The sequence below is a fragment of the Noviherbaspirillum sedimenti genome (assembly GCF_003590835.1).
Classification (GTDB): domain Bacteria; phylum Pseudomonadota; class Gammaproteobacteria; order Burkholderiales; family Burkholderiaceae_D; genus Paucimonas; species Paucimonas sedimenti.
The window spans coordinates 743,919-801,035 of sequence record NZ_QYUQ01000002.1; the positions used below are offsets into that span (position 1 = coordinate 743,919).

Annotated in this window: 55 protein-coding genes, 1 tRNA gene and 2 pseudogenes (2 of these 58 running past the window's edge); 41 read left to right on the forward strand and 17 right to left on the reverse strand. The window is 59.6% G+C overall.

Translation table 11 applies throughout. The annotated features are described in order from the left end of the window. The 4 genes in view from D3878_RS03525 to D3878_RS03540 are tightly spaced (at most 14 nt apart) and all read right to left on the reverse strand, a layout consistent with a single transcriptional unit that may run on beyond the window. Positions 1-409: the 5' portion of an RDD family protein gene (locus D3878_RS03525; RefSeq protein ID WP_420799478.1), read on the reverse strand. It extends 113 nt beyond the left edge of the window; the window shows 409 of its 522 coding nt (coding positions 1-409); its start codon is at positions 407-409; its stop codon lies beyond the left edge, outside the window. A 14-nt stretch (positions 410-423) separates the two neighbouring features. Beyond that, positions 424-1,173 (reverse strand): DUF3106 domain-containing protein, encoded by a 750-nt coding sequence (locus D3878_RS03530; RefSeq protein ID WP_233556219.1) that lies wholly within the window; start codon positions 1,171-1,173, stop codon positions 424-426. 2 nt (positions 1,174-1,175) lie between these two features. After that, the gene (locus D3878_RS03535) at positions 1,176-1,577 is read right to left on the reverse strand and encodes a DUF3619 family protein (protein ID WP_119784226.1); all 402 of its coding nucleotides are present in this window, start codon (positions 1,575-1,577) and stop codon (positions 1,176-1,178) included. Continuing rightward, positions 1,574-2,143 (reverse strand): RNA polymerase sigma factor, encoded by a 570-nt coding sequence (locus tag D3878_RS03540; RefSeq protein ID WP_119784227.1) that lies wholly within the window; start codon positions 2,141-2,143, stop codon positions 1,574-1,576. Before D3878_RS03540 ends, D3878_RS03535 begins: the two co-directional genes overlap by 4 nt. Before the next feature lie 533 nt (positions 2,144-2,676). On the opposite strand from D3878_RS03540, the gene D3878_RS03545 reads away from it, so the two are divergent. From D3878_RS03545 to D3878_RS03580, 8 genes are all read left to right on the forward strand, one after another. Beyond that, on the forward strand, positions 2,677-4,392 hold the full coding sequence (locus tag D3878_RS03545; RefSeq protein ID WP_119784228.1) for an acetolactate synthase 3 catalytic subunit: 1,716 nt from the start codon (positions 2,677-2,679) through the stop codon (positions 4,390-4,392). Positions 4,393-4,394: 2 nt separating this feature from the next. Then, a complete protein-coding gene (gene ilvN, locus D3878_RS03550; protein WP_119784229.1) occupies positions 4,395-4,886 on the forward strand; it encodes an acetolactate synthase small subunit in 492 nt (163 codons plus the stop codon). Between the two features lie 83 nt (positions 4,887-4,969). Then, positions 4,970-5,986, forward strand: a complete 1,017-nt coding sequence (gene ilvC / locus D3878_RS03555) for a ketol-acid reductoisomerase (RefSeq protein ID WP_119784230.1) — start codon at positions 4,970-4,972, stop codon at positions 5,984-5,986. A 90-nt stretch (positions 5,987-6,076) separates the two neighbouring features. Next, positions 6,077-6,859 (forward strand): SIMPL domain-containing protein, encoded by a 783-nt coding sequence (locus D3878_RS03560; RefSeq protein ID WP_119787676.1) that lies wholly within the window; start codon positions 6,077-6,079, stop codon positions 6,857-6,859. A gap of 26 nt (positions 6,860-6,885) precedes the next feature. Next, on the forward strand, positions 6,886-7,089 hold the full coding sequence (locus D3878_RS03565) for a hypothetical protein (protein ID WP_147383876.1): 204 nt from the start codon (positions 6,886-6,888) through the stop codon (positions 7,087-7,089). Between the two features lie 94 nt (positions 7,090-7,183). Then, positions 7,184-8,083 (forward strand): CDP-diacylglycerol--serine O-phosphatidyltransferase, encoded by a 900-nt coding sequence (gene pssA, locus D3878_RS03570; RefSeq protein ID WP_119784232.1) that lies wholly within the window; start codon positions 7,184-7,186, stop codon positions 8,081-8,083. A gap of 91 nt (positions 8,084-8,174) precedes the next feature. After that, the gene (gene lysM / locus D3878_RS03575) at positions 8,175-8,705 is read left to right on the forward strand and encodes a peptidoglycan-binding protein LysM (RefSeq protein WP_119784233.1); all 531 of its coding nucleotides are present in this window, start codon (positions 8,175-8,177) and stop codon (positions 8,703-8,705) included. A 252-nt stretch (positions 8,706-8,957) separates the two neighbouring features. Next, the gene (locus tag D3878_RS03580) at positions 8,958-10,502 is read left to right on the forward strand and encodes a 2-isopropylmalate synthase (RefSeq protein ID WP_119784234.1); all 1,545 of its coding nucleotides are present in this window, start codon (positions 8,958-8,960) and stop codon (positions 10,500-10,502) included. Between the two features lie 21 nt (positions 10,503-10,523). Here the strand turns inward: D3878_RS03580 and D3878_RS03585 are convergent, their stop codons facing one another. Continuing rightward, on the reverse strand, positions 10,524-11,093 hold the full coding sequence (locus tag D3878_RS03585) for a hypothetical protein (protein ID WP_233556220.1): 570 nt from the start codon (positions 11,091-11,093) through the stop codon (positions 10,524-10,526). Between the two features lie 126 nt (positions 11,094-11,219). Between D3878_RS03585 and rpsO the strand changes: the two genes are divergently transcribed. From rpsO to D3878_RS03695, 22 genes are all read left to right on the forward strand, one after another. Then, on the forward strand, positions 11,220-11,489 hold the full coding sequence (gene rpsO / locus D3878_RS03590; RefSeq protein ID WP_119784235.1) for a 30S ribosomal protein S15: 270 nt from the start codon (positions 11,220-11,222) through the stop codon (positions 11,487-11,489). A 190-nt stretch (positions 11,490-11,679) separates the two neighbouring features. Next, complete coding sequence (gene pnp, locus D3878_RS03595; RefSeq protein ID WP_119784236.1) at positions 11,680-13,821, forward strand: polyribonucleotide nucleotidyltransferase; 2,142 nt, start codon at positions 11,680-11,682, stop codon at positions 13,819-13,821. A gap of 161 nt (positions 13,822-13,982) precedes the next feature. Further along, positions 13,983-14,969 carry an NAD(P)H-quinone oxidoreductase gene (locus D3878_RS03600; protein ID WP_119787678.1) on the forward strand — a complete coding sequence of 329 codons (987 nt, stop codon included), beginning with the start codon at positions 13,983-13,985 and terminating at the stop codon, positions 14,967-14,969. Positions 14,970-15,092: 123 nt separating this feature from the next. Continuing rightward, positions 15,093-15,851, forward strand: coding sequence for a triose-phosphate isomerase (gene tpiA / locus D3878_RS03605; RefSeq protein ID WP_119787679.1), 759 nt, complete (start codon positions 15,093-15,095; stop codon positions 15,849-15,851). Between the two features lie 47 nt (positions 15,852-15,898). Then, positions 15,899-16,315, forward strand: a complete 417-nt coding sequence (gene secG / locus D3878_RS03610; protein WP_119784237.1) for a preprotein translocase subunit SecG — start codon at positions 15,899-15,901, stop codon at positions 16,313-16,315. Between the two features lie 82 nt (positions 16,316-16,397). Next, positions 16,398-16,482 (forward strand) — tRNA-Leu (locus D3878_RS03615). 137 nt (positions 16,483-16,619) lie between these two features. Further along, positions 16,620-16,979, forward strand: a complete 360-nt coding sequence (locus D3878_RS03620) for an NADH-quinone oxidoreductase subunit A (RefSeq protein WP_119784238.1) — start codon at positions 16,620-16,622, stop codon at positions 16,977-16,979. Positions 16,980-16,982: 3 nt separating this feature from the next. Continuing rightward, positions 16,983-17,459 carry a NuoB/complex I 20 kDa subunit family protein gene (locus D3878_RS03625; RefSeq protein ID WP_119784239.1) on the forward strand — a complete coding sequence of 159 codons (477 nt, stop codon included), beginning with the start codon at positions 16,983-16,985 and terminating at the stop codon, positions 17,457-17,459. Positions 17,460-17,474: 15 nt separating this feature from the next. Further along, complete coding sequence (locus D3878_RS03630; protein WP_119784240.1) at positions 17,475-18,071, forward strand: NADH-quinone oxidoreductase subunit C; 597 nt, start codon at positions 17,475-17,477, stop codon at positions 18,069-18,071. Further along, positions 18,071-19,324: an NADH-quinone oxidoreductase subunit D gene (locus tag D3878_RS03635; RefSeq protein ID WP_119784241.1), complete on the forward strand. Its 1,254-nt coding sequence runs from the start codon at positions 18,071-18,073 to the stop codon at positions 19,322-19,324. The genes D3878_RS03630 and D3878_RS03635 overlap by 1 nt, the downstream gene beginning before the upstream one ends. A gap of 224 nt (positions 19,325-19,548) precedes the next feature. Further along, positions 19,549-20,040: an NADH-quinone oxidoreductase subunit NuoE gene (gene nuoE, locus D3878_RS03640; RefSeq protein ID WP_119784242.1), complete on the forward strand. Its 492-nt coding sequence runs from the start codon at positions 19,549-19,551 to the stop codon at positions 20,038-20,040. Next, the gene (gene nuoF / locus D3878_RS03645) at positions 20,037-21,332 is read left to right on the forward strand and encodes an NADH-quinone oxidoreductase subunit NuoF (RefSeq protein ID WP_119784243.1); all 1,296 of its coding nucleotides are present in this window, start codon (positions 20,037-20,039) and stop codon (positions 21,330-21,332) included. The genes nuoE and nuoF overlap by 4 nt, the downstream gene beginning before the upstream one ends. Before the next feature lie 45 nt (positions 21,333-21,377). After that, positions 21,378-23,726: an NADH-quinone oxidoreductase subunit NuoG gene (nuoG, locus tag D3878_RS03650; protein WP_119784244.1), complete on the forward strand. Its 2,349-nt coding sequence runs from the start codon at positions 21,378-21,380 to the stop codon at positions 23,724-23,726. Beyond that, a complete protein-coding gene (gene nuoH, locus D3878_RS03655) occupies positions 23,726-24,793 on the forward strand; it encodes an NADH-quinone oxidoreductase subunit NuoH (RefSeq protein ID WP_119787680.1) in 1,068 nt (355 codons plus the stop codon). Before nuoG ends, nuoH begins: the two co-directional genes overlap by 1 nt. Before the next feature lie 12 nt (positions 24,794-24,805). Further along, on the forward strand, positions 24,806-25,294 hold the full coding sequence (gene nuoI / locus D3878_RS03660) for an NADH-quinone oxidoreductase subunit NuoI (RefSeq protein ID WP_119784245.1): 489 nt from the start codon (positions 24,806-24,808) through the stop codon (positions 25,292-25,294). 55 nt (positions 25,295-25,349) lie between these two features. After that, on the forward strand, positions 25,350-25,988 hold the full coding sequence (locus D3878_RS03665; RefSeq protein ID WP_119784246.1) for an NADH-quinone oxidoreductase subunit J: 639 nt from the start codon (positions 25,350-25,352) through the stop codon (positions 25,986-25,988). Between the two features lie 12 nt (positions 25,989-26,000). Continuing rightward, a complete protein-coding gene (nuoK, locus tag D3878_RS03670) occupies positions 26,001-26,309 on the forward strand; it encodes an NADH-quinone oxidoreductase subunit NuoK (RefSeq protein ID WP_119784247.1) in 309 nt (102 codons plus the stop codon). Positions 26,310-26,333: 24 nt separating this feature from the next. Continuing rightward, on the forward strand, positions 26,334-28,379 hold the full coding sequence (gene nuoL / locus D3878_RS03675) for an NADH-quinone oxidoreductase subunit L (protein WP_119784248.1): 2,046 nt from the start codon (positions 26,334-26,336) through the stop codon (positions 28,377-28,379). A 27-nt stretch (positions 28,380-28,406) separates the two neighbouring features. Then, positions 28,407-29,894, forward strand: coding sequence for an NADH-quinone oxidoreductase subunit M (locus tag D3878_RS03680; protein ID WP_119784249.1), 1,488 nt, complete (start codon positions 28,407-28,409; stop codon positions 29,892-29,894). Positions 29,895-29,928: 34 nt separating this feature from the next. Continuing rightward, positions 29,929-31,437, forward strand: a complete 1,509-nt coding sequence (gene nuoN / locus D3878_RS03685; RefSeq protein ID WP_119784250.1) for an NADH-quinone oxidoreductase subunit NuoN — start codon at positions 29,929-29,931, stop codon at positions 31,435-31,437. A 19-nt stretch (positions 31,438-31,456) separates the two neighbouring features. Then, positions 31,457-31,762 carry a DUF2818 family protein gene (locus D3878_RS03690; protein ID WP_233556221.1) on the forward strand — a complete coding sequence of 102 codons (306 nt, stop codon included), beginning with the start codon at positions 31,457-31,459 and terminating at the stop codon, positions 31,760-31,762. Between the two features lie 29 nt (positions 31,763-31,791). After that, positions 31,792-32,355: an NUDIX domain-containing protein gene (locus D3878_RS03695; protein WP_119784252.1), complete on the forward strand. Its 564-nt coding sequence runs from the start codon at positions 31,792-31,794 to the stop codon at positions 32,353-32,355. A gap of 29 nt (positions 32,356-32,384) precedes the next feature. On the opposite strand, the gene D3878_RS03700 is transcribed toward D3878_RS03695, so the two are convergent. The 4 genes from D3878_RS03700 to mfd form a co-directional block, all read right to left on the reverse strand. Continuing rightward, positions 32,385-35,159: a bifunctional diguanylate cyclase/phosphodiesterase gene (locus D3878_RS03700; protein ID WP_119784253.1), complete on the reverse strand. Its 2,775-nt coding sequence runs from the start codon at positions 35,157-35,159 to the stop codon at positions 32,385-32,387. 292 nt (positions 35,160-35,451) lie between these two features. Next, positions 35,452-35,814, reverse strand: coding sequence for a DUF4870 family protein (locus tag D3878_RS03705; protein ID WP_119784254.1), 363 nt, complete (start codon positions 35,812-35,814; stop codon positions 35,452-35,454). Positions 35,815-35,837: 23 nt separating this feature from the next. Then, positions 35,838-36,692: a phosphoserine phosphatase SerB gene (gene serB / locus D3878_RS03710; RefSeq protein ID WP_119784255.1), complete on the reverse strand. Its 855-nt coding sequence runs from the start codon at positions 36,690-36,692 to the stop codon at positions 35,838-35,840. 34 nt (positions 36,693-36,726) lie between these two features. Beyond that, positions 36,727-40,197, reverse strand: coding sequence for a transcription-repair coupling factor (gene mfd, locus D3878_RS03715; RefSeq protein WP_119787681.1), 3,471 nt, complete (start codon positions 40,195-40,197; stop codon positions 36,727-36,729). Positions 40,198-40,378: 181 nt separating this feature from the next. Here mfd and ispD point away from each other — a divergent pair, with 181 nt between their 5' ends. The 6 genes and pseudogenes from ispD to D3878_RS03745 all read left to right on the forward strand — a co-directional run bounded on the left by ispD (position 40,379) and on the right by D3878_RS03745 (position 45,644). After that, the gene (gene ispD, locus D3878_RS03720) at positions 40,379-41,077 is read left to right on the forward strand and encodes a 2-C-methyl-D-erythritol 4-phosphate cytidylyltransferase (protein WP_119784256.1); all 699 of its coding nucleotides are present in this window, start codon (positions 40,379-40,381) and stop codon (positions 41,075-41,077) included. Beyond that, positions 41,074-41,604, forward strand: a complete 531-nt coding sequence (ispF, locus tag D3878_RS03725) for a 2-C-methyl-D-erythritol 2,4-cyclodiphosphate synthase (RefSeq protein WP_119784257.1) — start codon at positions 41,074-41,076, stop codon at positions 41,602-41,604. The genes ispD and ispF overlap by 4 nt, the downstream gene beginning before the upstream one ends. 54 nt (positions 41,605-41,658) lie before the next feature. Continuing rightward, a complete protein-coding gene (locus tag D3878_RS03730; RefSeq protein ID WP_119784258.1) occupies positions 41,659-42,267 on the forward strand; it encodes a class I SAM-dependent methyltransferase in 609 nt (202 codons plus the stop codon). Between the two features lie 571 nt (positions 42,268-42,838). Further along, positions 42,839-43,687: a tyrosine-type recombinase/integrase gene (locus D3878_RS03735; RefSeq protein WP_119784259.1), complete on the forward strand. Its 849-nt coding sequence runs from the start codon at positions 42,839-42,841 to the stop codon at positions 43,685-43,687. A 3-nt stretch (positions 43,688-43,690) separates the two neighbouring features. Beyond that, positions 43,691-44,891: pseudogene (locus D3878_RS03740) on the forward strand (IS91 family transposase). A gap of 312 nt (positions 44,892-45,203) precedes the next feature. Then, a complete protein-coding gene (locus D3878_RS03745; protein WP_119784260.1) occupies positions 45,204-45,644 on the forward strand; it encodes a type II toxin-antitoxin system VapC family toxin in 441 nt (146 codons plus the stop codon). Positions 45,645-45,959: 315 nt separating this feature from the next. Here D3878_RS03745 and D3878_RS03750 read toward each other — a convergent pair whose 3' ends face one another. Both D3878_RS03750 and D3878_RS03760 read right to left on the reverse strand, forming a co-directional pair. Continuing rightward, positions 45,960-47,063, reverse strand: coding sequence for an IS91 family transposase (locus D3878_RS03750; protein ID WP_119784261.1), 1,104 nt, complete (start codon positions 47,061-47,063; stop codon positions 45,960-45,962). After that, a pseudogene (locus tag D3878_RS03760) lies at positions 47,060-47,967 on the reverse strand (tyrosine-type recombinase/integrase). Before D3878_RS03760 ends, D3878_RS03750 begins: the two are co-directional and overlap by 4 nt. Before the next feature lie 227 nt (positions 47,968-48,194). Here D3878_RS03760 and D3878_RS03765 point away from each other — a divergent pair. Then, on the forward strand, positions 48,195-48,488 hold the full coding sequence (locus D3878_RS03765; RefSeq protein WP_119784264.1) for a BrnT family toxin: 294 nt from the start codon (positions 48,195-48,197) through the stop codon (positions 48,486-48,488). Then, positions 48,475-48,804, forward strand: coding sequence for a hypothetical protein (locus D3878_RS03770; protein WP_119784265.1), 330 nt, complete (start codon positions 48,475-48,477; stop codon positions 48,802-48,804). The genes D3878_RS03765 and D3878_RS03770 overlap by 14 nt, the downstream gene beginning before the upstream one ends. A 406-nt stretch (positions 48,805-49,210) precedes the next feature. Here the strand turns inward: D3878_RS03770 and D3878_RS03775 are convergent, their stop codons facing one another. Then, complete coding sequence (locus D3878_RS03775) at positions 49,211-50,221, reverse strand: IS110 family RNA-guided transposase (protein WP_119787682.1); 1,011 nt, start codon at positions 50,219-50,221, stop codon at positions 49,211-49,213. A 410-nt stretch (positions 50,222-50,631) separates the two neighbouring features. Here D3878_RS03775 and D3878_RS03780 point away from each other — a divergent pair, with 410 nt between their 5' ends. The 3 genes from D3878_RS03780 to D3878_RS03790 all read left to right on the forward strand — a co-directional run bounded on the left by D3878_RS03780 (position 50,632) and on the right by D3878_RS03790 (position 53,144). Then, entirely contained in the window at positions 50,632-51,591 is a 960-nt protein-coding gene (locus tag D3878_RS03780; protein WP_147383877.1) for a hypothetical protein, read from the forward strand. Between the two features lie 151 nt (positions 51,592-51,742). After that, the gene (locus D3878_RS03785; RefSeq protein ID WP_119784267.1) at positions 51,743-52,597 is read left to right on the forward strand and encodes an alpha/beta hydrolase; all 855 of its coding nucleotides are present in this window, start codon (positions 51,743-51,745) and stop codon (positions 52,595-52,597) included. Next, on the forward strand, positions 52,587-53,144 hold the full coding sequence (locus D3878_RS03790) for a hypothetical protein (protein ID WP_119784268.1): 558 nt from the start codon (positions 52,587-52,589) through the stop codon (positions 53,142-53,144). Before D3878_RS03785 ends, D3878_RS03790 begins: the two co-directional genes overlap by 11 nt. A 6-nt stretch (positions 53,145-53,150) precedes the next feature. Here the strand turns inward: D3878_RS03790 and D3878_RS03795 are convergent, their stop codons facing one another. The 5 genes from D3878_RS03795 to D3878_RS03815 form a co-directional block, all read right to left on the reverse strand. Then, positions 53,151-54,365: an ABC transporter substrate-binding protein gene (locus tag D3878_RS03795; RefSeq protein ID WP_199688073.1), complete on the reverse strand. Its 1,215-nt coding sequence runs from the start codon at positions 54,363-54,365 to the stop codon at positions 53,151-53,153. Positions 54,366-54,430: 65 nt separating this feature from the next. Further along, positions 54,431-55,444, reverse strand: coding sequence for a branched-chain amino acid ABC transporter permease (locus D3878_RS03800; RefSeq protein ID WP_119784269.1), 1,014 nt, complete (start codon positions 55,442-55,444; stop codon positions 54,431-54,433). Continuing rightward, a complete protein-coding gene (locus tag D3878_RS03805) occupies positions 55,441-56,313 on the reverse strand; it encodes a branched-chain amino acid ABC transporter permease (RefSeq protein ID WP_119784270.1) in 873 nt (290 codons plus the stop codon). The genes D3878_RS03800 and D3878_RS03805 overlap by 4 nt, the downstream gene beginning before the upstream one ends. A gap of 27 nt (positions 56,314-56,340) precedes the next feature. Continuing rightward, a complete protein-coding gene (locus D3878_RS03810) occupies positions 56,341-57,054 on the reverse strand; it encodes an ABC transporter ATP-binding protein (protein WP_119784271.1) in 714 nt (237 codons plus the stop codon). Continuing rightward, a protein-coding gene (locus D3878_RS03815) for an ABC transporter ATP-binding protein (protein WP_420799485.1) crosses the window boundary here: on the reverse strand, positions 57,051-57,117 show its final stretch. The gene runs 770 nt beyond the window's last position; only the last 67 of its 837 coding nucleotides appear in the window; its start codon lies off the right edge, out of view; the stop codon is at positions 57,051-57,053. The genes D3878_RS03810 and D3878_RS03815 overlap by 4 nt, the downstream gene beginning before the upstream one ends.

Sequence of the window (57,117 nt, forward strand, 5' to 3'; positions counted from 1 at the left end):
CAAGCGCCCACAGCAGCATGTTTAAAGCTGGAATCAGTACCAGCATCCACGCATGCGCACCCAAAACTGAAGCCAGCGCCAGCCCAGGCAGGAACCAGAGCCATGCCAGCAGGTAGCGCATGATTGCACGCCAAACCCTTAACGGCTTGCCATCCGCGCTGACCAGGCGGATGTGCCAGGTTTTCATGGCCAGGGTCTGGCCGCCATGGATCCAGAACCAGACAAAATAGATGCCCATCACCAGCAACAGCCAGATCTGCTGGGCATGCCGCAGATACAGGGCGTGCCGCTGCTGCAGGAGCGTGGAAAATAGCCAACCGGCAATGAACAGGACGCCGAACAGCAGCATGCCTTCATACAGCATGCTTGCCAGGCGGCGTCTCAAGGGTGGGGCAAGGGTATCCAGCAACGTAGACGATCGAATTATTTTGGTGAGTAGGAAAGCGGTCCGCCCAGCGATTCAGCAGGACTTGCCGCCGGTGGCACGGCAGCGGGGGGCGTTGTCGGCGGCGCCATTGTCGCTGCCACGGCACTGTCTGCCTCGGACGGACCGGATGGTAGCACAGGCGCGGCCGGTTTTGCCGGTTTGGGCTGGTGGCGATTGGCCTGCGGATGCGGCAGGTTGGTGACGTTTTTCTTTTTTTCCGCCCTGGCTGCCAGTTTCTGCTTTTCTTCGTCCGGCAGGCTTTGGTACTGTTCCCATTTGGCTGATTTCTGGTCAGCATCGAGCTTCTTGGCGCGCGCGTAGCTTTCACGCGCGGTGCGCCGTTGTTCCGGTGTCAGTTGCGTCCACTCGCGCATGCGGGTTTGCAGTCGTTGCTGTTCTTCCGGTGCCATTTGCGCATATCTGGCGGCGATTTCCAGCCATTTCTTTTTGCGGATCGGACCCAGGCTATCCCATTCGGCGGCCAGGGGCGCCAGTGCCTGCCGCTGCGCGGGCGTCAATTCGGTCCAGCTTTGCCGTTTGGCCGAGGACGTCGCCATGCCCGCGCCTGGTACTACGCCCTTTTGCGCCGGCGCGGCGGTGTTTTGTCCTGGGGGTAGGGCGCTTCCCGCTGCGGGTGCATCGGTACGGCTGCAGGCGGCGCACAGCAGCAGGCCGGCTATACCGAGCAGCCGGCCCGGTTTGTGCAACACGGCAGCCAATGCTGCAATCGCCTGGAACCCCGTCATGTCTATTCGTCCCGCGTCGCCAGGTAGGCGTTGAATCCCTGGTCGACATAAGCCGACACGGGAAGCTCATCCGACAGCACGGCAACGTCCATTTCAGCCAGTTCCGCGATGCGCTGTTCCTGCTCAAACTGGTATAGCCCGATGAAGACCAGTGCGCCTGCGAGCAAAGGCGTGGCCACGCCCAATCGGCCCAGCCATGACAGTGGTTCCTGAAAGTAGTTGCCAATTTGTCCTGCCAGGGCCAAGCTAGGGATGCGCCGCCGCAATGGCTCCGGTTTTTTGCGGGAAAGTGCGATTTTGCGCGCGGAAGACAGGCGTTCCGCAGTGGAGTCCGGGAGATTGTCCAGATTCTGGTCAAGCGCATGCTTGACTTGGTAGGCAAAATTCAGGTCTTTGGCGTTCATAAGTAAATTCCCTTGGCTTTCAGCGCGCGTGCCAGTGCATGAGTTGCTCTTGAGCAATGTGTTTTGACGCTCCCTTCCGTACATCCCATTGCGGCTGCAGTCTCGGCGACGTCCAATTCTTCCCAATAACGCATCAGGAAGGCTTGGCGTTGACGTGCTGGCAGCTTTTGTACCTCGTCGTCTATGATCGCCAGGACTTGCGCGCGTTCCAGTTTGTCGGCGCCGGACTCGGTTGCTTCAGTGCCGGCGTCGGATACGTAATTTTCCAGCAAATCGAATTCATCGTCTTCGTCCTTGCTGCCGGACAGGCTGGAAAACAGGCTGACCCAGGTGTTACGTACCTTTTCGCGCCGGAAGTGGTCGAGAATGGTGTTTTGCAGAATGCGCTGGAACAGCGGGGCCAGTTCGGCCGCCGGCTTGTCGCCGTATTTCTCGGCCAGCTTGATCATGGCATCCTGCACAATGTCGAGCGCTGCCTCGTCCTTGTGGACGGCATAGACGGCCTGTTTGAATGCGCGGCGCTCGACATTTTCGAGGAAATCAGAAAGTTCTTTATCGGTTGCCATGCGATGGGGCGCGTCAGTGAAAAGGACGCCGCCGCTGAGGTGCCTAGGACCAGATCTAATTGGGTGCTGTATTGCAAACTGTGCGCATGCTAGCAAAAATGCCATGGCTTGTGCAGATTTTTTATTGAAAATCCTTGATTTCAAAGGGAATTAACTGAATATCACTTGACCAAAACGAAGCGGCGCATTAACGTATCATTCCCTTCGACATCCCGAGGGGAACTTTCGTCCGTCTGCACGCGGCCCAAGATGCCGGATGCCTGGCGGACATGCTTCACTTTGCAAGCTGTTTGCTCTAACCCATGCCACAAGCGTGAGGGACTTGCGAGCCTGTCAGACAGGCTTTTTGCGTTGCCCTGGAAAACCCCCGGCTGAACGAGTGGCGCTTAGCGCTGGTTTGAACCGCATCTATGGATGCGCACCGAATCAGCGTGACCGCCCACACAAGGGAAGCCGCTGGAACCATTGTCGCGCACAGTCCCGCCAGGAGAGAGCATCCGATCAATTTCCAATGGACCTTGAAAGGACGTAGTATGAGTTCAGAAATCACCGGCGCAGAGATCGTCGTGCGCTGTCTTGCCGATGAAGGTGTCGAACACGTTTTCGGCTATCCCGGTGGCGCCGTGCTGTATATCTATGACGCCATCTTCAATCAGGAAAAATTCCAGCATATTCTGGTGCGCCACGAGCAGGCCGCGGTGCATGCGGCGGATGCCTATTCGCGCAGTTCGACCAAGGTCGGCGTGGCGATCGTCACCTCCGGCCCGGGCGTGACCAATGCCGTGACCGGCCTGGCGACCGCCTACATGGATTCGATCCCGATGGTGGTCATTTCCGGCCAGGTGCCGTCGACTGCGATCGGCCAGGATGCTTTCCAGGAATGCGACACGGTCGGCATCACTCGCCCTTGCGTCAAGCACAACTTCCTGGTCAAGGATGTCAGGGACCTGGCATCCACCATGAAAAAAGCGTTCTTTATCGCCACGACTGGCCGTCCCGGCCCGGTGCTGGTCGATATTCCCAAAGACATCACGATGCACAAGTGCGCCTACGACTATCCGAAGGAAGTCGAGATGCGCTCCTACAAGCCGGTGGAGAAGGGCCATGCCGGCCAGATCCGCAAGGCGGTGCAAATGCTGCTGCAAGCCGAGCGCCCCATGATCTACGCCGGTGGCGGCGTGATCCTGGCCGATGCTGCGCCGGAACTGAACAAGCTGGTCGATCGTCTCGGTTACCCTTGCACCAACACCCTGATGGGCCTGGGTGGCTACAAGGCCACCAGCGAATTGTCCGTCGGTATGCCGGGCATGCATGGCACCTACGAAGCCAACATGGCGATGCAGCACTCGGACGTGCTGATTTCCATCGGCGCGCGCTTCGATGACCGCGTGATCGGCAACCCGAAACATTTCGCCTCGAACTCGCGCAAGATCATTCATATCGATATTGATCCGTCGTCGATTTCCAAGCGCGTCAAGGTCGATGTGCCCATCGTCGGTAACGTCAAGGAAGTCCTGCAGGAATTCCTGGCCCAGCTCGACGCTGCGGACACCAGGCCGAACGCCGCCGCACTGGCCGACTGGTGGAAGCAGATCAAGCAGTGGCGCGACCGCGATTGCCTGAAATACGCCGGCTCGGACACTGTCATCAAGCCGCAATCGGTGGTCGAGAAGGTCTGGGAAATCACCAAGGGCGATGCCTTCGTCACCTCCGACGTTGGCCAGCACCAGATGTGGGCGGCGCAATACTACAAGTTCGACAAGCCGCGTCGCTGGATCAATTCCGGCGGCCTGGGCACCATGGGTGTGGGCCTGCCGTACGCCATGGGCGTGCAGATGGCCAATCCTGGCGCGACGGTTGCCTGCATCACCGGCGAAGCCTCGATCCAGATGTGCATCCAGGAACTGGCGACGTGCAAGCAGTACCACCTGACGCCCAAGATCATTTTGCTGAATAACCGCTTCCTCGGCATGGTGCGCCAGTGGCAGCAGATCGATTACGGTTCCCGCTATTCCGAGTCGTACATGGATTCGCTGCCGGACTTTACCAAGCTGGCGGAGTCCTTCGGTCATGTCGGCATGAAAATCGAAAATCCGCGCGATGTCGATGGCGCATTGAAGGATGCCTTTGCCATGAAGGACAGGCTGGTATTCATGAATTTCATCACTGACCAGACCGAAAATGTCTGGCCGATGGTGAAGGCCGGCAAGGGCTTGACTGAAATGCTGCTGGGCTCGGAGGATCTGTAATCATGCGACATATCATTTCTATATTGCTGGAAAACGAAGCAGGCGCCCTGTCGCGTGTGGTGGGCCTGTTTTCGGCGCGCGGTTATAACATCGAAACCCTGACCGTGGCCCCGACCGAAGACGCAACCCTGTCGCGCATGACCATTGCGACGACCGGTTCCGACGATGTGATCGAACAGATCACCAAGCACCTGAATCGCCTGATCGAGGTGGTGAAGGTGGTGGATCTGACTGAAGGCGCGCATATCGAGCGCGAACTGATGCTGATCAAGGTGCGTGCGGTGGGCAAGGAACGCGAGGAAATGAAGCGGACCGCCGACATTTTCCGTGGCCGCATCATTGATGTCACTGAGAAAACCTATACGATCGAACTGACCGGCAACAAGGGCAAGCTCGACGCCTTCATCGATGCCATCGATCGCACTGCGATCCTGGAAACCGTGCGTACCGGTGGATCCGGCATTGGCCGCGGCGAGCGGATACTCAAGGTATAAGAAGATTAATCAGTTATAAAATGTTGGGCACAGCGTACCGCTGCTCCCAAAATTAAAATTTATTTGAAAATTAGGAAAAGAAAATGAAAGTTTTTTACGACAAAGATTGTGACCTGTCCCTCATCAAAGGCAAGAACGTTGCCATCATCGGCTACGGTTCGCAAGGTCATGCACACGCACAGAACCTGAACGATTCCGGCATCAACGTGACGGTCGGTCTGCGCAAGGGCGGTGCGTCCTGGACCAAGGTTGAAAAGGCTGGCCTGAAGGTCGCTGAAGTCAATGATGCAGTCAAGGCTGCCGACGTCATCATGATCCTGCTGCCGGATGAAAACATCGCCCAGGTCTACAACGAAAACATCGCACCGAACGCCAAGCAAGGTGCAGTCCTGGCCTTCGCCCACGGCTTCAACGTCCACTACGGCCAAGTCGTGCCGCGCGCCGACCTCGACGTCATCATGATCGCACCGAAGGCCCCGGGCCACACCGTGCGTGGTACCTACGCCCAGGGTGGCGGCGTGCCGCATCTGATCGCCGTGTACCAGGACAAGTCCGGCAACGCCCGCGACATCGCCTTGTCGTACGCCATGGCCAACGGCGGCGGCCGTGCCGGCATCATCGAAACCAACTTCCGTGAAGAGACCGAAACCGACCTGTTCGGCGAACAAGCCGTGCTGTGCGGCGGTACCGTCGAACTGATCAAGGCCGGTTTTGAAACCCTGGTGGAAGCCGGCTATGCACCGGAAATGGCTTACTTCGAGTGCCTGCACGAACTGAAGCTGATCGTTGACCTGATCTATGAAGGCGGCATCGCCAACATGAACTACTCGATCTCCAACAATGCCGAATACGGCGAGTACGTGACTGGCCCGAAGGTTGTTACCGAAGACACCAAGAACGCCATGCGTCAGTGCCTGAAGGACATCCAGACCGGCGAATACGCCAAGAGCTTCATCCTGGAAAACAAGGCCGGCGCACCGACCCTGATTTCCCGCCGCCGCCTGACTTCCGAGCATCAGATCGAAGAAGTCGGCGCCAAGCTGCGCGCGATGATGCCGTGGATCGCCAAGAACAAGCTGGTCGACCAGTCGAAGAACTAAGCAAAACCTTTGACCAACTGGACTCCAGTCTGGTTAAACTGAATGGGGCGTACAGGGTGTACGCCCCTTTTTTACTGGAGGTTCGTAATGATGCGGATGGATAAAATTCTGTTGGCGCTGGCATGTGCCGCAACGATGGCATCAGCCCAGGCCCAGGCGCCGCTGTCGGTATCAGCGTCGGCCGGTGTGCAAACTGCAGGCACGCTGGTGATCGTGCCTGCCTATGGCGAAGTGACGCAGGCCAATGACGAGGCGCGCGCAAACTTCATGATCGAGGAGCAGGACAAGGATAAGGCAACAGCGGCTTCGCGCGTCAACCTGAAGATGAAGCAGGGTACCGAGATCATCCGCCAGGCAGATCCGCAGGCCCGCCTCAAGACCCATGGCTATTACACCTATCCAGTCTACAGCGACGAGCCGGTGCAGCCGCGCGCGGGCAATGTCACCCGACCCCGGCAGCCGGTCGGCTGGCGCGTCGGCCAGTACCTGGAAGTGCGGACGCTCAATTTGCAGGCTCTGCCAAAAATCGTCGCCGCCGCGCAAAAATTATTGGCGCTGAATGGCTTACAATTTGGCTTGAGCGATGCCGCCACCGGCAAGCTCGACCAGCAGCGCATCGAGGCCAGCTATAAAAACCTGAATGAACGCATCGCCGCGATCGCCAGGGCGATGGGACGGCGTCCGGCGGAGGCGGTGCTGGAAATGGTCGACTTCGAGGCTTCCGGCGCCTATGCGCCGCAGGCCGACATGGCGCGCGCCAAGACCATGAGCATGGCGGCGAGCAGGGAGGCGGCGCCAGTCGAAGAGCCCAGCTTCGAGCCCGGCGAAACGACTTTGCAAATGCGCGTGGTCGGCAAAGTAAAATTTAAATAACAGGGTGGACGTAACAGGGTGGACGTATGACGCGTAAACTGTCGGGCAGGATGCTTGCGGCGATCGCGATCGCCGTCGTGGCCGTGACTGGCGCATGCCAGCCGTCCGCGCCGCCGCCCGACCTCGTCAAGAGCCAGCGTGAAGCGCTGGACAAGGCGAAGGCGGTAGAAGGGCTGCTGCAGCAACAGGGGCGGGACCAGAAGCAGGCTGTTGACGAGGCCGCCAAGTGAGTTGCCGTCATGGCCGCCGTATGGACCGCCCAGATCACTGACTCGATACCGTGTGCGCCAGACGTCTGGCGCACACTATTTTCACGGAATTCTTATGGCAAATTTCCCCCGGCGTAAAGCGCCTAAAAAAATCCCGCTGCTTCCCCGCTCCCGGCACTTGCTCAAAAACAAGCGCCTGGGCCAACTGGATGTCCTTCCAGAGGAAGCGGAGGCAATCCTGCGGCCGAGCCTGCGCCGGCGCAGCATTTACCTGCTGCCGAATGCCTTCACCACGGCCGCGCTGTTTTGCGGATTCTATGCCATCGTGATGGCGATGAACCTGAAGTTCGATTATGCGTCGATTGCCATCTTTGCCGCCATGGTGCTGGATGCGGTCGATGGCCGGGTGGCCCGCCTGACCCATACCCAAAGCGAATTCGGCGCACAATACGACAGCCTGTCGGACATGGTGTCCTTTGGTGCCGCGCCGGCGCTGGTGGTGTATGTGTGGGCCTTGCGCGGCCTCGGCGAGACCGGCTGGGGCAAGCTGGGCTGGCTGGCGGCCTTCATCTATTGCGCCTGCGCGGCACTGCGCCTGGCGCGCTTCAATACCAATATCGGCGTGGTCGACAAGCGTTATTTCCAGGGCTTGCCGAGTCCGGCGGCCGCGGCCCTGGTGGCCGGCTTCGTCTGGCTGATGGATGACCTTGGCGTGCCACGCACCGAGCTGAGCTGGGTTGCCTGCGGCATCACCCTGTATGCCGGCCTGACCATGGTGACGAATGTGCCGTTCTACAGCTTCAAGGACGTCAATTTCCGCAAGTCGGTGCCATTCATCGCCATCTTCGTCATCGTCCTGATTTTCGTCGCCGTCTCGAGCGATCCGCCCAAGGTCCTGTTCGGCATTTTCGTGCTGTATGGCCTGTCCGGCTATGCCGTGTATTTCTGGCGGCTGGCCAAGGGAAGGCCGGTCAGCATCATTCAAACCAGTGACGAGTCTCACGAAGAAAAATAATCGGTTTCTTGTTTTGCATCAGACAAAACCGGTGGTCAGGCCTGGCTCCAGATGACATCATGTTTTTTTGTCGTCACCTAAGGAGGGCACTATGGGTTTGTTGTCATTCATGAAGGAAGCCGGAGAAAAACTGCTGCGCGCAGGCCACCCCAAGCCGGAAGCCGGCCAGCCCGCAAGCGGGCCGGCTTCCGGCGCTGCGCCGCAGCCGGATTTGCGGGCCAAGGAGCAGGAGCTGGAGCAGGCGATCCGCGACTACATTACGGTGCAACACCTGCCCGCCGAAAGCGTGAACATCGCCTACGATTCGGCCAGTGCGACCGTGACCGTCTCGGGCTCGGTGCCGAACCAGCAAGCCAAGGAAAAAATCCTGCTGTGCTGTGGCAATGTGCAAGGCGTGGCCCACGTCAATGACGAACTCAATGTCGTCCAGACCGAAGCTGCGCCCTCGCAGTGGTATACCGTGCAAAGCGGCGATACCTTGTCCAAGATCGCCAGACAATTCTATGGCGATCCCAACAAGTACATGCTGATTTTCGAATCCAACCGGCCGATGCTGAGCGATCCGGACAAGATTTATCCGGGCCAGATGCTGCGCATCCCCGACCAGGCTTCCCTGCACTGATCCGCCAATCCACCGTCAATTCCGGCTGTAACCCGCCGGCTGTACCCGCCGGCCGTGCCCGCACTCGCGGGGCGGCCGGCGCCCATTTTAGCTGCCGATTTCACCTGTCGTACCCGTGATTTTTTCGCCGCTTCCAGGCGTAAAATTTCCTATCTATTACAATTCAGGTATTCCCTTCCGCATGCCAACGTGGCTGTGCCGGACGAAATGCATCTGTATTATTGTTAACATCGCCTTTCCCAGGAGCACACCATGGCCGATTCTTCCAAGCTGATCATTTTCGACACCACCCTGCGCGATGGTGAGCAATCGCCCGGGGCGTCGATGACCAGGGAAGAAAAGATCCGTATCGCCCGCCAACTGGAGCGGCTGAAGGTGGATGTGATCGAAGCCGGCTTTGCCGCGTCCTCGCAGGGCGATTTCGAGGCGATTAAGGCGATTGCCGGCCTGATCAAGGATTCCACCGTGTGTTCGCTCTCGCGCGCCAATGACCGCGATATTTCCCGCGCTGCCGAAGCGCTGGCGCCGGCCGCACGCAAGCGCATCCACACCTTCATCGCCACCTCGCCCTTGCACATGGAAAAAAAGCTGCGCATGACACCCGACCAGGTGCTGGAGCAGGCCACACAGGCGGTGCGCTTCGCTCGCCAGTTCACTGACGATGTCGAGTTCAGCCCGGAAGACGGCAGCCGCTCCGATATGGATTTTCTCTGCCGCGTGCTGGAAGCGGTGATCAGGGAAGGTGCGACTACCATCAATTTCGCCGATACGGTCGGCTATGGCGTGCCCGAGTTGTACGGCAACATGCTCAAATCCCTGCGCGAGCGCATCCCCAATTCGGACAAGGCGATCTGGTCGGTACATTGCCATAACGATCTCGGCATGGCGGTCGCCAATTCGCTGGCCGGTGTGATGATCGGCGGCGCACGCCAGGTGGAATGCACCATCAATGGCCTGGGCGAGCGCGCCGGCAACACCGCGCTGGAAGAAGTCGTCATGGCCTTGCGCACGCGCCGCGATTATTTCAATCTGGAGGTCGGCATCGATACCACGCAAATCGTCCCCACCTCCAAGCTGGTGTCGCAGATCACCGGCTTTGCGGTGCAGCCCAACAAGGCGGTGGTGGGCGCCAATGCTTTCGCCCATGCCTCCGGTATCCATCAGGATGGCGTGCTGAAGGCGCGCGATACTTACGAGATCATGCGCGCCGAAGATGTGGGTTGGAGCGCCAATAAGATTGTGCTTGGTAAGCTGTCGGGGCGTAACGCCTTCAAACAGCGCCTCGATGAACTTGGCATCAAGCTCGATTCGGAGACCGAAGTCAACGCCGCCTTCGCCCGTTTCAAGGATCTGGCCGACCGCAAGTCCGAGATCTTCGATGAAGACATCATGGCGCTGGTGTCTGATGAGCAGCAGTCGCATGAGCAGGAACACTACCGCTTCGTCTCGCTGGCCCAGCATTCCGAAACCGGCGAGCGGCCGGCCTCGAAAGTCATATTTTCCATCGCCGGCAAGGAAGCCGTCGCCGAAGGGGAGGGCAATGGCCCGGTCGACGCCACGGTCAATGCCATCGAATCGATGGTCGGCAGCGGCGCTGAACTGTTGCTGTTTTCCGTGAATGCCATCACCACCGGCACGCAGTCGCAAGGGGAGGTGACCATGCGGCTGTCGAAGTCCGGCCGCATCGTCAATGGCATCGGCGCCGACCCCGATATCGTGGTGGCCTCGGCCAAGGCTTACCTGTCCGCCTTGAACAAGCTGCATTCCAAAGTGGAAAAGCTCAATCCGCAGCTTTGATTGCGGGTTGGCGCGCCGCGCTTACCAGGGGAAACCGAATACGTTGCCTTGGTTTTGGTAGCGCAAGTCCGGCGTGTTTTCCATCTTGCGCACGATACCGGCGCGGTCGAAGTGGACGTGCATGAGCGAGTTCCAAATGCCATATTGTTTGTAGGGATAGGTCCAAGCCTCCAGTTGCGACAACGGAAAGTAGACCTGTTCGCTCGGTGCGCCGATGACATGCAGCACATCCTGCTTGGTTGCGCCGCCGATCCGGATCGTGGCAAATTTTTCATCGCTCAGGACTTGCTCGAAAGACGTTAATTTGCCATCCGCTCCGATGCGCGCCATCCAGGTTTCCTGGCCATAGGGGCCGTACATGTATTCCAGCAATTCTTCATTGCCGAGGCGGTAGCGGTGGGTGGGCGCCCCACGCGCAGCCAGCACTTGCGCCTGGCTGTCGCCGATCCTGACCGGTTGCGGCAGGCTGCAGGCGCCTGACAGCACCACGGCGAGCGCCAGCGCGGCGCCCGCAGTCAGGCGAACACGAGCGTGCCTTGCCGGACAAGGCGAAGGTCCCCGCAAAAATACGCTAAGTGTTTGAATGTTCAAGTGATTTCCTGTATACTTTGCCGTCTGGTCGGTTTGACCAGTTTTTTTCATCATTTGTTCACGGCGTAAATGGGGTTGGGGCTTGCTTGACGACTCGACTCCAAGCGCCGCATGTGAAAGGTAATCATGTCTGTAGAAAACATCAACAAAGCAGCAATTATTGCGGACAATGCCCGCGGTCAAAACGATACCGGTTCGCCGGAAGTGCAAGTCGCCTTGCTGACTGCCCGCATCAACGAACTCAACGGTCACTTCAAGGCCCACGCCAAGGATCACCACTCCCGTCGCGGCCTGATCATGATGGTTAACCGTCGCAAGAGCCTGTTGTCTTACCTGAAGGGCAAGGATGCCAATCGCTATCGTGCCCTGATCGAAAAACTCGGCCTGCGCAAGTAATTCTTTGCGATATCCTGTTCCGAATTAGTTGGTCGATGCCCGCGTCAGTTCGCTGATGTGGGCATTTGTTTTTTCTGGATTCGGCAGGAAGCCATTGTCGCAAAAGCGGAACGTCCTCTGGATGGATCGCTCGTGGTGAGGTGAACGACGGCGCCTGAAAATCCGTCGGCAAAAATAGAAAGGAAACACCGTGTTCAATAAAGTTACCAAAACCTTCCAGTACGGCCAGCATCAAGTCACCCTGGAAACCGGCGAAATCGCCCGCCAGGCCTCCGGCGCCGTGCTGGTGTCGATCGAAGATACCGTGGTGCTCGCCACCGTGGTGGCCAAGAAGGATGCCAAGCCAGGCCAGGATTTCTTCCCGCTGACCGTCGACTATGTCGAGAAAACCTACGCTGCCGGCCGCATTCCCGGTGGTTTTTTCAAGCGCGAAGGCCGTCCTTCGGAAAAGGAAACCCTGACCTCGCGCCTGATCGATCGTCCGATCCGCCCACTGTTCCCTGAAGGCTACATGAATGAAGTCCAGGTGATCGTGCACGTATTGTCGGTCAACCCGGAAATCGACCCGGACATCGCCGCCATGATCGGCACCTCGGCCGCCCTGAGCGTCTCCGGCATCCCGTTCAGCGGCCCGATCGGCGCGGCCCGCGTCGGTTACATCGATGGCCAGTACGTGCTGAACCCGACCGTGGCGCAACTGGCCAAGTCCGACCTCGACCTGGTGGTCGCCGGCACCGAGCAAGCCGTGCTGATGGTCGAATCCGAAGCCAAGCAATTGTCTGAAGAAGTGATGCTGGGCGCGGTGGTGTACGGTCACGAGCAGATGAAAGCGGTCATCGACGCCATCCATGAACTGGTGCGCGACGGCGGCAAGCCGGAAGTGCAGTGGAGCCCGGCACCGAAGAATGAAGCGCTGATCGCCCGCGTGGCGCATTTCGCCGAAGCCAAGCTGCGCGAAGCCTACCAGACCAAGGACAAGCAGGCGCGCACCGCCAAGCTGAAGGACGTGACCACCAGCGTCAACGCTGCGCTGGCTGCGGAAGCTGCCTCGATCAGCGCTGCCGCACCGGATACGGCCGAAGTCGGCAATATCCTGTTCGACATGGAAGCCAGGATCGTGCGTTCGCAGATCCTGGAAGGCGAGCCGCGCATCGATGGCCGCGACACCCGCACCGTGCGGCCGATCTCGATCCGTACCGGCGTTCTGCCGCGTACCCACGGCTCGGCATTGTTTACCCGTGGCGAAACCCAGGCCCTGGTGGTCGCCACCCTCGGCACCGCGCGTGACGAGCAAAAGATCGATGCGCTGATGGGCGAGTACAGCGACCGCTTCATGATGCACTACAACATGCCGCCGTTCGCCACCGGCGAAACCGGCCGCGTCGGCACCCCGAAGCGCCGCGAAATCGGTCACGGCCGCCTGGCCAAGCGTGCCCTGGTCGCCGCCTTGCCGGCGCCGGAAGAGTTCAGCTACTCGGTGCGCCTGGTATCTGAAATCACTGAATCGAACGGTTCGTCGTCGATGGCGTCGGTCTGCGGCGGTTGCCTGGCATTGATGGACGCTGGCGTGCCGATGACTTCGCACGTGGCCGGCATCGCCATGGGCCTGATCAAGGAAGGCAGCAAATTTGCCGTCCTGACCGACATCCTGGGCGATGAAGATCACCTCGGCGACATGGACTTCAAGGTGGCCGGCACCGCCAATGGCATTACCGCGCTGCAAATGGATATCAAGATCCAGGGCATCACCAAGGAAATCATGCAGGTCGCACTGGCGCAAGCCCAGGAAGGCCGTCTGCATATCCTGGCCAAGATGCAGGAAGCTGTGCCAAGCGGCAAGGGTGAACTGTCCGATTTCGCACCGCGCCTGATCACCATCAAGATCAATCCGGAAAAAATCCGTGACGTGATCGGCAAGGGCGGCGCCGTCATTCGCGCACTGACCGAAGAAACCGGCACCCAGATCGACATCAGCGACGAAGGCGTGGTAACCATTGCCTCCGTCGATGCTTCGGCTGGCCAGGAAGCCAAGCGCCGCATCGAAGAACTGACCGCTTCCGTCGAAGTGGGCAAGATCTACGACGGCGTGGTCCTGAAGCTGCTGGACTTCGGCGCCATCGTGCAAGTCTTGCCGGGCAAGGATGGCTTGCTGCACATCAGCCAGATCGCCAACGAGCGTGTCAACGCCGTTGCCGACTATCTGAGCGAAGGCCAGCAAGTGCGCGTCAAGGTGCTGGAAACCGACGACCGCGGCCGCCTGAAACTGTCGATGAAAGCTGTCGCCGCCGAAGAAGGTTCCGGCCAGGCCGAGGCAGCTCAGCCGCAGCAGTAATCGGCGCAAAGCACTGCGCGGCAACAGCACCGCGCTGCTGCCTGCATGAAACGCCCGGGTGCGAATCCGGGCGTTTTTTTCTGCCTGGCTGGAATGGATGGCATATCATCGAGTCTTACGGCGAATGCGCCAGATACAGCAAGCATGGAGCAAGAGAAATGATGAGGGCAATTGAAATCACGCGTCCGGGTGCGCCCGAGGTTCTGCAATTGTGCCAGCGGCCATTGCCGGAACTGAAGGCGGGCGAAGTACTGATCAAGGTGCATGCCGCCGGCGTCAACCGGCCGGATGTGTTGCAGCGCATGGGCCGCTATCCGGTCCCGCCCGGCGCCTCGGACCTGCCGGGGCTGGAAGTGGCCGGCGAAATCATTGCGGGGGATCTGGGCCGCAGCAGTTTTAAAATCGGCGACATGGTGTGCGCGCTGGCGCAAGGCGGCGGCTATGCCGAATATTGCGCCGCGCCGGTCGAGCAATGCCTGCCGCTGCCGCTCGGATGGCGTCCGGAAGAGGCAGCTTCGTTGCCTGAAACCTTTTTTACCGTCTGGAGCAACGTCTTCGACCGCGCCCGGCTGGCGCCGGGAGAAACCCTGCTGGTGCAGGGCGGTAGTTCCGGCATCGGCGTCACCGCGATCCAGTTGGCGGCGGCTATGGGGCATCGTGTCTTCGCCACCGCCGGTACCGAAGAAAAATGTCGCGCCTGCGAAGCGCTGGGGGCGGAGCGCGGCATCAATTATCGCAGCGAGGATTTCGCCGGGGTGGTCAGGCAGGCTACGGCAGGCAAGGGTGTCGACGTCATTCTCGACATGGTGGGCGGCGACTATGTTCCACGCGAGATCGATGCGCTCGCCGATGATGGCCGCATCGTCCTGATTGCCCTGCTGGGCGGATCGAAGAGTGAGATTGATCTGGGCCAGGTCCTGCGTCGTCGCCTGACCCTGACCGGCTCCACCCTGCGGCCGCGGCCAGTCGCCTTCAAGGCCGACATCGCCGCCAGCTTGCGGGAAAAAGTATGGCCTTTGCTCGAATCCGGCGCGATCAGGCCGGTCATCCATGCCAGCTATCCGCTTGAACAGGCGGCGCAGGCGCACGCTTTGATGGAAACCAGTACGCATATCGGCAAGATCGTGCTGACCGTGGCGGCGGGCTAGGGCGGCCCGGGGGCGGCCCAGGGCGAAGTTGGGATGCGGCGCACGAAGAATTCAAGTCGCGCCGGTTTGACCGCATTTGCCACAGCGGGCTACAATAGCGGGTTATTTAAACAATGGACTGATATGCGTCGAAAATTAGTCGCTGGCAACTGGAAAATGAATGGCAGCTTGGCTGCCAATACTGCCTTGCTGGCTGGCCTGAAGGCCGGCTTGAAGGTCGACTTGCAACAAGCAGCATGCGATGTCGCCGTATGCGTGCCAACGCCTTACCTGGCGCAATGCCAGGCTGAACTGACCGGCAGCAGTATTGCCTGGGGTGCGCAGGATGTGTCCGTGCATGAAGCGGGCGCCTTTACTGGCGAGGTGGCGGCATCGATGTTGCTGGATTTCGGTTCTGCCTACGTGATCGTCGGCCATTCCGAGCGGCGCGCTTACCACGGCGAAAGCAGCGAACTGGTGGCGCAGAAAACCCTGCGCGCGCTGGCCGCGGGCTTGACCCCGATCGTCTGTGTCGGCGAAACCCTGGCCGAACGCGAGGCGGGGCAGACCGAGCTGGTGGTTGGTCGGCAAATCGACGCCGTACTGCAAGTCCTGGACGCAAGCCAGTTGCAGCGCATCGTGCTGGCTTATGAGCCTGTGTGGGCGATTGGCACCGGCAAGACTGCGACGCCGGCGATGGCGCAGGAAGTGCATGCCACGCTGCGCGCACGGCTGGCAAGCAAGGATGCCGCAGTCGCAGCGCAAGTGAAGATTTTGTATGGCGGCAGCATGAAGCCGGAAAATGCCAGCGAATTGCTGGCAATGCCGGATATCGATGGCGGCCTGATCGGTGGCGCAGCCTTGAAGGCAGCGGATTTTCTGGCGATCATCGGCGCAGCCTGATCGCATTTTTGACTGTTCAGCAATAACCTGCAATTGGAAGCGAATCAATGAATATCTTTTTTACTGTAATTATCGTCGTTCAGGTCCTGTCCGCCTTGACTATCATCGGCCTGGTCTTGCTGCAGCATGGCAAGGGCGCGGATATGGGGGCGGCATTCGGTTCCGGGGCATCCGGCAGCCTGTTCGGCGCCAGCGGCTCTTCCAACTTCCTGTCCAAGGCGACCGGTGTGGCTGCGACGATTTTCTTTTGCGCAACGCTGGCGCTGGCTTATGTCGGCAGCAAGCCTGGTGCGCTCAAGGGTGGCGTGATGGAGGGCTTGCCGGCAGTGCCCGCTGCCAGTAGCGTGGTGCCGACGCCAGCGCAATCCGCGACGACCGGCGATGCACAATCGGCTGCACCAGCGGCCACGCCAGCGGCAAATGCGCCGGCGCCCGCCGTTCCGGCGAATCAGATTCCGAAATAAAACAAATAGGGCCCCTCATTCATTGTTTTGCAGCAATGTACATTGAATAATGGTGGCAAAGCGGTTAAAATAACGGGCTAATGCCGACGTGGTGAAATTGGTAGACACGCTATCTTGAGGGGGTAGTGGCGCAAGCTGTGCGAGTTCGAGTCTCGCCGTCGGCACCAAAAAAATAACGAGATCAAAAAGCCAGCAAGGAGGTTTTGCCTATGCTGGCTTTTTATCGGGGAAAAGGGCGTTTGACCTGTGGTGGTAAGTCGGGTCGGGCGTCTTCTTGGTCAAACTATCTGCACGAGCACACACCGTGAACCTCGCAAATTACTTTCCAATTTTGTTGTTCATCCTGGTCGGCATTGGTGTCGGCGTCGTGCCGCAAGTGCTGGGTCGCGTGCTTGGCCCGCACAAGCCGGATGCTGAAAAATTGTCGCCGTACGAATGCGGCTTCGAGGCATTCGAAGATGCGCGCATGAAATTCGATGTGCGCTATTACCTGGTCGCCATTCTCTTCATCCTGTTCGATCTCGAAACCGCATTCTTCTTTCCGTGGGGTGTGGCCATGCGTGAGCTCGGCTGGGCCGGCTTCGTGACGATGATGGTGTTCATTGCCGAATTCGTGGTCGGATTTTGGTATATCTGGAAGAAAGGCGCCCTGAACTGGGAGTAAGTCATGGCTATTGAAGGCATATTGAACGAAGGCTTTGTCACCACGACGGCGGACAAGCTGATCAACTGGACCCGCACCGGCTCGCTGTGGCCGATGACCTTCGGTCTGGCCTGTTGCGCGGTGGAGATGATGCATGCGGGCGCCGCCCGTTACGACATGGATCGCTTCGGCGTGATTTTCCGGCCGTCGCCGCGCCAGTCCGACGTCATGATCGTCGCCGGTACCCTGTGCAACAAGATGGCGCCGGCGCTGCGCAAGGTGTACGACCAGATGTCCGAGCCGCGCTGGGTGATTTCGATGGGCTCCTGCGCCAACGGCGGCGGTTACTACCATTATTCCTATTCGGTGGTGCGCGGCTGCGACCGCATCGTGCCGGTGGATGTGTATGTGCCGGGTTGTCCGCCGACTGCGGAAGCGCTGATCTACGGCATCATGCAGCTGCAGAACAAGATCAAGCGCACCAATACGATCGCCCGCTAGGCGCAAAAGCATATTATGTCGACGAAACTAGAAATCCTTGAGGCTGCCTTGCGCAATGCGCTTGGCAGTCATCTTCAAAGCCTGAATGTCGCGCTGGGCGAGGTCACTATCGTGGTCAATGCCGCCGATTACCTGGCTGCCATGCGCGTCTTGCGCGACCATGCCGATCTGCGCTTCGAGGAGTTGATCGACCTGTGCGGCATCGATTATTCGACTTATGGCGATGGTGTCTGGGAAGGTCCGCGCTTTGCCGCGGTCTCGCACCTGCTGTCGATCGAACACAACTGGCGCCTGCGCGTGCGGGTTTTTGCGCCGGACGATGAATTGCCGGTGGTCGCCTCGGTGACCCAGATCTGGAATGCCGCCAACTGGTACGAGCGCGAAGCCTTCGACGTCATGGGCATCCTGTTCGAGGGGCATGACGACCTGCGCCGCATCCTGACCGACTACGGCTTCATCGGCCATCCGTTCCGCAAGGATTTCCCGGTCTCCGGCTATGTCGAGATGCGCTACGATCCGGAGCAGAAGCGCGTGATTTACCAGCCGGTGACGATCGAGCCGCGCGAAATCACGCCGCGCGTGATCCGCGAAGAACAGTACGGGGTCAAATAATGGCTGACATCAAAAACTATACTCTGAACTTCGGCCCGCAGCATCCGGCCGCGCACGGCGTATTGCGCCTGGTGCTGGAGCTCGACGGCGAAGTGATCCAGCGCGCCGACCCGCACATCGGCCTGCTGCACCGCGCCACCGAGAAGCTGGCCGAGCAAAAGACTTACCTGCAATCGGTCCCCTACATGGACCGCCTCGACTACGTGTCGATGATGTGCAACGAGCACGCCTACGTGATGGCGATCGAGAAACTGCTCGGCCTGGAAGTGCCGATTCGCGCGCAGTACATCCGCGTCATGTTCGACGAGATCACCCGGGTGCTGAATCACCTGATGTCGCTTGGTTCGCATGCGCTCGACGTTGGTGCGATGGCGGTATTCCTGTACGCCTTCCGCGAGCGCGAAGACCTGATGGATTGCTATGAAGCGGTTTCCGGCGCGCGCATGCATGCGGCCTACTACCGTCCGGGTGGCGTCTATCGCGACCTGCCGGATACCATGCCGCAATACCAGGCATCGCTGGTGCGCAATGACAAGGCGATCCGCCAGATGAATGAGAATCGCCAGGGTTCGCTGCTGGACTTCATCGAGGATTTTACCAGCCGTTTCCCGGGCTATATCGACGAGTACGAAACCCTGCTGACCGACAACCGCATCTGGAAACAGCGCCTGGTCGGCGTCGGCGTGGTTTCGCCCGAGCGCGCCAAGGCAATGGGCTTTACCGGCGCCATGCTGCGCGGTTCCGGCGTCGAATGGGATTTGCGCAAGAAGCAGCCGTACGAAGTGTATGATCTGCTGGACTTCGATATCCCGGTGGGCGTCAACGGCGACTGCTACGACCGCTATCTCGTGCGCGTCGAGGAAATGCGCCAGTCCAATCGCATCATCAAGCAGTGCGTCGAATGGTTGCGCAACAATCCCGGTCCGGTGATGACCGACAACCACAAGGTGGCGCCGCCGTCGCGCGTGGACATGAAGAGCAACATGGAAGAGCTGATCCACCATTTCAAGCTCTTTACCGAAGGCTTCCATGTGCCGGAAGGCGAGGTATATTCGGCCATCGAGCATCCGAAAGGCGAATTTGGCATTTATATCGTTTCCGACGGCGCCAACAAGCCTTACCGCCTGAAGATCCGCGCGCCGGGCTTTGCCCACCTGCAGGGCTTGAACGAGATGGCAAAGGGCCACATGATCGCCGACGCCGTGACGATCATCGGTACCCAGGACATCGTGTTTGGTGAGATCGACCGCTAAGCGTATGAATAAACCTACTGCGCGCCCCAATCCCGGATCTGCGATGCTCGCCGTACTTCAGTACGGCTGGCGAAGCAGGGAATTCGGACAGCATGCTGTCCGCCTGCGGAGCGACACTGGCTTGCAAGCCAGTGTGCGCCCTGCAAGGGCTTCTCGATCCGGCCTTGAGGCGCTCGCTACGGTTTCTTCACACGCTGATCAAGTTGAGATTTGAGGCAAAAACAATGCTGTTATCAGAGCAATCGTACAAAAAGATCGATCGCGAAATCGCGAAATTCCCCGCCGACCAGCGGCAGTCCGCCGTGATGGCCGCGCTCGCCATCGCGCAGAGCGAACTGGGCTGGCTGCCGCCGGAAGTCATGCAGGAACTTGCCGACTACATCGGCATGCCTGCCATCGCCGTGCAGGAAGTCGCGACCTTTTACGCGATGTACAACACCAGGCCGGTCGGCAAGAACAAGGTCACCGTCTGCACCAACCTGCCGTGCGCATTGTCGGGCGGCGTCCAGGCAGCCGAATACCTGAAGCGGAAACTCGGCATCGATTTCAAGGAAACCACCGCCGACGGCCTGTTCACGCTGCAGGAAGGCGAGTGCATGGGCGCCTGCGGCGATGCGCCGGTGCTGATCGTCAACAACAAGCGCATGTGCAGCCACATGTCGAATGAAAAGCTCGACGCACTGGTCGCGGAGCTTAGTGAGGTAACCCGGAAATGACTTGCCTGCACGATCGTCACATCAATCCCCTGATCCTGGCTGGCCTGGATGGCCAGAACTGGCACCTGGCCGATTACGTCAAGCGCGGCGGCTACGAGGCGCTCAAGCGCATCCTGGCTGAAAAAATCACGCCGGAACAGGTCATTGCAGAACTCAAGGCATCCTCGCTGCGCGGCCGCGGCGGCGCCGGTTTTCCGACCGGCCTGAAGTGGAGCTTCATGCCGCGCCAGTTCCCGGGACAAAAATACCTGGTCTGCAACACCGACGAGGGCGAGCCGGGTACCTTCAAGGACCGCGATATCATTCGCTACAACCCGCATGCCCTGATCGAGGGCATGGCGATCGGCGCCTATGCAATGGGCATCACCGTGGGCTACAACTATATCCACGGCGAGATCTGGTCCGAGTATGAGCGCTTCGAAGAAGCGCTGGAAGAGGCGCGCGCCGCCGGCTTCCTCGGCGATGGCATCATGGGCAGCGAGTTCAACTTCCAGTTGCACGCCTTTCATGGTTATGGCGCCTATATCTGCGGCGAGGAAACCGCCTTGCTGGAGTCGCTCGAAGGCAAGAAGGGCCAGCCGCGCTTCAAGCCGCCATTCCCGGCCAGCTTTGGCCTGTATGGCAAGCCGACCACCATCAACAATACCGAGACCTTCGCTGCCGTACCTTTCGTGATGAACATGGGTGGCGCTGCGTATGCCGCGCTGGGCAAGCCGAACAATGGCGGCACCAAGATTTTCTCGATCTCGGGCGACGTCGAGCGTCCCGGCAATTATGAAATTCCGCTGGGTACGCCGTTCGCCAAGCTGCTGGAACTGGCTGGCGGCATGCGCGGTGGCAAGAAGATCAAGGCGGTGATCCCGGGCGGATCCTCCGCCCCGGTGGTCACCGGCGAAGTCATGATGGCTACCGACATGGACTACGACGGGATTTCCAAGGCCGGCTCGATGCTGGGTTCGGGCGCCGTGATCGTGATGGACGAGACGCGCTGCATGGTCAAGTCGCTGCTGCGTCTGTCGTACTTCTATTACGAGGAATCCTGCGGCCAGTGCACGCCGTGCCGCGAAGGCACCGGCTGGCTGTACCGCATGGTGCACCGGATCGAACACGGCCAGGGCCGTCCGGAAGACCTGGACATGCTCAATTCGATCGCCGACAACATCCAGGGGCGCACCATTTGCGCGCTGGGCGACGCCGCGGCGATGCCGGTGCGCGGCATGATCAAGAATTTCCGCGAAGAGTTTGCGTACCACATCGAGCACAAGCATTGCCTGGTACCCGCTTACATTTAACAGATCCGGTGCGTTTCACGTACCCTAGGGCGAAGATAAAAAGCCATGGTTGAAATCGAAATTGACGGTAAGAAGGTCGAAGTGCAGGAAGGCAGCATGGTGATGGACGCTGCCAACAAGCTCGGCACTTACATCCCCCATTTCTGCTATCACAAGAAGCTGTCCATCGCGGCCAATTGCCGCATGTGCCTGGTCGAGGTCGAGAAGGCGCCCAAGCCCTTGCCGGCTTGCGCGACTCCGGTCACGGCCGGCATGATCGTGCGCTCCAACAGCACCAAGGCCGTCGCCGCGCAAAAGAGCGTGATGGAATTCCTGCTGATTAACCACCCGCTGGATTGCCCAATCTGCGACCAGGGCGGCGAATGCCAGTTGCAGGACCTCGCAGTCGGCTACGGCGGTTCCTCGTCGCGCTACGACGAAGAAAAGCGCGCCGTCGCGCCCAAGGAGGCCGGCCCGCTGATCTCGATGCAAGAGATGAGCCGCTGCATCCATTGCACCCGCTGCGTGCGCTTTGGCCAGGAAATCGCCGGCGTGATGGAATTCGGCATGCTGGGCCGCGGCGAGCACGCCGAAATCACTTCCTTTGTCGGCAAGACGGTCGATTCCGAATTGTCGGGCAATATGATCGACCTGTGCCCGGTCGGTGCGCTGACCTCCAAGCCGTTCCGCTACAGCGCCCGTACCTGGGAATTGTCGCGCCGTAAATCGGTCAGCCCGCATGACAGCCTGGGTAGCAACCTGGTGGTACAGGTCAAGGGCGGCAAGGTCATGCGCGTGCTGCCGCTGGAAAACGACGACATCAATGAATGCTGGTTGTCTGACCGCGACCGTTTCGCCTATGAAGGCGTCAACAGCGCCGAGCGCCTGACCGCGCCGATGATCAAGCAGGACGGCCAGTGGATCACCACCGACTGGAAAACCGCACTGGAATACGTGGCCCACGGCTTGCGCAATATCCGCCACGAGCATGGCGCCGATGCGATTGCCGCGCTGGCCGCGCCGCATTCCACCCTGGAAGAATTGTCGCTGCTGCAGAAAGTCGTGCGCGGCCTCGGTTCGGCCAATGTCGATTTCCGCCTGCGTCAATCCGACTTTGTCCTCGATGGCAAGGTCACGCCGTGGCTGGGCATGTCGGTGACCGAATTCGGCCAGCTGCGCCGCGCGCTCGTGATCGGTTCCTTCCTGCGCAAGGATCATCCGCTGCTGGCGGCAAAACTGCGCCAGGCGGTCAAGCGCGGCGCCAAGCTCAGCATCGTGCATGGCAGCGACGATGACTTGCTGATGCCGGTTGCTAACAAAATCATCGCCGCGCCGTCGGAATGGCTGGCAGTCTTGTCCCAGGTGATCGCCGCCGTGGCGCTGGCCAAAGGCATCGCCGCCCCGACAGGCTTCGAAGCGATCGAAGCCTCCGACGCCGCCAAGGCTATCGCCGCCAGCCTGCTGGCCGAGGAGCCGACCGCCATCCTGCTCGGCAATGCCGCTGCCCAGCATCCGCAAGCGGCGTTGCTGCACGTGGCTGCCGAGTGGATTGCGCAGAATACCAATGCCAGCTTCGGTTACCTGACCGAAGCCGCCAACACTGTCGGCGGCTACCTCGCCAATGCGATTCCCGGCAATGGCGCCGAGCGTGGCGCCAACGCACTGGAAGCGTTTGCGCAAGCGCGCAAGGCTTACCTGCTGCTCAATGCCGAGCCGGAATACGACAGCCACAATCCGCAACAGGCGCGCGCTGCCCTCGAGCAGGCGGAAATGGTGGTAGTGATGTCGCCGTTCGTGCAAGGCAAGGACTATGCAGACGTGCTGCTGCCGGTGGCGCCGTTTTCCGAAACCTCCGGCACCTTCGTCAGCGCCGAAGGCCGCGCACAAAGCTTCAACGGCACCGTCAAGCCGCTGGGTGAAACCCGTCCCGGCTGGAAGGTACTGCGCGTGCTGGGCAACCTGCTGGAGCTGGGCGGTTTCGACTACGAATCCTCGGAAGCCATCCGCAATGAAATCCTCGGCGTCGCCACGCCGGCCGAGGCCGACCTGCGCGGCCGCCTGAACAATCTTTCCGGCCTGGCACCGCTGGCGGCGCAAGCCGCCGTCGCCACCGGGCTGGAACGGCTCGCCGACGTGCCGATCTACGCCGGCGACGCCATTGTGCGCCGCGCCGAGTCGCTGCAACAAACCGCCGATGCGCAGGCGCCGGCGGCGTGGATTTCCGCAGCGCTGGCACAACAACTCGGAGTTGCGGCTGGCGGCACGATCAATGTGAAACAAGGGCAGGGTAGTGCGACCCTGGAAGTCGGCATCGCCCGCGGCTTGCCGGACAATGTCGTGCGCGTCGCCGCGGCGCATGCAGCGACCGTCGGCCTGGGCGCCATGTTCGGTGAAATCAGCGTGGAGAAGGCATGATGGATCAATTTCTCGCGACATTGCACACCCACGGCAATATGTATCTGGGCGCCTTCTGGCCGCTGGTCTGGAACCTCGTCAAGATCGTTCTCATCGTGCTGCCGATCATGGGCTGCGTTGCTTACCTGACCCTGTGGGAACGCAAGCTGATTGGCTGGATGCATATCCGTATCGGCCCGAACCGTGTCGGTCCGGCCGGCTTGCTGCAGCCGATCGCCGATGCCCTGAAGCTGCTGCTCAAGGAAATCATCAAGCCGGCCAAGGCCAGCACGGCCTTGTTTTTCATCGCGCCGATCATGACCATCATGCCGGCCCTGGCGGCCTGGGCGGTGATCCCCTTCGGCCCGGACCTGGCGCTGGCCAACATCAATGCCGGCCTGCTGTTCGTCATGGCCATCACCTCGATGGAAGTGTACGGCGTGATCATCGCCGGCTGGGCATCCAACTCCAAGTACGCCTTCCTCGGCGCCATGCGCGCCTCGGCGCAGATGGTGTCGTATGAAATCGCCATGGGCTTTGCGCTGGTGATCGTGCTGATGGTCTCGGGCAGCCTGAATTTCGGCGAAATCGTCGGCATGCAGACCCGCGGGATGTTTGCCGACATGGGCCTGAACTTCCTGTCGTGGAACTGGCTGCCGCTGTTGCCGATCTTCGTGATCTACGTGATTTCCGGCATCGCCGAAACCAACCGTCATCCGTTCGACGTGGTGGAAGGCGAATCGGAAATCGTTGCCGGCCACATGGTGGAATATTCGGGCATGTCGTTCGCCATGTTCTTCCTGGCCGAATACGCCAACATGATCCTGATCTCGGCGCTGGCGTCGCTGATGTTCCTCGGCGGCTGGGATGCGCCGTTCGGTTTCCTGTCCTTTATCCCGGGATGGATCTGGCTGGGCATCAAGACCTTCTTCGTGGTGTCGCTGTTCATCTGGGCGCGCGCATCGTTCCCGCGCTACCGCTATGACCAGATCATGCGCCTGGGCTGGAAAGTATTCATTCCGCTGACCCTGGCCTACCTGGTGATCGTGGCCGGCTGGATCCTGTCGCCATGGAATATTTGGAAATAAAGGCGCAATAAAATGGAAGCCATTAAAGATTTTTTCGGCAGCCTGCTGCTGCGCGAGCTGGTCAAGGGCCTGGCCCTGACTGGTCGCTATTTGTTCGCTCGCAAGATCACGGTACTGTTCCCCGAAGAGAAGACGCCGATGTCGCCGCGTTTTCGCGGTCTGCATGCGCTGCGCCGCTACCCGAACGGCGAAGAGCGTTGCATCGCCTGCAAACTGTGCGAAGCGGTATGCCCGGCACTGGCCATCACCATCGAATCGGAACAGCGTGATGACGGCAGCCGCCGTACCACCCGTTACGACATCGACCTGACCAAGTGCATCTTCTGCGGCTTCTGCGAAGAGTCGTGCCCGGTTGATTCGATCGTCGAGACGCATCATCTGGAATACCACGGCGAAAAACGCGGCGATCTGTACTACACCAAGGAAATGCTGCTTGCCGTGGGTGACCGGTATGAGAAAGAAATTGCCGCGAACCGCGCGGCCGATGCCGCCTATCGTTGATCCGATTGCATTGACAAGATAGCAGCTTCGCAAAAAATTATTTATCTGGCCCATTATGGAATTTACAACTGCATTGTTTTACGCGTTTTCGACAATCATGGTGATTGCCGCCCTGCGCGTCATTACCGCCCGCAACCCGGTCCATGCCGCGCTGTTCCTGGTGCTGACATTCTTTTCCGCTGCCGCGATCTGGCTCCTGCTGAAAGCCGAATTCCTCGCCATCGTACTGGTGCTGGTGTATGTCGGCGCGGTCATGGTGCTGTTCCTGTTCGTGGTGATGATGCTCGACATTAATCTGGAAAAGCTGCGCGCCGGCTTCTGGGGTTACCTGCCGCTGGCGGCCGGCATCGGCGTGCTGATCGTGCTGCAGATGGCGGCGGTGATCTGGCGCGGCTTCCTCAAGGCTGACCAGGTAATCCCGGCAGCGTCTGCGAGCATTGGCGGCACCAAGGAGCTGGGCTTGCTGATCTATACCCAGTACATCTATGCGTTTGAAATCGCTGCGGTGATCCTGCTGGTGGCGATCGTTGCCGCCGTTGCGCTGACCCTGCGTCGCCGCAAGGACAGCAAGTATTTCAGCCCGTCGGATGCGGTCAAGGTCAAGGCCAGCGACCGCGTGCGCATCGTCAAGATGAAGGCGGAATCCAATCGCGACGCCGCGCAACCCGCAGCTCCTGCGGCAGAACAGAAATAAGGGGGAGGGACTATGGACTTGTCACTCGCGCATTTCCTGGTGCTTGGCGCCATCCTGTTTGCGATTTCGATCGTCGGCATTTTCCTGAACCGGAAAAACATCATCATCCTGCTGATGGCGATCGAATTGATGCTGCTGGCCGTGAACATGAATTTCATCGCGTTTTCCCATTACCTGGGCGACGCGGCCGGGCAGATCTTCGTTTTCTTCATTCTGACCGTTGCCGCGGCTGAGTCCGCGATCGGTCTGGCCATCCTCGTGGTGCTGTTCCGTAACCAGGACACCATCAATGTTGAAGATCTCGATACCCTCAAGGGTTAACCATAATTAACGATAAGGTCGAACATGGCGGGGCAACTCAACCCTAACCTCCTACTTGCCGTACCACTGGCGCCGCTGGTCGGCTCCGCAATTGCGGGCCTCCTTGGCACCAGGTTTTTTGGCAATGTAATCGGACGCAAGACTTCGCACACGGTCACCATCCTGGGCGTGCTGATCGCATTCCTGATCTCGGTGCAGACCCTGCTGGCGGTGCTGGATGGCGCCACCTACAACGGCAGCGTGTATGAATGGATGACGGTGGCTGGCGTGAAGCTGGAAGTTGGCTTCCTGGTCGACAGCCTGACCGCGATGATGATGTGCGTGGTGACCTTCGTGTCGCTGATGGTGCACATCTATACGATCGGCTACATGAAGGATGACGAGGGCTACAACCGCTTCTTCTCGTACATCTCGCTGTTTACCTTCTCGATGCTGATGCTGGTCATGAGCAACAACTTCCTGCAGCTGTTCTTCGGCTGGGAAGCGGTTGGCCTGGTGTCGTACCTGCTGATCGGTTTCTGGTATACCCGGCCGACGGCGATCTACGCCAACATGAAGGCCTTCCTGGTCAACCGTGTCGGCGACTTCGGCTTCATTCTCGGCATCGGCCTGCTGCTGGCCTATGCAGGTTCGATGGATTACAACGAAGTGTTTGCCAAGCGCGAGCAACTGGCAACCCTGACCCTGCCGGGCTCCGACTGGATGCTGCTGACGGTGGCCTGCATCTGCCTGTTCATCGGCGCCATGGGCAAGTCGGCGCAATTCCCGCTGCACGTGTGGCTGCCCGATTCGATGGAAGGCCCGACACCAATCTCGGCGCTGATCCATGCGGCGACCATGGTGACCGCCGGCATCTTCATGGTGGCGCGCATGTCGCCGCTGTTCGAACTGTCTGACACCGCCTTGTCGTTCATCATCGTGATCGGTTCCATTACGGCGCTGTTCATGGGTTTCCTCGGCATCATCCAGAACGACATCAAGCGCGTGGTGGCGTATTCGACGCTGTCGCAGCTGGGCTACATGACGGTGGCGCTGGGCGCTTCGGCCTACTCGGTAGCGGTGTTCCACCTGATGACCCACGCATTCTTCAAGGCGCTGCTGTTCCTTGGCGCCGGCGCGGTCATCATCGGCATGCACCATGACCAGGATATCCGCAACATGGGCGGCCTGCGCAAGTACATGCCGATCACCTGGATCACGTCGCTGCTGGGTTCGCTGGCCCTGATCGGCACGCCGTTCTTCTCCGGTTTCTACTCGAAGGACAGCATCATCATCGCCGTCCAGCATGCCAATATCGCCGGCGCGGGCTTTGCCTACTTCGCCGTGATGGCAGGCGTGTTCGTGACAGCGTTCTATTCGTTCCGCATGTATTTCCTGGTGTTCCATGGCGAAGAGCGTTTCGGCAAGGGGCATCACGATCATCACGGCGACCACGCCGATGAGGAAGTGTCCCCAGACCATCACCATGGCCTGGCTCCCGGCGAGAAGCCGCACGAGGCGCCGCTGGTGGTGACCCTGCCGCTGATCCTGCTGGCGATTCCATCGGTCGTGATCGGTTTCTTCACGGTCGGCCCGATGCTGTTCGGCGAGTTCTTCAACAATGTGATCTTCGTCAGCGCAGCGCATCCGGCCATGGCCGAACTGGCGCGCGACTTCCACGGCGCGGTAGCGATGGGACTGCACGGCTTCGTCACGCCGGTGTTCGCGCTGGCTGCTGGCGGCGTGGTGGCGGCGTACTACTGCTACATGGTCAATCCGCGCGTGCCGGCCTGGTTCTTCCACAAGTTCCACGCCGTGCATACGCTGCTAGACAACAAGTACTACATGGACAAGATCAACGAAGTCGTATTCGCCGGCGGCGCCCGTGCGCTGGGCGGCGGCTTCTGGAAGGTGGGCGACCGCGGCCTGATCGACGGCCTGATCGTCAATGGCAGCGCCCAAGTAGTCGAATGGTTTGCCCGGTTCACCCGCCGCTTCCAGTCGGGTTATATCTACCACTACGCTTTCGTGATGATCATCGGCGTGTTGGGCTTCCTGATCTGGTTCTTGCCGTTCCCGTTCGCCCAATAACCGGCCAAGCAAAATAAAAAAGCAATTATGATGCAGTCAACCATACCCCTCCTGAGCCTGGCGATCTGGTGCCCGATCGCATTCGGCGTATTCATCCTGGCATTCGGCCGCGACAACAATCCCGCCCTGGCGCGCGGGGTAGCGCTGATCGGTTCGCTGATCAGCTTCCTGGTGACGCTGCCGCTGGTCGCGCAATTCGACAATGCCGCGCACGGCATGCAGTTCGTCGAGAAATTCGCCTGGATCGATCGCTTCAATATCTTCTATTCTCTCGGTATCGACGGCATTTCGCTCTGGTTCGTGCCGCTGACGGCGTTCGTCACCGTGCTGGTGGTGGTGGCCGGCTGGGAAGTGATCGAGGACCGCGTAGCGCAATACATGGGCGCCTTCCTGATCCTGTCGGGCGTGATGATCGGTGTGTTTTGCGCACTCGACGGCGTGCTGTTCTACGTATTCTTCGAAGCGACCCTGATCCCGATGTTCATCATTATCGGCGTCTGGGGCGGCCCCAATCGCGTGTATGCGGCGATCAAGTTCTTCCTGTACACCTTCCTCGGCTCGCTGCTGATGCTGGTGGCGCTGCTGTACCTGTACTTCAAGTCGGGCAGCTTCGATATCCTGGCCTGGCACAAGCTGCCGCTGCCGATCGAAGCGCAGGTCCTGATCTTCCTGGCCTTCCTGATGGCTTTTGCGGTCAAGGTGCCGATGTGGCCGGTGCATACCTGGCTGCCGGATGCCCACGTCGAAGCACCGACCGGCGGCTCGGTGGTGCTGGCGGCAATCATGCTGAAGCTGGGCGGCTATGGTTTCCTGCGGTTCTCGCTGCCGATCGCACCGGACGCCAGCCAGCAGCTGTCCTGGCTGATCATTGCCCTGTCGCTGATCGCGGTGATCTACATCGGCCTGGTGGCGCTGGTGCAGACCGACATGAAGAAGCTGGTGGCCTATTCGTCGATCGCCCACATGGGCTTCGTCACCCTCGGTTTCTTCATCTTCAACGACATCGGCGTACAGGGCGGTATTGTGCAGATGATTTCGCACGGTTTCGTCTCGGCCGCCATGTTCCTGTGCATCGGCGTGCTGTACGACCGCATGCATTCGCGTGAAATCGCCGATTACGGCGGGGTGGTCAATACCATGCCGCGCTTTGCTGCCTTCTTTGTCCTGTTCTCGATGGCCAACTGCGGCCTGCCGGCGACCTCGGGCTTCGTCGGCGAGTTCATGGTGATCCTGGGCGCGGTGAAGTTCAATTTCTGGATTGGCGTGCTGACCGCAACCGCGCTGATCCTCGGCGCCGCCTATTCGCTGTGGCTGGCCAAGCGCGTGATCTTCGGCGATGTCGCCAACGCCCACGTTGCCGCGCTGGTCGACTTGAACAAGCGCGAGTTCCTGGTCCTCGGCGTGCTGGCGATCGCCGTGCTGGTGATGGGCCTGTATCCGGCGCCGTTCACCGATGCGATGCAGACCTCGGTGACCGATTTGCTCAAGCATGTCGCCACCTCGAAACTGAATTAAAACAAGCGATGCTGTCGCCCATTAAGTGAATAACATGAATCTGATCCCGGTTTATCCAGAAATCTTCCTGCTGATCGCCACGTCGGCGATCCTGCTGATCGACATGTTCCTGCCGGATGAAAAACGCAACATCACCTACATGCTGTCGCTGGCGACGCTGGTTGTGTGCGCGGCATTGAGCCTGTATTCCTTCGAGGCCGGCACTGTGACCTACACGTTCAGCAACATGTTCGTGTCTGATCCGATGTCGCATCTGCTCAAGCTGTTTTCCTATCTGGCGGTCGGCGTGACACTGGTGTATTCGCGCCAGTACATTGTCGAGCGCGGCATGGCCAGCGGCGGCATTCTGGGCGGCGAGTTTTATGTGCTGGCGCTGTTTTCGCTGCTGGGTCAGATGGTCATGATTTCCGGCACCAGTTTCCTGTCGATCTACCTCGGCCTGGAACTGATGTCGCTGTCGCTGTACGCACTGGTGGCGTTGCGCCGCAACGACTCGACCTCGACCGAAGCCGCCATGAAGTATTTCGTACTGGGCGCGCTGGCGTCCGGCTTCCTGCTGTACGGCATGTCGATGCTGTATGGCGCCACCGGCTCGCTGGATGTCAACGCCGTCGCCAAGGCGGCAGTTTCCGGCACCATCAAGCCGATGGTGTTGGTGTTCGGTATCGTGTTCCTGGTGGCCGGCCTGGCATTCAAGCTGGGCGCCGTACCGTTCCACATGTGGGTGCCTGACGTCTACCAGGGCTCGCCGACGCCGGTGACCCTGCTGCTGGGCGCGGCGCCCAAGCTGGCGACGTTCGCCATCTGCGTGCGCCTGCTGGTGGAAGGCTTGCTGCCGCTGGCCTTCGACTGGCAGCAGATGCTGCTGGTGCTGGCGGTGTTGTCGCTGGCAATCGGCAATATCACCGCCATCGTCCAGACCAACCTCAAGCGCATGCTCGCCTATTCGACCATTTCGCACATGGGTTTCGTGCTGCTGGGCCTGTTGTCCGGGGTGGTCAACCAGAGCAGCGCCGGTGCGGTAGGCGCCTACAGCTCGGCCATGTTCTATGCAATCACCTATGTACTGACCACGCTGGGCAGCTTCGGTATCGTCATTTTGCTGTCGCGCGCCGGCTTCGAAGCCGACAAGCTGGAAGACCTGAAAGGCCTGAACCAGCGCAGCCCATGGTTTGCCCTGGTCATGCTGATCCTGATGTTCTCGCTGGCCGGCGTGCCGCCGATGGTCGGCTTCTACGCCAAGCTGTCGGTGCTGCAGGCAGTGCTCGGTACCGGTCAGATCTGGCTTGCACTGGTGGCGGTGCTGTTCTCGCTGGTCGGCGCGTTCTACTATCTGCGCGTGATCAAGCTGATGTACTTCGATGCCCCGGTTGACACTGCGCCGATCGTCGCCAGCAGCGACATGCGCGTCACGCTCAGCCTGAACGGCGTAGCCATCGTGGCGCTGGGCATTCTGCCGGGCGGCCTGATGGCAGCCTGCGAAAGCGCGATCGGCCAATCGATCGGCCACGCGCTGAAAAATCTCGCCGGCATGGCTGCCTGAGCACCGCCAAGCAACAGACGTGACATCGTTATATAGCTGGTTCGTGATCGCGCTGGCGGTGCTGGCCGCCAACCTGCCGTTCTTGAATGAACGGCTGTTCGCCCTGGTGCGCATGCCGTCGCGCCCGCAGAAGCCATTCTGGCTGCGCCTGCTCGAATTGCTGGCCCTGTATTTCGCGGTGGGCGGCGTGGCCTACCTGCTGGAAGCACGCATCGGCGGCGTGTTCAGCCAGGGCTGGGAATTCTATGCCGTGACCGCTTGCCTGTTCCTGGTGCTGGCGTTTCCCGGATTCGTCTTCCGTTACCTGCGCAAGCATCACGGCTGAAACGGCCGGCCGGTTTTTCTGGAGTGCACATGGATCAGCATTTGAAGGAAACCAGGCTCGATGGCCAGCTGGTATATGACGGCCATTTTCTGAAAGTGCAGCGCGATACCGTGCGCCTTCCCGATGGCAAGACCGCTGCCCGGGAATACTTTCGCCATCCGGGCGCGGTGGTGATCCTGCCGCTGTTCGAGGATGGCACAATCCTTCTCGAACGGCAGTTCCGCTATCCGCTGGACCGGGTCTTCCTCGAATTCCCGGCCGGGAAAATCGATCCGGGTGAAGATCATCTTGCCTGTGCCAGGCGTGAATTGCAGGAAGAAACCGGTTATACGGCGAGCGACTGGCAAGCTGTCTGCACCATTCATAATGCCATCGCCTATTCGGACGAATTTCTCGATATCTATCTGGCGCGCGGCCTGGTGCCGGGCGAGCGCAAGCTGGACGAGGGTGAATTCCTGGAAACCTTCCGGGCGCCGCTGGCCGAGGTGTTGACCTGGGTGAGGGAAGGCAAGATCACCGATGTCAAAACCATGATCGGCGTGTTTTGGCTGGAAAAAATCCTCAGCGGGCAATGGCAGCCTACGCCAGCCTGACCTGGTCCCGCTGTCGTACTATTACCGGACTATTGTTTTGCCACCGGCCGCTTTTTTACAATGGCGACCGGCGCCAGGTTTTTCCACAGGAGCTTGGTGAATTCCTCGGCCGGCAGCGGCCGGCTGAAGAAATAGCCCTGGATTTCCTCGCAGCTGCGGTCCGACAGGAATTGCAGCTGTTCGATCTTTTCCACGCCTTCGGCCACCACCGTGATTTTCAGGCTCTTGCCCATGGCGATGATGGCTTCGGTGATGGCCTCGTCGGCCGGGTCGCCCGGCACGTCCTGGATGAAGGAACGGTCGATCTTGATGATATCGATGGGGAACTGGCGCAGATGCGACAGTGACGAGTAACCGATGCCGAAGTCGTCGATGGCGATGCGGATGCCCATGGCTTTCAGCCCTTGCAGGATCTGGATGGTGCGCTCCGGATTGTGCATCATCATGCTCTCGGTGATTTCCAGCTCCAGCAGGGTCGGGTCCATGCCCAGCTCGCGCAGGGTTTGCGCCGTGTCTTCCAGCAGGTAGTCTTCGGTGAATTGGCGTGCCGACAGGTTGACCGCCACGGTCAGCGGCGGCAGGTTTTCCCGTTGCCATGCGCATATCTGCATGCAGGCCTGGCGCAGCACCCATTTCGACAGTGGCACGATCAGGCCGGTTTCCTCGGCCAGCGGAATGAATTGGTCGGGGCACAGCAGCCCCAGCTCCGGGTGTTGCCAGCGCACCAGCGATTCCACGCCGGTGATGCGGCCGGTGCGGGTTTCCACCTTGCCCTGGTAATACAGCACCAGTTCCTCGCGCTCGAGGGCACGGCGCAGACTGGATTCGAGCGCCAGCATCTTGGCCGCATGCTGGCTCATGTAGGCCGAATAGAACTGGAAATTATTCTTGCCGCGATCCTTGGCCCGGTACATGGCGATGTCGGCGTGCTTCATCAGCGCGAATTCGTCCTTGCCGTCATCCGGGAAAATGGAAACGCCGATGCTGGCGGTGATATGGATCAGCTGGCCGTTCAGTGGGAATTCCTCGACCAGCGCCGACAGGATCTTGTGGGCGACCAGGCTGACATGCTCGGAATCGTCGATATCTTCGAGCAGCACCACGAACTCGTCGCCGCCCAGGCGCGCCACCAGGTCGCTATGCAGGGCCTTGGCCAGGCGTCGCGACATCTCCTGCAGCAGGCGGTCGCCGGCATCGTGGCCGAGGGTGTCGTTGACGTACTTGAAGCGGTCGAGGTCGATGAACAAGACCGCCAGCGACCTGCCGTGGCGTGCGGACTGGTCGATGGCATGGCTCAGGTGGCGGTTGAACATCGCCCGGTTCGGCAGATTGGTCAGCGAATCGTGATAGGCCAGATGCTGGATGTGGTCCTGCATCTCCTTGCGTTCGGTGACGTCGCGCACCAGCGACAGCAGGTGCTGGTGGCCGTTGATGTCGATCGGACCCATGCGGATTTCGACCGGAAAGGTCGAGCCATCCTTGCGCCGGTAGCGGCTTTCGCGCGCGATCGGTGTACCCGCGGCAACCTTGCCGGTCAGCTTCTTGAGCTCCCTGGAGGTCAGGTCGAGGTCGACGTCCTGCGCCGACATGGCGAGCAACTCGGCGCGGGTATAGCCCAGCCCTTCGCAGCCCTGCTGGTTGACGTCGATGAATTTTCCCTGCATGTTGTGCACGTAGAAGCTGTCGCTGGCCTGCTCGACCAGCGCGCGGAAGTGCGCTTCGCTCTCGCGCAAGGCTTGCTCGACCTGTTTGCGCTGGAAGAACTGGCCGATGTGGCGGCCGATGAAGTGGGCGCTTTGCAGGGTTTCGCGGTCGGCTTCCTGCGGCTGCGGGCCGAAGAATTCCATGATGCCAACAATTTCGCCGGCCGCCTGCAGCGGGAATGCCAGGCAGCCATGCAAGCCGGTGGCGGCGGCTTGCGTGGCGCGCTCGAAGTGTTCGCCGCGCGAAGCATCCGGGAACCAGTCGGCGCGCGCTACGCGCAGGGTGCGGCTGGAGAGGGCGCCGCTGGCAGGCAGCGGGATATGATCAGGCGTGTTGTGAAAGAATTGCTCGATGCTGGATCCGGGCTGCGACCAGGTAGCGGCACGCCGCAGCACGCTTGCCTTCTTGTCCGGCATCCACAAGGCGCCGCATAACCAGCCGAAGGTGGAACAGATGGTCTCGATGATCTCCGGGATGACTTCCACCGGCGAATCGCACTCGGCCAGCAGGCGCGCCACCGTGTGTTCCATTGCTTGCCGCACCTCGATGAGTTTGCGACTGTTGACGTCCATGACCGTGCCGAACAGGCGGCATACCTGGCCCTTGGCATTCTTGATGGGCTGGCCGAGCGCCCGTACCCAGCGGATGTCGCCGTCGGGCAGGTGATAGCGGAATTCGATTTCGAACTTGCGGGCGTCGTGCAGCGCCGCTTCCACCCGGTCCTTGACGTACAGGCGGTCGTCGCGGTGGACCTGGCGTGACAATTCCTTGTAGGTGGGCATCGGTGCCGAGGGTGACAGACCGAAAATGCGGTAGCATTCGCGCGACCATTTGCCCTGGCCCAGACGGCGGTCGAAAGACCAGTCGCCAAGACCGGCGATGCGTTGCGTTTCCTCGATGCGACTGCTCAAGTCCTGGATTTCGGAAGCCAGGTAATCCTTGTTGCGCTCGCTCTGCGCAGTGTCCAGCGCCAGGTCGGCGCAGTTGTTGGTGGCATGCTCAAGGAATTGCAACCATTGCACAAGCTCAGGCAGCTCGCCGGGACGTTCGGCCCCGAGCTGATGGAGTTGCTTGAGCAATAAAGAATAGTTGCGTTGCACGGATCGGCGCCTCGAATATCCTGTCCTGGTCAGCGATTGCGCAGCTGCTTGGAGATGCTTGAATGCGAAGCGGCGCGCTAGCTTGCTTTATTAAAATTAATTTTAAGCCAGATAAATCTGCGGACTATCTTGTTTTTACCAATATGCAATTTTTTTTGTTTAATAGCAAATTATTGTTCGTGAATTCAAGCATTTGTCACAATTTCGTCAGAGATTTTCCAGGCGGATTTCTTGTGCGAAGCAGCAAATTTCTTATTGGCAAGACCTTATCGCCTTGCCGCCATCCTTAGGTTCAAACCGGCATCGGCTTGTTGGCGTCGAGGTCGAGGAAACCCTTGATGAGGCGGTAGGCTTTCCAGATCGGCGCACCGAACCAGATCAGCCAGGCCAGCGGGATGCCGATCACGGTAGCGAATATCAGGCCGCCGAGGATCATCCAGAACAGGTACCACCAGAAGGAGCGGATCTGCCAGTTGTGGTGGCTTTGCACGAAGGTGCCGGCGGCGTCGCCGCGCTTGAGGTAATTGATGATGAGCGGCACCCAGGACAGCAGGCCCAGCGACAGCACCAGGCTGGCAGCATGGAAAACGTAGAGCCACCAGGCGAGGTTCTTTTGCGATTGCGTCTGCGGGTCGAATACGAGTTCCTGGTTCATGGGCGCCTCCTTTATAATTACGATTAATCGAACAGGTTCAGGATGCCATCCAGGCCGACGAAATTCAAGGCGACGTCGGCTTGCGCGCGCACCACCGGCTTGGCGCGGAATGCCACCGACAGGCCGGCGACACCCATCATGGCCAGGTCGTTGGCGCCGTCACCCATGACGATCGTCTGCGCCGGCGAGGCGCCGATCTCGCGGCACACGCGCAGCACGGTATTCTTCTTTTCCTCGGCATCGACGATGGCGCCGGACACACGGCCGGTCAGCTTGCCGTCGTTGATCTCCAGACGGTTGGCATGCGTGTAATCCAGGCCGAGTCGTAGCTTGATACGGTCAGTGAAAAAGGTAAAGCCGCCGGACACCAGCAGGGTTTTCAGGCCGGCCGCCTGCGCCGCCGCCAGCATGGCTTCGGCGCCCGGGGAGAGCTTCAGGCGCTCGTCGTACACGCGCTGCAGGGCGGTGGCATCAAGGCCATTGAGCAAGGCCACGCGGCGGGCCAGGCTTTCGCGGAATTCGATTTCGCCGCGCATGGCGGCTTCGGTAATTTCCGCCACCTGGGGCTTCAAGCCCTGCATGTCGGCGATCTCATCGATGCATTCGATGGTGATCAGGGTCGAGTCCATGTCCATGGCCAGCAGCTTGAAGTCGGACAGGCGCTGGTTGGGCATGACGAAGGCGTAATCGATGCGTTCGGCCTGGCAGGCGGCATCCAGTGCCGCTACCGTTGCTTCGCTGCGCAACGCCTCGTCGCAACGCCAGGCGCAAGGTTCCGCTGCGATGCCGATGGCGGTGATGCTGCGCGCCTGGGCCAGGGCGGCGAGCCGTTCGATGGTGGCGCGCCCGCTGGCGGCGCCTTGCAGAATCAGATTCATGGTCGTGCGGTGATTAAGATTTGAAATGATTGCTTCATGCCAGCAGCGCGCGGATCGTGGCTTTCACCTGATTCACCCGTGCCGCGAGGTCCGGCATGCTGGCGGTGATGCGTAGTTTATCCTGCCCGTGCAGCTTGATGTGGCGGTTTTTCTGAATCAGATCGATGATCTTCATGGCGTCGATCGGCGGATTGGGCTCGAACTGCAAGACGGCCGATTCGCCGTGGGCGTCGATCTTGACGATGCCCAGCGGCTTGGCCGTCACACGCAGGCGGTGCGTTTCGATCAGCGCCTTGACCGGGTCGGGCATCTTGCCGAAACGATCGATCAGCTCTTCCTGCAAGTCGTCGATGGCATCGGCCCTGGTGCAGTTGGCCAGGCGCTTGTAGATCGACAGGCGCTCGTGGACATCGCCGCAGTAGTCAGCCGGCATCAGCGCCGGCACGTGCAGGTTGATTTCGGTGGTGCTGGCCAGCGGCGCCGCCAGGTCCGGTTCCTTGCCGTTCTTGAGCGATCTGACTGCCTCGTTCAACATGTCGGAATACAGCTGGAAGCCGATTTCGATCATTTCGCCGGACTGGCTTTCGCCCAGTACCTCGCCGGCGCCGCGGATTTCCAGGTCGTGCATGGCCAGGTAAAAGCCGCTGCCCAGTTCCTCCATTTGCTGGATGGCGTCGAGCCGACGCTGCGCCAGCTTGCTCAGTCCCTGCACGTCGTTGACCAGCAGGTAGGCATACGCCTGGTGGTGCGAGCGGCCGACACGGCCGCGCAACTGGTGCAGCTGCGCCAGGCCGAACTTGTCGGCGCGGTGCATGATGATGGTGTTGGCGGTCGGCACGTCGATGCCGGTTTCGATGATGGTGGTGCACAGCAGGATGTTGAAGCGCTGGGCGACGAAATCACGCATCACTTTTTCCAGGTCGCGCTCGTGCATCTGGCCGTGCGCCACGCCGATGCGCGCTTCCGGCAGCAAGGCTTCCAGCATGGCCTTGCGGTTTTCGATGGTCTCGACTTCATTGTGCAGGAAGTACACCTGGCCGCCGCGCTTCAATTCGCGCAGGCAGGCTTCGCGGATCACCGACTCGCCTTCGGAGCGCACGAAGGTCTTGATCGCCAGGCGCTTTTGCGGCGCCGTGGCGATGATGGAAAATTCACGCAAGCCTTCCAGCGCCATGCCCAGCGTGCGCGGGATCGGTGTGGCGGTGAGCGTCAGCACATCGACTTCGGCGCGCAGCGCCTTCAGCGCTTCTTTCTGGCGCACGCCGAAGCGATGTTCCTCGTCGATGATGACCAGGCCCAGGCGCGAGAACTTCATTTCCGGCGACAAGAGCTTGTGGGTACCGATGACGATGTCGATGGTGCCTTCGGCCATGCCCTTGACGGCCTGGGTGATTTCCTTGCCGCTCCTGAAACGCGACAGCTCGGCGATCTTCACCGGCCAGTCGGCGAAGCGGTCGGCGAAGTTTTGCGCATGCTGCTCGGCCAGCAGGGTGGTCGGCGCCAGCAGCGCCACCTGCTTGCCGCCCATGACGGCGACGAATGCCGCGCGCAAGGCCACCTCGGTCTTGCCGAAGCCGACGTCGCCGCAGATCAGACGGTCCATCGGTTTGCCGGAGGTCATGTCGGTAATCACGGCATTGATGGCGGCGGCCTGGTCCGGGGTTTCCTCGAAACCGAAGCTCTCGGCAAAGGCTTCGTAATCATGCGCCGAATATTCGAATGCGTGGCCCTGGCGCAGCGCACGGCGGGCATACAGGTTCAGGAGTTCGGCGGCAGTGTCGCGGATTTGCTGGGCGGCCTTGCGGCGCGCCTTTTCCCACTGGCCGGAACCGAGCGCGTGCAGCGGTGCATCTTCCGGCGCTGCGCCTGAATAGCGCGAAATCACATGCAGTTGCGACACCGGCACATACAGCTTGGCTTCCTTGGCATACTCCAGGTGCAGGAATTCGGTATCGCCTTCGCCCATGTCCATGCTGATCAGGCCCATGTAGCGGCCGATGCCGTGGTTGACGTGCACCACCGGGTCGCCGATCTTCAGCTCCGACAGGTCGCGCACCATGGCCTCGACCTGGCTGGTGGCTTCCTGCTTCTTGCGGCCGGCGCGGCGGCCAGAGCCGGCATACAGCTCGGTCTCGGTGATGAAGGTGAGATGGGCGTGGTCCGCCAGCAGCTGGAAGCCGGCCTGCAGGGGCGCCACGCCCAGCATCAGCTTGTCCGCTGCGGTGGCGAAATCGGCGTAGCCGTCGCACGGCGCAAGCGTCAGGCCGTACTCGCCGAAATACTGCAGCAGGGTCTCGCGCCGGCCGCCCGATTCGGCGCACACCATGACGCGCATGGGGTGGTCAACCCCGGTCTGCAGCAGGAATGCGCGCAGGCTGGCGATCGGGTCGTCCAGGCGCCGGTTGACGGCGATATCCGGCAGCGGCGCCGACAGTTCCGAGGCGGCGGCATCGGACTGGATCACCCAGCGGCCATGCGGCTTGGCCAGGGTGAAGAAATCCTCGTCGGTCAGGAACAGCTGTTGCGGTTCCAGCAGCGGGCGCTCGCGGTCGGACTTGAGAAACTGGTAGCGCGACTGGGTATCGTTCCAGAAGCGCTTGATCGCCCCATCGATGTCGCCCACCAGCGCGAAGGTGGCGTCATCGGGCAGGTATTCGAACAGGGTCGCGGTGCGCTCGAAGAACAGCGGCAGGTAATATTCAATACCGGCCGAGGCAATACCGTTGCCGATATCCTTGTAGATTATCGCGCGCGACGGGTCGCCCTCGAACACTTCACGCCAGCGCCCGCGGAAGGCGGTGCGCGCGGCTTCGTCCATCGGGAATTCGCGCCCCGGCAGCAGGCGCACCTCGCGCACCGGATACAGCGAGCGCTGGGTATCGGCATCGAAAGTGCGAATCGTCTCGATGGTGTCGCCGAACAGGTCGAGCCGGTAGGGCAGGGCCGAACCCATCGGAAACAGGTCAATCAGGCCGCCGCGCACCGAGTATTCACCCGGCGACATCACCTGCGCCACATGGGTATAACCGGCCAGGGTCAGTTGCGACTTGAGTTGCGCCTCGTCGAGCTTTTCGCCCTGCTTGAAAAAGAAGGTATAAGCCGCCAGGAAGGAGGGCGGGGCCATGCGCACCAGCGCGGTGGTGGCCGGCACGATCAGCACGTCGCACTGGCCGCTACGGATCTCGTGCAGGGTCGCCAGGCGCTCCGAGACCAGGTCCTGGTGCGGCGAAAAAGCGTCGTAGGGCAGGGTTTCCCAGTCCGGCAGCAGGTGGCAGCGCAGCGGCGCGGCGTCAGCGGTGCCGTTGGTGGCGCCGAACCAGCGGATTTCCGCCAGCAGGCGCTGGGCGTCGGTGGCGTTGGCCACCACCACCGCCAGCATGCGTTTTTGCGCCGTCAGCGTAGCGGCTGCCTGCGCCAGAGCCCAGGCGTCGGCCGCGCCATGCACGGCCGGCAGGACGAAGCGGTGGCCCGGCTTGGGAAGGGATTTTTTCAGGTCGAACGGCATGCAGATGGCAGTTGGATGGCGGCGTACAAAAGCAAAAAGGCCAAAGCGCAATGCGTGCGGTTTGGCAAGGTCGGATGAATGTGAAATTATAAACGATGGCCTGTGATCCCGTTTTGGTATCATCTTCCGGTTTTCCTTCCGATTCGTCCCAATTTGTCCCAATTCGTCCTGATAAGCACCAATGGCATCAACCCGTTATTTCGCCCTGATCCCCGCCGCCGGCATCGGCGCCCGAGTTGGCGCCGGCTGCCCCAAGCAATATCTGCCGCTGGCAGGCAAGGCGATGCTCCTGCATGTGCTGGAGACCTTCGCCGCCGCACCTGCGATTGCCCATTGTTTCCTGGTCGTCAGCGCCGGCGACGCCTATATCGACGAGGTGCTGGCGTCGGCGCCGCAGTTGCGCACGCGCGTAACGGTGTTGCTCAACGGCGGCGCTACCCGCCATGCCTCGGTGTCAAACGGCTTGCAGGCGATGCGAGCGCAAGTTGAAGATGCAGACTGGGTGCTGGTGCACGATGCTGCACGCCCCGGACTGACTGTGGCGCTGATCGACAAGCTGATTGCCGAACTGCGCGATGACCCTGTTGGCGGTCTGCTGGCGCTGCCAGTGGTCGATACGCTGAAACGCGGCAATGCCAATGGCCGCGTGGCCGCCACCGTTCCGCGCGCCGGCCTGTGGGGGGCGCAAACGCCGCAAATGTTCCGCTATGCCCTGCTGCGCCGGGCACTGGAAGAAGTCGCGGAAGTTACCGATGAGGCCAGTGCCATCGAGGCGCTGGGCCTGGCGCCACGGCTGGTCGAAGGCAGCGTGCGCAACTTCAAGGTCACCCTGCCGCAGGATATCCCGCTGGCGGAATTGTTATTGAAAGGACTGTCATGAATTCACCGCAGAACCTGCCGCCCGTCCCCCACACTCCGCCCGTTTTGCCATTCCGCATCGGCCAGGGCTACGATTGCCACGCCCTGGTCGAAGGCCGCAAGCTGATCATCGGCGGCGTCACGATTCCGCACAGGACCGGTTTGCTCGGGCATTCCGACGCCGACGTCCTGCTGCATGCCATCACCGACGCCATCCTCGGTGCGGCCGGCCTGGGCGATATCGGCCGGCATTTCCCGGATACCGATCCGAAATTTTCCGGCGCCGATTCGCGCGTGCTGCTACGCGAGGCTTGCCAGCGCGTGCGGTCGAGCGGCTACGTCATCGGCAACATCGACGCAACGATCATTGCCCAGGCGCCGAAAATGGCGCCGCACATCCCGCAAATGGTGTTGCATGTGGCCGAGGACCTGGGCGTGCTGCCGGCACAGGTGAACCTCAAGGCCAAGACCAATGAAAAGTTGGGCTATCTGGGCCGAGAAGAGGGGATTGCGGCGGAAGCGGTGGCATTGATTTACAGGGCGGCTTGAACGACAGGGCATAGTCATTCAGCTGTTGAACACCGACAGGAAACAGGAATTGCGATGAACTTCTGGGATCAAAAGTTTTCCGTGGATGGCTACAAGTACGGCACTGCGCCCAATGCATTCCTGGCCGCACAAGTCGCACGATTTCCGCCTGCTGCCGACATTCTGGTGCCGGGCGACGGCGAAGGGCGCAACGGCACCTGGCTGGCGCAGCAGGGGCACCGGGTAGTATCGATGGACGGTTCGGCGGTCGGCCTGGAAAAGGCCCGTGCGCTGGCAGACAGGCTGGGGGTAAAAATTCAAACGATACGCGGCGATCTCGCGAACTGGACGCCCGTGCCGGCAAGTGCCGATATTGTTGCGCTGACTTTCGTTCATCTGCCCCCAACGATCCGCCGGGATGCCTTGCGGCGTCTGGCAGCGGCATTGCGTCCGGGCGGCTGCTTTGTGCTGGAAGCGTTTCATCCCCGACAGATGGGCTACTCAAGCGGCGGGCCAAAGGAGGAGGAAATGCTTTATACGCTATCGATGCTGCGGGATGATCTCGGCGATTTGCTCACCGAAGTCGAAGCATGGGAGGGCGAGGTCGTCCTCGATGAAGGACCGGGGCATCAAGGCCCGGCTTATGTGACGCGCTGGGTCGGACAGCGTTCGGCGGCTGTTTAAAACAAGCAGCGCTCGGCGCATCGCGGCACTGGAAATCTTGCGCGATGGATAAAAATTGGCTATTTTGTATCGCGCATTGCAATTCTCTTATTATTTTAGAGCTTCAATTATTTCATTGGATTTGAGCCGCTAAAGAGGACGGTGACTCTTTGCCGGAAGTTTTGACGTTTTTCATCGTTAATTAGTGCTGTATTTTTGTACAGTCTATCGTCAGAGCCCCGATGAATACGGCGTTTGCGCAAATATGCTGTCCCGGGTTAGGTGGCGCCTGGCCAGATTAGGCGGACGCCGGATTCCGGCGCAATTAATTTCGTGACGTTTTTCGCGTTTAATTAGAGCTGTGTTTTTATGCAGTCCATCGTCAAAAGCCGGTGGATACAGCGTTTCCGCGAGATTGGCAGCCGGGGTTAGGTGGCAGGTCGCCAGAAAAAACGGACACTGGTGTCCGCCTAATTAAAGTTGAACTAAACCGCTGCGCGGTGGAAAGAAGCGCGACGAGCAGCAGGTATTGAAGCAATTCGTTTCCTACGCTGTAACGGGGGATTTCCCCGGCACAGAGAAGGAAACGATCATGAGCCCACTCCGCAAGCAGATGCAGGCCGACATGGTGCTGCGTGGCCTGGCGGCACGTACCCAGGAAGCCTACATTGCCGCGATTGCCGGCCTTGCCGGCTATTACAACCGTTCTCCCGAACAACTGTCGCAGGAAGATGTCCAGCAGTACCTGCTGCATTTGATCGAGGCGCGCAAGCTGAGCTGGTCGACGACCAACCAGGCCGCCTGCGCGCTGCGCTTCCTGTTTCACATCACGCTCAAGCAGCCCGCCGCTGAATTTACGATTCCCAACCGCAAGGCGCCGGCCAGACTGCCCGAGATCCTCTCGCGCGACGAAGTCCATCGCATCCTCAACGCCTGCAGCAACCTGCGGCATCGGGCCTTGCTGATGACGACCTATGCGGCCGGCTTGCGCGTGACGGAAACCTGCCGGCTGAAGGTTGGCGACATCGACAGCGAGCGCATGATGCTGCGTGTGGCCAACGGCAAGGGGGGCAAGGATCGCTATACGCTGTTGTCAGCCGCGCTGCTGGACACCTTGCGACAGTACTGGCGGACCCGGCCTTCGCAGGACTGGCTGTTCCCCCGCACGGACGGCCGTCAGCCCATCGGCATTTCGCAAGTGCAGAAGATGTACTATGCGGCCAAGCGCCGCGCCCATGTCACCAAGGCCGGCGGCATCCATGGCCTGCGCCATGCCTTTGCGACGCACTTGCTCGAAGCCGGCGTGGATATCCATACCATCGGCCGCCTGATGGGACACGACAAGATCACGACCACCGCCCGCTACCTGCACCTGCAGGGACAAGTGGCCCGGACCGATTCGCCGCTGGACCTGCTGTCGTCGCTTTTGTCCAAACGTTAGGGCGTGGCCCACCGCGGCCGCATCGCGCTGGCCGACATCTTCCGTCAACACGGCAACGCCTATCTTGCCGCGCATGCGCTTGCGCCTGCGCAGGCCAAGGCCTGGCGCGCCATCGTGTCATGCCGCACCGCTGCGCTGGGCGGCCATATCCTGCAATGTGCCGATTGCGGCGCCACCCGGCATGTGTATCACTCGTGTCGCAACCGTCACTGTCCGACATGCCAGAGCCGGGCCAGGGACCAGTGGATCGCCGCAAGGCATCGCGAATTGCTGCCAGTGCCGTACACCCACCTGGTGTTTACGCTGCCGCATGTGTTGAATGGCCTGGCCGGCAGCCACTTCCGGCTGATCAGCGACATGCTGTTCGAGGCGGCATCCGGCACGCTGGTCGCGTTCGGCGCCAACCCGCGCTGGCTGGGCGGCAGCCTGGCCTTCTCGCTGGTGCTGCATACGTGGTCGCAGAACCTGATGCGGCATTTGCATGTGCATGCGCTGGTGGCCAGCGGCGCGCTGACCAGCGAGGGTCAGTGGGTTGACAGCAAACGCGGCTTCCTGTTTCCGGTCAAGGCGCTGTCGCAGGTGTTCCGCGAGAAGTTCATCGATGCCCTCAAGGCGGCACGTGCCGACGGGCGACTGCGGCATGCGCAAACGGACAGCGCCCAAGGCTGGCGCACGCTGCTGCTGGCGCTGCGCCGGCATGACTGGGTGGTGTACGCGAAACAGCCGCTGGACGGACCGGCCCAGGTGCTGGATTACCTGGCGCGCTATACGCACCGGGTGGCCATTTCCAATGACCGGCTGGCCGGCCTGGCCGACGGGGGAAGTGACATTCCGGGTACGCGACAATGCCAATCCGGGCAAGAAGCGCACCCTGCGCTTGCCGGCGGATGCCTTCATTGGCCGCTTCCTGCTACATGTGCTGCCGTCGGGATTCAAGCGCATCCGGCACTACGGCATCCTGGCCAACCGTCACAAAGAAGCAAAGCTGGCAGCCTGTCGTGCCGCACTGGCTGTGCCGCTGCCGGATGCGCAGGTCATCGAGAGCGTGGATGCCTTCATGCTGCGGGTGGCGCACATCGACATTGGCTGTTGCCGGCATTGTGCGCACGGGCGACTGCGGGTGATCGAGGTGATTGCGCCGGTGCGCCTGCCATTTCTGCGCTGCCTGGCGACCGGCCCGCCAGGAGCCAGGGGTGCGGCATGAGAGGCGACGCAGTCAAGGCATGGCGAATCCCCTGGCCAGGCCGGCGTTCGCCGCCAGCGGCAAAATTCCCCTTCCGCAAAGGGGCTTCAGGGGGCATGGACGATTGCTGCTGGCGCCGCGCTGTTGCAGAACTGCCGTCTAGATGCAACACCACCGCCACATTCTTGCCAAAACAGCCATTCCCCGGCTTACAATCCCCATAACCACCGCCGGTGTGGCGGTTCAGTCCAACAGCGTTTATCTGCCGCTGCACGGCAGTCGCCCTTGGCTTGCACTGCTGGAGCGGCAGATAAACTCTATTCGTTAGGCAGTATGACAAAAATTATTGTTGACTCATGCGTATTCATTAATGCGCTAAAAGAAGATTCCGATCACAGGGATGAGTGTCGTGCCTTCCTTGAAGCTTTGCCACGTTCTGGCCAAATAATGACTATGCCAGCTCATGGCTGGTTTGAGGTTTGGTGCAATTTAAAGCGTATCGAAACTATCGACAAAAAATTTTCAGGAGTAAGCATTAATGGTCAATGGCAGTTTCCGGTAGAGCTAATTCACATTGACGCTGAGTTCATCAATAAATACGGCAATGTGGAAATTCCGTATGCGAAAGCCGGTGACCATATTTATGTTGTTGTCGCTTATGTTAATGGTTATACACTTGTGACTACTGACAACGGTATGGCAAAGGTGGCTCGGAGCATAGGAGTTACCGTTTTAACCCCAGCTGAGTATTTGGCGTCCGGGCATCTTGCCTAACGATTAAGGTTAGATCGTGATCGCGAAGCGAGCCGCGATCTGAACCGTTTGTTGGACAAGCCCGTGCATGCGACGGGCATGATTGCCTGACTATGGAAATAGCTTTTCGACGCGCAGGGCATTTCGTGTTGCATCGCCCTCGATAGAGCGACGCTGCCCTGCAGCGCATCGCCATTGCAGCGATGCGTCAATCATTGCCGATGCAAAGTAATGGCCGTGGTCGCTGTTTTGCCGCGAAACCGGCAGTTTTCAAACGAACGCCCCCCTCCGCACGCAATGCGGATCCGGATCATCTTCGCACCGATGCCGGCGCGCTTACATCGCGCACCCCCGGTTGCCATCCACGCCATCCCGGATGGGCGTCCCCTCTACCATAGGGCACCGATCGATTCTCGTGCGCACCACCGTCTTGATGCCGCCGCAGCAGGCGCATATCCAGGCCGGCCGTGGCGTGGGCGGCGCAGGCGTGAAACGCACGCGCAGCACCACCTGCAACAGCCCAAGAAGCCGCTTGCTGTTCGGATGCAGGAACCCGAAATTGCGCGCCCGCCTGAACCCCTTTGGCAAGACATGCTGCAACACCAGCCGCAGGAATTCCACGCCGGCGACCGTGCGCGTCGCCCACTTGCCGCTTTTGCTGTCGCGGTAGCGGAACGTCACACTATTGCGGCCGGCCTGCAGGATGTCCTTCTCCTGGATCACCCCGCGGTACAAATAGCGCCCCAGATACGCAATCGCCTTCGCTCCCGAGCCGACCTGCTTGCAATGGGCCACCCATTCCTTTGGCGTTTGCGGCGGCACGCGCAGGCCCGCGCGCGCGACAGCTTCCAGCATCCTGGCGCGAAACACGCGGGCCAGGGCCTTCCCGGCAAACAGGTACTTGCCCTTTTTGGTGCGCCAGCGCTTGTCCTGTACATTGATCGCCCCGGCAGGCATGACCAGGTGCACATGCGGATGGAAGTCCAGCCGCCGGTTATGGGTATGCAGCACCGCCACGGCGCCGGCATGGCCTTGCAGCTGCCGGTCATTCCGGGCGAACGTATTGACCGTCTCCCATGCGCACTTGATCAGCGCATCGTAGAGCAGGCCTTGGCGCTGCCACACCAACGGGCGCCATTGCGCAGGCAAGGTAAAGGTCAGCATGAAATAATCGCATGGGAGTTGTTTGGCCTGCTGCCGCTCGATCCAGCGCTGCGATTCATGCGCCTGGCAATGCGGACAATGGCGATGGCCGCAGGAATGCGGCAGGTACTGCGTTTCCTGGCAGGCGTCGCAACGCACCTGCATGTGCGCGCGCAGGGCGGTGCGGCAAGTCTTGAAGGCGGTCAGCGCGCTCTTTTGGCTAGGCAGAAGGTGCTGGCCATGCGCCTGCAGGAAGTCGTCCTCGAACGCGGCGATCACATCGGCCAGGCGCATCATTTCACATTCCCCCAATCGACATGAATGCTGTCCATCAGGGCATTGATGCGAACAATGGCGGAGTCGGTATTGGACTGGGTAAGATGGGTGTAACGGGTGGTGGTCAGGATGGACTGGTGGCCGAGGAAGTGCTGCAGGTCGGCGAGGTTGACGCCGGCTTCTATGCAATGCGTGGCATAGCTGTGGCGCAGGCTGTGCGGCGAAATTCTTTTTTTAAGCCGCAACTCTCGCAGGCGGCGCGCAAAGCCCGCTGGACGCCGCCATCGTCCAAAGGCGTCGTCGCCAGATGGGCATTCTTCAAGCCGCCCTTGCGGTTGGGGAAGAGCAGGACCGGATGGCGATGGACCGACCAATGGCGGCGCAAGATAGACAACGTGGACTGTGGCAGCGGCACGAAACGATCCTTGTTGCCCTTGGCATCGCGGATTTGCACGCGCATGTGGTCGGCATCGATATCGCCCACCTGCAATCGCAAGCCCTCTCCCAGGCGCAAGCCGAGGCTGTAGAGCGTGTGGAAGATCACGCGGTAACTGAGGACGCGGGTGGCATTGATGATTTGCTGCATTTGCGAAACCGTGACGATGTCGGGCAGGCGCTGGCTGTGCGGCGCCTTGACCAGTTGGGGCGCCGGCCAGGGTTGATGCAGGACTTTGTTGTAATAGAACTTGAGGCCATAGAGATCGTGCTTCAAGGTGCTCCAGGAGTGTGTTTCCAGCAATTGGGCGAAATATTCGGTCAATTGCGCTTCGGTCAGGGAGTTGATCTGGTAATCGAAATACGCGGCAGCTCGCCGCACGCCATGGGCATAGGCTTCGATGGTCTTGGGGCGCATGCCTGCCAGCTTCAGGCGCTTGAGGTGGGTTTGGTAATCCTGTTCAAAGGCGGGTGGAAATGGATACGCCATTACAAATTCTCCTCTCGTGTAAATGAGTCAACCCGAAATGGGCAGAGTAGAATTGTAGTTTTTTACGGGGGCGATGGAATGGCGTTTGACTTTCTCCGCGTAGCGGCTTCGTCCAACTTGCTAATCAACACAGACGGCTACGCCGCTGGTTATCGCCGGCGTTGGGCGTAATGAGTTGGCTTTTTCGGCGTGGTGACAAAAGGCACACATAATCGTAAAATATACGCATGAAGCCATTTCGCTGGAGCCAAGAAAAGAACGAGATCCTCAGATCCGATCGGGGGATTTCGTTTGAGAACATTGTGGTGGCGGTTGAGTCCGGAGGATTGCTGGATCTCTTGGCCCATCCCAACCAAGAGAAATACTCGAAGCAACGTGTTCTCGTTGTCGAGTGTGACAACTACGCTTACTTGGTACCGTTTGTTGAAGAAGAGGATTATTTCTTTCTCAAGACCATAATCCCGAGTCGCAAAGCAACTAGGGACTATCTTAATCAAGGTGAGACAGATGCCGAGAATTGACCCCGAAGAATTTAAAATTCTGGATAGCTACGAGAAAGGGCAGCTGAAGTCCGTGGCCACGAAGGCTGAACTTGCAAAGTTCAAGGCCGTGGCAAGAGCCACTGCGATCAAAGATCGCCGCGTCAATATTCGCTTATCGTCTGGCGATCTGAGCGACATTCAGGTTAAAGCGCTTGAGGAAGGCATTCCTTATCAAACACTCATTGCCAGCGTCCTTCACAAGTACGTTACAGGCCGCTTGACGGAGCAGCCTGAGCGGGCCGCCAAGCAATCACGAAGCTCCGTGCCGAAACGCCGTACTACATCGCGTGACTGAAGTGCCGTCGCCCAACTCGTTGTTCAACTCAGACACGCAGCAAAGAACTTGCCGCTTCGCGGCACATGCTGCGTGCTGGTTAACGTGGCTACAAGGGCTTCCCCAAATTTTCAAGTAACTTTTTCGGTTTGTTTTTGCGATTGTGTTCGAGCGTGCTGTTGCGACGACATGGCCGGTCTGCGATGCTACAAACGGTCTTGTTGAGCCGGTTCGTTACGCCGCTCGGACCCTGATGAAAGACGCGTGTGAAGATCCTCAATCGTTAGTCGGGCTGTGCTGCTTCCCCGCGCGTTGATCAGGTATTTCCTCACCCGGTCAAACCGTTATCTCATCAACACCTGCAGTCTCGAATGGTAGTTCCTTTCACTTGCCAAACAGTTTTTGCTTTTGCGGTTTTCCGTATCCGTTACATGGCTGGTTGAAATGCCTGGCCTTTGGCCAGCATGGCCCACACCATGCGCGCATTCTTGGCGGCGATGGCGACCAGTGTCTTGCCATAGCCAATGCGTGCTGCCAGTGCCATCGCCCAGCGACTGATGGCGTCCGTCTTGCTGACGGCACTTGCCAGCACCGACCGGGCACCCAGGATCAGGAGCGTGCGCAAGTAACGGTCGCCCGCTTTGGTAATCTTTCCGAGCCGGGCTTTGCCGCCTGAGCTGTACTGCCCTGGCACCAGACCAAGCCATGCGGCCAGCTGCCGCCCATTCTTGAAGTCATGGCCATTGCCAATGGCTGCCAGCAGCGCCGTTGCCGTCGTGGGCCCGATGCCCGGCATTTGCATGAGCCGCTGGCTGCGTTCGTCTTGCTTTGCCACCTGCTTCAAGTGCGCATCGTACTCGTCGATGCGCTGGTCCAGCGTGGTGACATGGGCCAGTAAATCCGCCACCGCCCGACCGGCCCAGCCGGGCAAGTGTTCCAGCATCTGGTGCGCATTGCGCCGAATAGTGTCGGCCTTCTGCGGCAGCACGATGCCGAACTCGGACATCAGGCCGCGGATGCGGTTGATGGTGGCGGTGCGCTCTTCAATGAATCCCTGGCGCACCCGGTGCACCGTCAGCGTGGCTTGCGCATCTTCGGATTTGATGGGAACGAAACGCATGTTGGGCCGGGTCACCGCTTCGCAAATGGCGGCGGCGTCATTGGCGTCGTTCTTGCCTTGCTTTCCCTGAATACGGTAGGGGGCGACAAACTTGGGCGCCATCAGTTTCGGCGTATGGCCCAGCTTGACGAGTTGCCGTGCCCAATGATGGGCGCCGGTGCAGGCTTCCATGCCGATGAGGCAGGGTGGCAGCTGCGCCAGGACATCGAGCAGCTGATCGCGTCGGACATCGGGCTTGACCAGGACGGCCTTGCCGGCGGCATTGATGCCGTGCAGGGCAAAGACATTCTTGGCCAGGTCGATGCCGACAACAGTCACTGTTGCAAAACTGGCATTATTGGCAACATTGGTGCTATTCTTGTCCAAGACTTTCCCTCCTTAAAGGTGTTCGATGTTGGCTGGAACCTCTATCGTGTCACCGCTTTGGCTTGCGGCGAATGCTTCTCCGCAAGCTCGGGACGGGGAAGTCCCTTTCATTCGTTAGGCAAGAGGGATGCGGGAGGACATAACGGCAGTAGCTGAAGCGAAGAATTGCAAGACGACCGCAACCTTGCGAGCGTTCCAGTCAATCCAGCAAGGCGAGTCAATTGACATCCGGATCGGTTCTTGCTTGAATATGACAATCCGCAACCTTGCGAGCGTTCCAGTCAATCCAACAAGGCGAGTCAATTGACATCCGAATCGGTTCTTGCTTGAATATGACAATCCAAAAGTGGAAGGAGGATTGTATGCAGGCATCTCTCGGTGTTCTTCAGTCTTTCAGCCAGTCGCGGGCCCTAAGCGCACCACTGGCGACTCCTACCGGGGCCATCGCACCCGGTTCAGAGGCCTTTCTCGAGACCCTGAGGCAGCGCAATGCTGTTCTCGACTGGCTGTTCTACGACATTGGCGTCGTAACCCATGATGAGGCAGCAAGCATCAGCCCGTGGCTGGCAGCCGAAGGCGCTATCCTCGTCGTGCCGCCGACCGCGAAGGGGAACGTCAGCCTTTGCTCGTCCATCGATGCTTTCGTCGCTGAATACAAACGGGTAGACACGCTAGCTGTGGCTGGCGTTGGCAGTTCGGCTCTCGGATCGGCCGCGTTTGCCCGCAACGTTGCCGACGCCATCGACAAGCCCGTTGCGGCAGTGGTCTCGGGCTACGGCCTCGCAGATCTGATTACGGAGGCACTGGGCGGTTTCTTCCTGTTCGGAACAACAAATTCACTGCGCCACAACTTCGAGTGGCTCGACCGCCTGCGCGAGTCTGGCGCGGTAGCCGATCCTGGCACCGGAAGCACCGACTCGACCAACTATGCGCTCCCACAGCGAAGCAAGGACACGCGGACGGTCGCTGCCCTCCTTTCGCACGATGCCCTCTCACTGCGCACGCTTATTGGGCATTCAAAGGGCAATCTCGTCATTTCTGAGGCGCTGTTCGGACTCAGCACAACCGCCCGGCCAAAATTCCTCAAAATCGCGCCAGAACTTCTCATCGTGACTGTCAGTGCGAAGATAGCCATGCCTCCGCAATGCGGCAAGATTGTTGACATCCTCGGCAAAATCGATGGGTTTGGCCTACTCAATTCGCGGCTTGACCTCGAAACTGAGGTTGCCGTCCCCTTAGCCTGGCATCACACCAATACGCAGTTGCCCCTGCACCTACCTGTGACGGCAACCCTACGATGCGTACCGGAGCTTGCGGCTTAAGCCGGGACGCAGGTTGCCACCTCAATTGCAACACTTTGCCTCTATGCCCCAGCCTAACTGGGCGTTGCACTCGGACGCCCATGCTTCGCATGGCCGCCGGTGAGCTTGGGCGTTAGGTGGTAAGTAAAACCAAGTGCATGGGGGAATTCGCATGCAGCGCTTCCATCTAATTCTAGAGACGCTTGTTCTAGTGACAACCGCCGCAAGTGCCCTGGCAACCGAATCAGAGGATTTTGAGGAGAGCGTCTGCGGCTCAATTCAAGAACCGTTTGTCTTCTGGATGTGGAGCAGCGCCGCCGGCAAGCCGAACCCAGATGCAGCTAGCCGCATTCCAAACGCGGAACCCATTGTGCATAAGACGAAGGACGGTCGTCTCTTGAAGGGTTACAAACTCAGAAGTACGGCCACTGGAGGGGCTGTTATCGGCTCTGTCCTGGTAGCTCAAGGTAACGCGATGCTGGCCGATCAACTGCTTTCAAGCCTGACCAGCTTTTCACAAGCCGGCATTGAGGCATATGTATTCGATTATCGAGGTTACGGCAATTCCGAAGGAGCGCGCCGACTGAAGGCGATAGTAAGTGATTACCGAGAGATCTTCGATCGCGTCGGCGCATCGACCCAGGGCCAACGCTTCCTATACGGCATATCTTTCGGTGGTGTCGTATTGCTGAATGTTGTCGGATCTGGCATCGCCTTTGATCGCGCCGTCATTGATTCGACTCCAAGCCGCGTATCCAACTTGGGGTGCCCCGAGAAGTACGACCCGGTAATTAATTTCCCGAAGGACGGTTCCCAGCTTCTATTAGTCGCGGGAGAGCAAGACAAGGTTGTGCCGATAAAGAATTCTCAAGAACTCATCGATCTTGCGAAGACACGAGGTAGTCGAACTGAAGTGCGACCCGACTATGCGCATCCATTTATGGACTCGGATATCCGAATCCACCGAGCACGTCTCGAACTCATTAGATCGTTTCTTGCGCGGACGGAGAATGGGGATGCACGATGAATCGAGAAGATGGCGGCCGTATTGCCATTGGAGTGGTTTTGGGCGTGGTGGGGGCAGTGGCAATCACCAAGTCTGGTTTGAGCCCGCCGGAGTCCATCTTGCGTTGGTGACCGGCATTCTCGTAAACACCCAAGAGGGTAAGAGGATTCCCTACCTGCTCGCAGCCGCCGTGCTTTCGGCGCTCAGCCTAGTCGCTACCGTTCTTTGGGTTGCTCTCTTGGGCGAAGGAGTGATCCCAGCGCTATCCGGAGTAAGAGTCGATCTCATCAACAAGCTACCCTTTGCAGCTGTCATACTGTCTGGGCTTTGGTTCGGTTCGGCTGTCGCAGTATTTGTATGTGCGTTCTCACGCCCGGTGACGTTGGGATTGCTTCATAACGTGATTTCGCTTGACCTTGATAAAGCGAAGAAGATCGAATTGCTATTGAAGGTGCTGTCCCTTCGAGCGAGAAATGTACTTGGATTAGTCACGACAAATAATGGCCGGATCAATAATGTGCAGGCGATCGTTGGGGGCGATCGTCTACACTGTCGTTCAGATACCTGATTTCTGCTACTGCCCGTATGTTTTATCGGTTAAATTCCATACCGTGCCGTTAAATTGAATCAGTTGCAGGCGTTTGATCAGTGCATAATCATCCGGGGTGGTCTTCAATTTGATACCAGGCAGCAGCATCGGCAGCGTTGTGTCGAGATTGGCAGCCTGCTTCATGATGTTTTCCCGTGTCAGATTGTCCCCGGCCTTTTTCAGTACATGGACCAGCAACTGCGCCTGCGAATATCCATAAACGTTATGGTTTTCTGCCATGTCGGCGCTTGGGTTATATTCTTTCATCCAGGTGGCCCAGTCGTTGTATTCTTTTGTTTTCTGCCACTGCGGATCGCTTGTGTCCTTTAAATACGCTACCGAATAAATACCCTTGGCATAGTCTGTGCCGGCCGGTTTGATGACGGAATCAATCTGGATTGACACGTTCGCCAGATATTGCGTTGGCTTCCAGCCGATGTCGCCAGTCTTTTTAATGGCTTGAGCAGAAAACTTTGGCGAGGTAAAGTACACCAGCGTATCAGCCCCCGATGCTTTCAAACTGACGATCTGGTTATCCATTGTCGGATCGGTTACTTCGTAACTGGCTTCGGACACGATCATGTCCTTGACTTTGTTGCCCAGGCCGCTCCTGAAACCTTTCAGATAATCTTTGCCAAAATCGTCATTCTGATACAGCACGGCGATTTTTGCATTCGGCTTGGTTTCCAGAATATGCTTTGCATAGATGGAGGCTTCGACCGGATAGCTTGGGTTCCAGCCGATCGACCAAGGGGAATTTTTCGGATCCGACCATTTCGCGGCGCCGCTGGCTACAAACAGATGCGGTATTTTTTTCTGCTGTACATACTTCTGGATTGCCGAGTTTTGCGCGGATCCGAGCGGACTCAGCAACAAGAGTACGCCTTCCTGTTCGACCAGCTTGCGCGTCTGCTCGACAGTCTTGGCTGGATTGTAGCCGTCATCGAGCGAAATGAATTTGATCTTGCGCCCATTGACACCGCCTTCTTTATTGATTTTTTCAAAATAGACAGTCATCGCCTTCCCGATCGCCCCATAGGACGATGCCGGGCCGGAGTAGGGCACGATGTTACCGACCTTGATCTCCGTATCACTGGCGCCAGTGTCATACTTTTTCTGCGCGTGAGCGCAGACTGTCAGGCTGACCAGGGCCATGCCAGTCAATGCATGGGTCAGGGTTTTATGCAGCATGTTTTGCATTTTTGTCTCCGTTGGTAGAACTGCGCTTTGATGGAACTGCTTTCTCATACATTGAAACACCTATGTCAGTGGCGTGCACTTCCGGCAGCCCGGCCGCGAAAGCGCGCGACGAGCTTTCCAAGAATGCCGGCGACGCCGGCTGGCATCAGGTACATGAATCCGATCAGGAAAATGCCGTAGATTGCCGATGGGGCGGACTTGGAAATGTGATCGGCGATATTCGGCACGAACATGATGAAGATGGCACCGAAAATTGCCCCCGGAATCGATGCCAGCCCGCCGAACACCACACCGACAAGAAAGGTAATCGACAGAAAGGCTGAAAAGCTGTCCGGTGAAACGTATGCAATCGTGATGCCTGCCATGGCGCCGGCGATGCCGGTAAATCCCGCCGATATCCCGAAAGTCAGCGACTTGAAAACCGGCAGATTGATTCCCATTGCCGCAGCGGCGACAGGGTGGTCGCGGATGGCGATCAGCGCACGGCCGATCCGTCCGCGCAGCAAATTGGCGGCAATCCAGAACATGAACAGCAGAACTGCCAGCGAAAGAAAATACAGCCAGTGATCTTGACTGAAAGGCACGCCGAAAACGGAAAATTCAAATGGCGCTTCGGGTTTGTTCAATATGATGCCTTGCGAGCCGCCGGTCCAGCTCTCGAACCCCTTGAATTTCAATAGTTGCGGCATGGCTGCAGCCAGGGCAAATGTTGCGAGCGCAAGGTAGATTCCGCCAAGCCGCAGTGCGGGAAATCCCAACAGCAGTCCAAAGATAAAGCAAATGCCCCCGGCGACCGGTAATGTCGCCCAGAACGGCATGCCGAAGCGGTCCATCAGGATCGCCGCACAGTAGGCGCCGCAGGCATAAAATGCGCCGTGCCCAAGTGAAATCTGACCATTGTAACCAGTCAAAATGTTCAGGCCGAGAATCGCAATCGCATAAATCATTACCAGGGTCAGCTGGAATACGACATAGTTTTGCACCATGAAAGGAAGGACCAGTACGCCAGCGGCGATGCCCAGCGTCAGTCCCAGACGTCCGACATTGCGTGGAAATACGGAAGTAAATGAAGTGTTCATACGCGGGTCACCACTACTTTCCCAAACAAGCCGTTTGGCTTGACTGTCAAAATGCCGACGATCAGCACGAGCGCCATCGTCAGCTTGAGATCCGTGCCAATCACATAGGCGCCCAGCAGGTTTTCGAGCACGCCGATGATCAATCCGCCGGCCGCCGCGCCCCACGGATTATCGATGCCGCCGAGAAGCGCACCGGCAAAGGCGTAAAGAAGAATGCCGGACATCATGTGCGTATCCAGAAACACGATCGGTGCGACCATCATGCCGGCCACGGCACCGATTGCTGCCGCCATTCCCCATCCCAGCGCCAGCATCCAGGAGACCCGGATGCCGACCAGGCGGGCTGATTCCGGATTCAGGGCCGCCGCCCGCATTGCCAGACCCACTGAGGTAAAACGAAAGAACGCATACACCGAGCCCAGCACTGCCAGCATGACGCCAAGCATGCCCACGTTATGGGCGGAAAAATAAGCGCTTGCATACCAGGCGTCTTTGGCAAAAGGCGTCGGGAATGTTTTGAGGGATTGCTCGAATAGCCATCCTCCCAGTGCATTGAAGATGACCATCAATCCAATGAATACGATGACGTTGGTCAGCGCCGGCGCCTTTTCAAAAGGCCGCAGTATGACCCGCTGCACAACGACGCCGATGGCAAATGAAATGGTCACTGTCAAGAGAAATGCAGACCAGTACGACATGCCGGAATTAATTAATGCCCAGGCAATGAATGTGCTGAATGTCGCCATCTCGCCCTGGGCGAAATTGATATGATGCGTCGCCTGATTGATCATCACTAGAGCCATTGCGACCAGGGCATAGATTCCCCCTGTCGCCAGGCCGGAAAAAAGTTGAAGCAGGAAAGTTTCCATCATGTCTCCATATTTCTTATATTTGATTCAATTGCCGAGGTAGGAGCGGCGCACTGCCTCGTCGCCGGAAATTATTTTAGATTCGCCCGAAGCCACTACGCGGCCAGTCTCGAGAAGGTAGGCATGATCGGCAAAGTCGAGCGCAAGGGTGGCGTTCTGCTCTACCAGTAGCATGCTGACGCGGTCTTCGAGATTGATGCGGCGCAGGATCCCGAAGATCTCCGCCACCATCAGCGGGGCGACGCCGAATGACGGTTCGTCCAGCAAGAGCAGGCGAGGGTGCAACATCAATGCCCTGCTGATGGCGAGCATCTGCTGTTCGCCGCCGGAAAGTGTGCCTGCCTGTTGCGCACGCCGCTCTTTCAGCCGCGGAAACCGTTGGTACGTCTTTTCGATATCCCGGGCGACCTCTGCTTTGTCATTCCGGGAGTAGGCGCCGATTTTCAGGTTTTCCTCGACCGACAATGCCGTGAAGGTACCCCTGCCATCGGGTACATGGGCTACCCCCATGCGGACCACATCTTCGGTGGAGCGGCCAATGATCGACTTGCCGTCTATCCTGATTTCCCCTCGGGTGCGGACCACCTGGCACAGGGCGCGCAAGGTACTGGTTTTCCCTGCGCCGTTGGCACCCAGGATGGCCGTGATTTTTCCCTGGTCGAGTTCGAGGTCAAGGCCGAACAAGACCTGGGTGCTGCCGTAATAGGCATCCAGCTTGCGGATTTCCAGGAGTTTGCTCATGCTGGGGCTCCCGCGTGGAATGGCTGAACCGGCTGAGCTGGCTGAACCGGTGTGCCGGCGGCC

Coding starts and splice junctions, on each gene's coding strand:
- D3878_RS03530 (WP_233556219.1), bottom strand. CDS start 1,173: ATGACGGGGTTCCAGGCGATTGCAGCATTGGCTGCCGTGTTGCACAAA.
- D3878_RS03535 (WP_119784226.1), bottom strand. CDS start 1,577: ATGAACGCCAAAGACCTGAATTTTGCCTACCAAGTCAAGCATGCGCTT.
- D3878_RS03540 (WP_119784227.1), bottom strand. CDS start 2,143: ATGGCAACCGATAAAGAACTTTCTGATTTCCTCGAAAATGTCGAGCGC.
- D3878_RS03545 (WP_119784228.1), top strand. CDS start 2,677: ATGAGTTCAGAAATCACCGGCGCAGAGATCGTCGTGCGCTGTCTTGCC.
- ilvN (WP_119784229.1), top strand. CDS start 4,395: ATGCGACATATCATTTCTATATTGCTGGAAAACGAAGCAGGCGCCCTG.
- ilvC (WP_119784230.1), top strand. CDS start 4,970: ATGAAAGTTTTTTACGACAAAGATTGTGACCTGTCCCTCATCAAAGGC.
- D3878_RS03560 (WP_119787676.1), top strand. CDS start 6,077: ATGCGGATGGATAAAATTCTGTTGGCGCTGGCATGTGCCGCAACGATG.
- D3878_RS03565 (WP_147383876.1), top strand. CDS start 6,886: ATGACGCGTAAACTGTCGGGCAGGATGCTTGCGGCGATCGCGATCGCC.
- pssA (WP_119784232.1), top strand. CDS start 7,184: ATGGCAAATTTCCCCCGGCGTAAAGCGCCTAAAAAAATCCCGCTGCTT.
- lysM (WP_119784233.1), top strand. CDS start 8,175: ATGGGTTTGTTGTCATTCATGAAGGAAGCCGGAGAAAAACTGCTGCGC.
- D3878_RS03580 (WP_119784234.1), top strand. CDS start 8,958: ATGGCCGATTCTTCCAAGCTGATCATTTTCGACACCACCCTGCGCGAT.
- rpsO (WP_119784235.1), top strand. CDS start 11,220: ATGTCTGTAGAAAACATCAACAAAGCAGCAATTATTGCGGACAATGCC.
- D3878_RS03600 (WP_119787678.1), top strand. CDS start 13,983: ATGAGGGCAATTGAAATCACGCGTCCGGGTGCGCCCGAGGTTCTGCAA.
- tpiA (WP_119787679.1), top strand. CDS start 15,093: ATGCGTCGAAAATTAGTCGCTGGCAACTGGAAAATGAATGGCAGCTTG.
- secG (WP_119784237.1), top strand. CDS start 15,899: ATGAATATCTTTTTTACTGTAATTATCGTCGTTCAGGTCCTGTCCGCC.
- D3878_RS03625 (WP_119784239.1), top strand. CDS start 16,983: ATGGCTATTGAAGGCATATTGAACGAAGGCTTTGTCACCACGACGGCG.
- D3878_RS03630 (WP_119784240.1), top strand. CDS start 17,475: ATGTCGACGAAACTAGAAATCCTTGAGGCTGCCTTGCGCAATGCGCTT.
- D3878_RS03635 (WP_119784241.1), top strand. CDS start 18,071: ATGGCTGACATCAAAAACTATACTCTGAACTTCGGCCCGCAGCATCCG.
- nuoE (WP_119784242.1), top strand. CDS start 19,549: ATGCTGTTATCAGAGCAATCGTACAAAAAGATCGATCGCGAAATCGCG.
- nuoF (WP_119784243.1), top strand. CDS start 20,037: ATGACTTGCCTGCACGATCGTCACATCAATCCCCTGATCCTGGCTGGC.
- nuoG (WP_119784244.1), top strand. CDS start 21,378: ATGGTTGAAATCGAAATTGACGGTAAGAAGGTCGAAGTGCAGGAAGGC.
- nuoH (WP_119787680.1), top strand. CDS start 23,726: ATGGATCAATTTCTCGCGACATTGCACACCCACGGCAATATGTATCTG.
- nuoI (WP_119784245.1), top strand. CDS start 24,806: ATGGAAGCCATTAAAGATTTTTTCGGCAGCCTGCTGCTGCGCGAGCTG.
- D3878_RS03665 (WP_119784246.1), top strand. CDS start 25,350: ATGGAATTTACAACTGCATTGTTTTACGCGTTTTCGACAATCATGGTG.
- nuoK (WP_119784247.1), top strand. CDS start 26,001: ATGGACTTGTCACTCGCGCATTTCCTGGTGCTTGGCGCCATCCTGTTT.
- nuoL (WP_119784248.1), top strand. CDS start 26,334: ATGGCGGGGCAACTCAACCCTAACCTCCTACTTGCCGTACCACTGGCG.
- D3878_RS03680 (WP_119784249.1), top strand. CDS start 28,407: ATGATGCAGTCAACCATACCCCTCCTGAGCCTGGCGATCTGGTGCCCG.
- nuoN (WP_119784250.1), top strand. CDS start 29,929: ATGAATCTGATCCCGGTTTATCCAGAAATCTTCCTGCTGATCGCCACG.
- D3878_RS03695 (WP_119784252.1), top strand. CDS start 31,792: ATGGATCAGCATTTGAAGGAAACCAGGCTCGATGGCCAGCTGGTATAT.
- D3878_RS03705 (WP_119784254.1), bottom strand. CDS start 35,814: ATGAACCAGGAACTCGTATTCGACCCGCAGACGCAATCGCAAAAGAAC.
- serB (WP_119784255.1), bottom strand. CDS start 36,692: ATGAATCTGATTCTGCAAGGCGCCGCCAGCGGGCGCGCCACCATCGAA.
- mfd (WP_119787681.1), bottom strand. CDS start 40,197: ATGCCGTTCGACCTGAAAAAATCCCTTCCCAAGCCGGGCCACCGCTTC.
- ispD (WP_119784256.1), top strand. CDS start 40,379: ATGGCATCAACCCGTTATTTCGCCCTGATCCCCGCCGCCGGCATCGGC.
- ispF (WP_119784257.1), top strand. CDS start 41,074: ATGAATTCACCGCAGAACCTGCCGCCCGTCCCCCACACTCCGCCCGTT.
- D3878_RS03730 (WP_119784258.1), top strand. CDS start 41,659: ATGAACTTCTGGGATCAAAAGTTTTCCGTGGATGGCTACAAGTACGGC.
- D3878_RS03735 (WP_119784259.1), top strand. CDS start 42,839: ATGAGCCCACTCCGCAAGCAGATGCAGGCCGACATGGTGCTGCGTGGC.
- D3878_RS03745 (WP_119784260.1), top strand. CDS start 45,204: ATGACAAAAATTATTGTTGACTCATGCGTATTCATTAATGCGCTAAAA.
- D3878_RS03750 (WP_119784261.1), bottom strand. CDS start 47,063: ATGATGCGCCTGGCCGATGTGATCGCCGCGTTCGAGGACGACTTCCTG.
- D3878_RS03765 (WP_119784264.1), top strand. CDS start 48,195: ATGAAGCCATTTCGCTGGAGCCAAGAAAAGAACGAGATCCTCAGATCC.
- D3878_RS03770 (WP_119784265.1), top strand. CDS start 48,475: ATGCCGAGAATTGACCCCGAAGAATTTAAAATTCTGGATAGCTACGAG.
- D3878_RS03780 (WP_147383877.1), top strand. CDS start 50,632: ATGCAGGCATCTCTCGGTGTTCTTCAGTCTTTCAGCCAGTCGCGGGCC.
- D3878_RS03785 (WP_119784267.1), top strand. CDS start 51,743: ATGCAGCGCTTCCATCTAATTCTAGAGACGCTTGTTCTAGTGACAACC.
- D3878_RS03790 (WP_119784268.1), top strand. CDS start 52,587: ATGCACGATGAATCGAGAAGATGGCGGCCGTATTGCCATTGGAGTGGT.
- D3878_RS03795 (WP_199688073.1), bottom strand. CDS start 54,365: ATGCAAAACATGCTGCATAAAACCCTGACCCATGCATTGACTGGCATG.
- D3878_RS03800 (WP_119784269.1), bottom strand. CDS start 55,444: ATGAACACTTCATTTACTTCCGTATTTCCACGCAATGTCGGACGTCTG.
- D3878_RS03805 (WP_119784270.1), bottom strand. CDS start 56,313: ATGGAAACTTTCCTGCTTCAACTTTTTTCCGGCCTGGCGACAGGGGGA.
- D3878_RS03810 (WP_119784271.1), bottom strand. CDS start 57,054: ATGAGCAAACTCCTGGAAATCCGCAAGCTGGATGCCTATTACGGCAGC.